The following is a 53925-nucleotide window of genomic DNA, read 5'->3' on the forward strand; positions in this document are numbered from 1 at the left end:
GCCGCTGCGATCTGGCACAACTGGAACACCGGCGCCACGATCAAGCGCTCACTCATCGCCTATGACCACTGAGGACATCGGACTCATTCATCTAGTCGGGGCCGTACCGGGACCGCCTGGCCGGACTGCCCGGCCGGACCGCCTGGCCGGACTACCGGGACGGACTACCGGGCCAGCCAGAAGGTCAGCCCGGCGGAGAGGGAGCCGACCACCGCGCCGACGATGGTCTGCGCGATGGTGTGGTCCCGCAGCACCACCCGGGACCAGCCGATCACCGCGACCAGCGGGTAGAGCAGCAGCCACAGCGGGCCGAGCGCGATGCCGAGGCAGGCCACCGCGCCGGCCGCCACGGCGGTGTGCACGGAGACCTTCCACCAGACCGTGATCACCAGGATCGGCACCAGCGAGGCGAACATCGCCGCCACCATTGCGGTGAGGTCGCGCGGGGCGTGCGCCAGGATCATCACCGCGAAGCTGACGGCGACCGAGCCCATGATGAACGGGATGACGGTCAGCCGGCGCTGCCGGTGGCCGACGTGGCGGTCCTCCAGGGTGCCCTTGCGGATGCCGCGCTGGATGAACAGGGTCGGGATGACGGCCGCGAACAGTGCGGCGAAGGCGGCCCAGCCGAGGCCGGACCAGCCGTAGCGCAGGCCGCCGATCAGCAGGCAGACCGCGATGATCACGTTCTTCGGCTCGACGCCGTCGGTGACCCGGCGGGCCCAGGTCGTCCGGCTGGTGGGGGCGGTCGTGGCCTCGGTGGTCATCGGGGTGCGTGCTCCGGGTGGGGAAGGGCGGTCGACGGCGCGGCGTCGGTCGGATGATCGTACGTGAGTCGGCGGTTCCGCCGTCCGTCCGGAGGGCCCGCCGGGTTGCCGATCAGAACCGCGCCGGGCGGCCCGCCAGGAACGCGGCCAGCCCCTCGTGCACGTCCGAGGCCTCCCGCGAGCGCCGCTCCCAGGGCTCCAGCGCCTCGGCCGCCCGCTCCGCCGGGACGGCCAGCGCGGCCTTCACCGCGCCGATCGTCTGGGTCGAGCGGGTGGTCAGCAGCCGGGCGAACTCCAGTGCGGCGGCGTCCAGTTCGGCGTCCGGCAGGACCCGCTCGGCGAGGCCCAGCGGCAGCGCGTCCCGGCCGCGCACCAACTCGCCGGAGAACAGCAGGTACTTGGCCCGGGCCGGGCCGACCAGCCGGGCCAGCCGCAGGGTCGGCACCGCCGGGTAGACCACGCCGAGCTTGGCCGGGGTGATCCCCAGCCGGGCGTCCTCGGCGACGAAGCGCAGGTCGCAGGCGACGGCCAGTTGGCAGCCGCCGCCCACGCAGGCGCCGTGCACCACGGCGAGGGTCGGGTGCGGGAAGGCCGCGAGCGCCTCCTCGGCGGCCACGTTGACCGCGTGGTAGGCGTCCGCGCGCCGCGGATCGCCGTACACCTCGGCGAGTTCGGTGATGTCCGCGCCCGCGCTGAACGTGTTCCCGGCGCCGGTCAGCAGCAGGGCCCGTACGCCCGGCTGCTCGGCGAGGCGGCCCAGCACCTCGGGCAGCGCCCGCCAGATCGCCAGGGTCACCGCGTTGCGGCGGTGCGGGCGGGCGAACTCCAGGACGGCGACGCCGTCCTCGCCGACGTACGCGTTCAGGCCCTCGGCCCGGGCGGGCAGGGCGGAGCGGTCCCGCGTGAGCAGCGGCTGGTCCATGCGCACCTCCGGCGTCGGTCGTGGTGCGCCCACTCTGTCAGGCCGGGCCGGCGCTCCTTCGGGCCGGTCGGGGCTCGCTCGGGCCGGTCCTCGGTCAGGTCGTCCCGGCGTCCGGTCGGACCGGTCCGGCGCAGTACGCGCCGAGGCCGTGCTCGACCGTGGCGAAGGCGCGCCGGGCCTCGTCGAGGGCGCCGGGCAGGGCGTCCGCGGCGCGCTCGCCGGCCAGCATCCGCAGGTGGTTGCCGGTGATCAGGGTGAGCCGGACGGCGAGCAGCTGGGCGGCGGCGACCCGGGCGGTCAGCTCGTCGTGGGCCGGGTCCTGGTCGCGCAGCTCGTCGGCGAGCAGGCTCTGGGCGCGCCGGTCGAAGGCCGAGGTGGCGCGCAGGGCCAGCGACGGGGTGGCGTGGATCAGCCGGATCACGTCCAGTACCACCGGGTCGTCGTTCAGGCCGGTGGCCGGGTCCCGGCGCTCCAGGGCGGCGAGGAAGTGTTCGCGCAGCGCCGTCACGGCCGAGGTGCCCGGGGCGCGGTCGTGCACCACCCGGGCGGGCTCGTCGAGGTGCTGCTCCATCGGCCCGAGGACCAGGTCCTCCTTGGTCGGGAAGTAGTTGAACACGGTCATCTTGGAGACCTCGGCGGCGGCCGCGATCTCGGCCACCGAGACCTGGTCGAAGCCCCGTTCGACGAACAGCCCGATGGCCGCGCGGAAGATCCGGACGCCGGTCTGGATCTTCTTGCGCTCGCGCAGCGGGAGGGCGTCGAGGTCGCGGTCGGGGCCGAGGTCCAAGCCGTGGTGGGTCGCCATGCGAAGACTGTACCAGGATCAAAGCTAGACCAAGCAGAAAGATGTGCCGGGATGAAAGATTTGCCTGGATGAAGAATTGACCCAGTCCAAAACTCCTGCCATGGTGGTGCCGAGCCCGCCGGACCGCACCGGTCGGGGCCGACTCCACACACCCCGGGGGGACTTCCCGATGGCACTCGCTGCCCCGCACGCACCCGGCCAGGCCGGATCCACCCTGATGACCACCGCCCAGCGCCAACTCGGCATGCTGCTCTGCCTGGTGACGATCGTGCTGGCCGTGCTCGACTCCAACATCGTCTCGGCGGCCACCGTGCCGATCGTCCGCGACCTCGACCCGGTCCACGGCGTCGACCGGCTGCCCTGGCTGGTCAGCGCCTTCTCGCTGGCGGCCACCGCGCTGCTCCCGCTCTACGGCAAGCTCTGCGACGTGTACGGCGCCAAGCGGGTGCTGCTCGGCGCGGTCGGCACCTTCCTGTTCGGCTCGGTGCTCTGCGGCGCCGCGCAGTCGATGGGCGAGCTGATCGCCTTCCGGGCCGTCCAGGGCATCGGCGGCGGCGGGCTGATGAGCGTGACCATGGTGGTGATGGCCCAGCTCCAGGACCCGCAGGAGCGCAGGGGTGGCAAGGGCGGCGCGATGGGCGGCATCGTCGCCGGGCTCGGCATGGCGGTCGGCCCGCTGGTCGGCGCGCTGTTCACCGACCACCTCGGCTGGCGCTGGATCTTCTACTTCAACCTGCCGCTCGGCCTGCTCGTGCTGGTCGGCGTCGCCCTGGTGATCAAGCTGCCGCGCGACCTCGGCCGGCGCGGACTGGACTTCCTCGGCGCCACCCTGGCCGCCGCCTTCGCCACCGGGCTGCTGCTGGTCACCGAGTGGGGCGGCAAGGACTACGCCTGGACGTCCCCGGTGATCCTCGGGCTCTGCGCCGCCACCCTGGCCTCGCTCGGCCTCTTCCTGTGGCGCCAGGCCACCGCCGCCGAGCCGGTGCTCCCGCTCTCGCTGTTCCGGATCCCGGTGGTGCGGATCGGCTTCGCGGTCCAGGGCCTGGTCGGGATGGGCATGATGGGCGCGATCGTCTACGTGATGATCTACCTGCAGATCGCCCGGGGGATCGCCCCGACCACGGCCAGCCTCTACCTGATGCCGATGGCCGCCGGGATGACCGGCGTCGGCCTGCTCGCCACCCGGCTGATCGCCCGCGGCCACCGGCCGCGCACCTTCCTGATCGTCGGCTCGGGCGTCTCGGTGCTCGCCCTGGCCCTGCTCGGGCTCAGCGGCCCGGACACCCCGCTGTGGGCGGTGGGCGCCGAACTCGCCGTGCTGGGAGCCGGGTTCGGGCAGCTGATCGGGCAACTGATCACCATGGTGCAGGACACCGCCCCGCGCGAGCAGCTCGGCGTCGCCACCACCGGCATCCGGTTCTTCCAGACCCTCGGCAACGCGCTCGGCGCGGCGCTCTTCGGCACGGTGCTGACCCGGGTGTTCGAGGCCGACGAGCCCGGACGCTCCCTCTCCGCGGTGCGCACGATGACCGGCGCGGCCCGGGAGCACGCGCTGCGGAGCTTCACGGACGCCGTGGACGTGGTCTTCCTGTCGGCGGGCGGGGTGATGGTCCTGGTGCTGCTGCTGGCACTGCGGCTGCGCACGGCGGAGCCGGCGGCGGTCGCGGCGGCTGCGGCGGCACCGGAGGCCGGGGAGGCCGGGGAGGCGCCGGCGGCGGCCGAGGGTTCGGTGCTGGCGGCCTGAGCGGGGCCGCCGGGGGCGGCGGGGCCCTCGGCCGGGGAGAACGGCGGGGGAGGACGGCCGGGGAGAACGGCGGGGGAGGACGGCGGAGCGGGGCTCGGTGGACCCACGGGGGTGTCCACCGGGCCCCGCCGCTGCTTTTCCCGGGCCGGATGCCGTAGCGGGGCCCGGCGGGCCGTCAGGCCTCGGTGGCGGTGTGCTCCGAGGCCAGGATCGCCCAGATCTCCTTGTCGTGGCGGACGCCGTTGTGCAGGAACCACTCCCGCAGCACGCCCTCCCGCTGCATCCCGACCCGCTGGGCCACCGCCCGGCTGCGGGCGTTGGCGGCCGAGCACCACCACTCGGCGCGGTGCAGGCCGCGGGTGGTGAAGGCGTAGTCGAGCAGCCGGCGGACGGCGGCGCTGATCAGCCCGCCGCCCTCGCCGGCCGGCTCGGTCCAGGCGCCGATCTCGCAGTTGCCGCTCCGGGTGTCGAAGTGCACGAACATCACGCCGCCGACCAGCGTGCCGTCCCGCCAGATGCCGTAGATCCGGCTGGAGTCGGCGGCCTGGCCGTCGGCGTAGCGCTGCAGGGTGGCGCGGGCCGAGTCCAGGTCGGTGGTGCGGGTGGCCCACGGGATCCACGGGTCGGTGTGGGCGCGGGCGCGGTCGATGTGGGCCAGGAACTCCGGGGCCTGCCAGGGCTCCAGCGGGCGCAGTTCGGCGTTCTCGGCGAGCGGGACGGAAAACACGGGCGGGCCTCTCGGGGCGTGCGACGGGTGGGGGCGACGGATGTGGGGACGGGTGTGGGGCGGGTGGGCGTGGGCTGTTCGGATCATTCATAACAAACGTTTGGTATGTACGATAGCCCCCATGACGCCAGCCCGTGGAGACCATGACGCCCGCCGTTCGGAAGTCTCCGAGGGAGTGTGGCGGGTGCTCTCCGCCAAGGGCTTCGAGGGGCTGACCCTGCGGGCGGTGGCGGCCGAACTGGGCGCCTCCACCGGGCTGCTGACGCACTACTTCCCGAACAAGCGGGCGCTGCTGAGCCACGCCCTGGAGGAGCTCGACCGCCGCTCCGCCGCCCGGCCCCGGCGGCTGGCCCCCGCCGACGGCACCCCGCCGCCGCCCGAGGGGCTGGCCCGGCTGCGGGCCGCACTGCTCGACGTGCTGCCGCTGGACGAGGCCACCGAATCCGGCAACCGGATCTGGGTCAGCTCCTGGGACGTCGCCCTGGCGGACCCGGAGCTGGCGGCCGCGCACGCGGGGCGCTACGCCCGGTCACGGGTGGCGCTCACGGCGCACGTGGCGGACGCCCAGCGGCTCGGCGAGCTCCCGGCCGGCGCCGACCCCGCCGGGCTCGCGGCGGGCGCGCAGGCCTTCGTGCTGGGACTGGTGGTGCAGTCATTGTTCGCCCCGGCGGAGTTCCCGGCGGAACGGCAGATCGCGCTGCTCGACGCCTATCTGGCGGGGCTGGCCGGTTAGTCCTCCCTGGTCCGCTCGTGGTCCGCTCCTGGGCGGCGACAGTTCGGCCGCGGGCCCGCCGCAGTTCGGCCGCGGGCCGGGTTCCGGCCCCGGGGAGAGGCGCCCCGGGCGTCTCTGTCCGGCTTTTGTCGGATTTCGCCGGTCGGCCGTTCGGGCGGCTGTTTCGTTCAAGGGTGGGGGATTCGCCCGGAATTCCGGTTTTCCGCCCGACCGGCTTTCGCGGCGGTCATGACACGCATTGTCACGGGTTATGCGCGGTGGGTGCTGGATTACCCGGAGGTGATAAACGGCCACGGAAAGTACGCACGGGCGCGATGGCCTGCGGAAATTCGGAGGGTGGCGCCCCCAGCAGGATTCGAACCTGCGACCTACCGCTTAGAAGGCGGGTGCTCTATCCGCTGAGCTATGGGGGCGGGACGGACGGCGCCCTGGCGGGCGTGACCGTGGCCGGGATCGGGCGACGAGCGCTGGGCGCGCGCGTTGTCCGGCCCCGTACCTGAGGGTGGGGGTGGGGGTTGGTGGGCCCTCGCCCTGTCGGGGACAGGATAAGGGTGTCCAGTTCCTCGGCCGGGTGTGACGACACCGTCGTTGGTGTGTCGGTTCGGTGGAGCGGTCCGATAATCGCAGGTGGAGACCGTGTGTGCAGCGGTCTGGGACTGTTCCGGGCCGGACGTTGTGCAGTCGTTACGGGGCTGCCTCCCCACCCGTTATGGATTCGACACGGAGAATGTCCCGCCGCCGGTGCGGGTGGGGGCTCCTATTCGGCTCGCTCCGGCGTGATGACGTGCGCGGACGGCCCGGCCCGGGTGTTCCGCCGGGTGGCGGAGGCGGCCGCGATCTGCCCGTTTGTTGTCATGAGCGCGAAGAGATGGTACCCGAGCGGTGCACGAAGGCCGAAATTCACCCCTGTGAGTGACGGCCGTTTTTCACCCTGCCGATCGGCCTACTAGTTGTCCACAGGATTTCGGAACCCGGTGGTCGTGATTTCTTCCGGGACGCACTCTGAACTCGCACCGCTCGATTCCGTACGGTGCGTCGGCGAGAACGGAGAGTGCGCTGTGAACGAGGTTCAGGTGACGGTGGTCGGCAATGTCGCGACCGAGGTGAGTTACGGGGAAACCGCCGGCGGGGTGCCGATGGCGAACTTCCAGCTCGGCTGCACCGAGCGGCGGTACGACCGCGAGCGGGCCTGCTGGGTGGACGGCGAGACGCAGTGGCTGAGGGTGACGGCCTGGCGGGCGCTCGCGGTGAACCTGATCGGCTCGCTGGCCAAGGGTGAGCCGGTGCTGGTGACGGGTCGGCTGCGGGTGCGGGAGTGGACGGAAGGGGAGGTGAAGCGCAGCCGGGCCGAGATCGACGCCCGGTCGATCGGACACGACCTCACCCGGGGTACCACGGCGTTCCGTTGGGCGACGGGCGTGCGCGGGCAGCCGTCGGGTGCGGCGGGGCCGCCCGGCGCGAGGCCCGCGGGCGAGCCGGTGCCCGGGTGGATCGTCAACGCGCTGGAGTCGCGCCGGGCTTCGGCGGTGGCCGCGGCGCCGGCCCGGCCGGAGTCGCCGCCGGGAGCGCGGGCGGTGACGGAGCAGCAGGGCGAGGTATCCGAGGGGGATCGGGGAGGTGAAGACCGGGCGCTGCTGGGCTGACGGGTCGGTGACCTTCCCTGTCGACAAATATGTTGATCGAGAACGTCGTTGCGCCCGCACGCGCAATCTCGTCCGGATAACGGAAAGTCGCGCAGAGATTCTGGCGGTACGTCAGCTTGTGTGGAACCTGAGGGGGTTGATAACGATCCAGATACGGAATCGTCCTGATTTCGCATGGGGGTTTCGGGGCCTCCGGGGCTCAATAGGATTCACTTGGTTCACACCCGCAGCAGTGCCACAGGGGGCACGCGCGGCACGGCAAGTCGGCGGGCTGCCCACTCGGTGCAAGCCCGCTCCGGAGGGATCCCAGATGTTCAAGCGGCAGGGGCGGAGTCTGTCCCGCATAACCACTGTCATGCTCACGACCAGCGTTGCGCTGGGCGGAGGCCTGTTCGCGGCCGGTGCGGCGGTCGCGGCCGACACCCCGGCCTCGGGCGTGACCGCGATCGTCCAGCCGGACATGTTCGGCGAGCGGGTCGACGTCCAGGGCAAGGAGAGCGTCGACGCGGGCCTGTTCACCCTCAAGACGACCTCCGGTGAGCTGCTGCAGACCTACTGCATCGACTTCGACAACCCGGTGTACCTGGACAGCAAGGCCAAGTACCACGAGGCCGACTGGTCCGCGAGCTCCCTCAACAGCAACGCGAACGCCCCCAAGATCCGCTGGATCCTGGAGAACTCGTACCCGCAGGTGCCGATCGACGCCCTGCGCAAGGCGATCGGCGACAACGAGCTCTCGGAGAAGGACGCCGCGGCCGGTACCCAGTCCGCGATCTGGAAGTTCTCGGACAACAAGACCGCGACCCCGCGCAACGAGCACGCCAAGAAGCTGCGCGACTACCTGACGGGCGACGCCAACAAGGGCGTCGCGGCCGAGCCGAAGCCCTCGCTGACCCTCACTCCGGACTCCGTCTCCGGCAAGTCCGGCGCCAAGCTCGGCCCGTTCGTGCTGAACACCAGCGCCAACGAGGTCAAGCTCGCCGTCTCCGGCGACGCCGCCGACAAGATCAAGGTGCTGGACAAGGACGGCAAGCAGGTCAACGGCACGCTGGCCGGCCCGGTCGCCAAGGACACCCAGCTGTTCCTGGACGTCCCCGGCGGCACCCCGGACGGCAAGGCCGTGCTCAAGGCCACCGCCGACACCACCGTCCTCAGCGGCCGGGTCTTCATGAGCGGCCTGGACGACCAGGGCAACCACAGCCAGACCATGATCCTGGCCGGCTCCAAGAAGCTCAGCGTCGCGGCCGCGGGCCAGGCCACCTGGAAGCAGGCCCAGGGCGCGATCGTCGACAGCTCCGCCAAGGAGGAGTGCGCCAACGGCGGTGTGCGCGTCTCCGTCGCCAACACCGGTGACCAGCCGGCCGAGGTGACCGTGCAGCCGGGCCAGAAGATCACCGTGCAGCCCGGCAAGACCGAGACCGTGCTGGTCAAGGTCGCCGAGAAGACCAAGTACGACATCACCGTCACCGGCCCGAACGGCTACTCCAAGAAGTTCACCGGGGTCCTCGACTGCAAGACCGGCGTGACCCCGACCGGCGCCCCGACCACCCCGGCCGCCACCGGCACCACCACCGCCACCCCCTCGGGCACCCCGAGCTCCGGTGCCGCCCACCCGGTGCCGTCGACCACCAGCGCCGCCCCGGGCACCGGTGGCCTGGCCCAGACCGGTGCCAATGACTCCACCCCGATCCTCGCCGCCGTCGCCGGTGGCCTGGTCGTGGCCGGTGGCGCCGCAGTCTTCGTCCTGCGCCGCCGTGGCCGTCACGGTCGCACCACCGCCTGAACCGTCTGAACCCGCCTGAGCGGTGCTCCGGGAGGCGCTGACCTCCCGGAGCCCTGAACGAGCGGAACCCGGCCCGGCTCCCCGCACCAGCTGCGGGGAGCCGGGCCGTCGCGCTTCCCGGCCCGGGCCCGGTGCGCACATCCCCCGGCACGGACGCCCCGGCGCGGATACCCCCGGGGCGGACATTCCCGGCGCGGATACCCCGGTGGGGTCACCCCGGCGGTTCGGGGCTCCCGGCCGGGTGCGGCACAATGGAACGCTGCAAGACGAATACTCCCGACGACGCCGGAGCGATCTCACGTGGCGGAATACATCTACACGATGCGCAAGGTGCGCAAGGCGCACGGAGACAAGGTCATCCTTGACGACGTGACGCTCAGCTTCCTCCCCGGGGCGAAGATCGGCGTCGTGGGCCCCAACGGTGCCGGTAAGTCCACCGTGCTGAAGATGATGGCCGGCCTGGAGCACCCCTCCAACGGCGACGCCTTCCTCTCGCCCGGCTTCACCGTCGGCATGCTCCTCCAGGAGCCCCCGCTCGACGAGACCAAGACGGTCCTGGAGAACGTCCAGGACGGCGTCAAGGAGATCAAGGGCAAGCTCGACCGCTTCAACGAGATCGCCGAGCTGATGGCGACCGACTACTCGGACGCGCTGCTCGACGAGATGGGCAAGCTCCAGGAGGAGCTGGACCACGCCGAGGCCTGGGACCTGGACGCCCAGCTGGAGCAGGCCATGGACGCCCTGGGCTGCCCGCCCGGCGACTGGCCGGTCACCAAGCTCTCCGGTGGCGAGAAGCGCCGCGTGGCGCTCTGCAAGCTGCTGCTGGAGGCCCCCGACCTGCTGCTGCTCGACGAGCCCACCAACCACCTGGACGCCGAGTCGGTGAACTGGCTGGAGCAGCACCTGGAGAAGTACAAGGGCACCGTCGTGGCCGTCACCCACGACCGGTACTTCCTGGACAACGTCGCCGAGTGGATCCTGGAGCTCGACCGCGGCCGCGCCTACCCGTACGAGGGCAACTACTCCACCTACCTGGAGACCAAGCAGTCCCGTCTCAAGGTCGAGGGCCAGAAGGACGCCAAGCGCGCCAAGCGGCTCAAGGAAGAGCTGGAGTGGGTCCGCTCCAACGCCAAGGGCCGCCAGGCCAAGTCCAAGGCCCGCCTCGCCCGTTACGAGGAGATGGCGGCCGAGGCCGACAAGATGCGGAAGCTGGACTTCGAGGAGATCCAGATCCCGCCGGGCCCGCGCCTGGGCAGCGTCGTCATCGAGGTGGAGAACCTCTCCAAGGCCTTCGGCGAGAAGATCCTGATCGACGACCTCAGCTTCACCCTGCCGCGCAACGGCATCGTCGGCATCATCGGCCCGAACGGCGCCGGCAAGACGACGCTGTTCAAGATGCTGCAGGACATGGAGACCCCGGACTCCGGCAACGTCAAGGTCGGCGAGACCGTCAAGATCAGCTACGTCGACCAGTCGCGTTCCAACATCGACCCGAAGAAGACCCTCTGGGAGGTCGTCTCCGACGGTCTGGACTGGATCAACGTCGGCCAGGTCGAGATGCCGTCCCGCGCCTACGTGTCGGCCTTCGGCTTCAAGGGCCCGGACCAGCAGAAGCCGGCCGGCGTGCTCTCCGGCGGTGAGCGCAACCGCCTGAACCTGGCGCTCACCCTCAAGCAGGGCGGCAACCTGCTGCTCCTCGACGAGCCCACCAACGACCTCGACGTCGAGACGCTCTCCTCGCTGGAGAACGCCCTGCTGGAGTTCCCCGGCTGCGCCGTGGTCATCTCCCACGACCGCTGGTTCCTGGACCGAGTGGCCACCCACATCCTCGCCTACGAGGGCGAGAGCAAGTGGTTCTGGTTCGAGGGCAACTTCGAGTCGTACGAGAAGAACAAGATCGAGCGACTGGGCGCCGACGCCGCCCGTCCGCACCGGGCCACGTACAAGAAGCTGACCCGAGGCTGACACCCAGCTGTCACAACGGCCCGGCAGACTGCCCCCCGGGGGCGGCCTGCCGGGCCGCGGCCCGTCACCGAGGTTCGGCGGCGGGTGACCGGACACCGAGGAGAACACCCGTGGCTCGCCACATCTACGCCTGCCCGCTGCGCTGGTCCGACATGGACGCCTTCGGGCACGTCAACAACGTGGTCTTCCTGCGCTACCTGGAGGAGGCCCGGATCGACTTCATGTTCACCCAGGCCGCCGAGGCCGGCGCGGGGGAGTTCGCGGGCGGCTCGGTGGTGGCCCGCCACGAGATCGACTACAAGCGCCCGCTGGTGCACCGGCCGGAGCCGGTCACCGTGGAGACCCGGGTGACGCACATCGGCAGCGCCTCGCTGACCGTCTCCTACGACATCAAGGACGTCCACGAGGACGGCTCCGAGACGGTGTACGTCCGGGCCTCCACCGTGGTGGTGCCCTACGACCTGGCCGCGGGCCGGCCGCGCCGGATCTCGCCGGTGGAGCGGGAGTTCCTCTCCCGGTTCATGGACGAGGCCCCGGTCGGCGCGGCAGTCTGAAAGTCCCTGGACCTCCGAACCGATTCGAGCTGAGCCGCGTTGACCGTCACCGCCCGCCTCGCCCTGACCGACACCGGTGAGGCCGCCGACCTCTCCGCCTTCCTGCTGCGCCTGCTGCGCTTCGACAAGGCGGCGGCCGTGCGGCTGCAGGCGGTCGACCCGGCCGCGGCGGACGGCGTGCTGGCGGTCTTCGGACGGCTGCCGCTGGGCGAGTCGGGCGTGCTGGCGATCCGCACCGCCCGGCTGCACGGCCTGGACGAGCCGGTGGACCTGACCGTCTCCGCGGGCCAGCTGCTGGACGGCGTGGACCCCGACTCGGGCACCGTCGCGCTGCCCGCACCGGTGACCGGCCCGGCCTGGGCCGGGCTGCTGCCGCCGCGGGTCGGCTGGCGGCCGGTCGGGACCCCGCCGGCGGCCGAGGTGTGCCGCGAACTGATGGCGGCGGTGGCGGAGTTCCGCGAGCGCAGTGAGGCCGTCCCGGCGCACCACCGCACCCGCGCGGTGCTGGACCGGCTGGCGGACGAGGTGTGGTCCCGCCCGGTCTCGGTGCTGCCCGAGCTGCCGCTGCGCGCCGTGCACGCCTCGTACCGGATCGGTTTCCTGAGCCCCGAGGCGCCGCTCTCGGTGCACCGGGCGGGCGGCTGGCTGCGGTTGAGCTCCCCGGTGGGCTCGGTGGTGGTGCGGACCGCGGCCGCGCCGGGCGCGGGGCTGGGCCTCAGCCCGCTCCGGTAGCGGCGGGCAGGCGGGCGGCCGGGCGGGCAGGCGGCCAGGCGGCGCCAGTGGCCGGGGGCCGAGGGCCGGCTCAGCCCGGGGTGTTGATCATCGAGGCGGCGGCGTAGGTCAGGTAGTCCAGCAGCTGCCGCTCGTGCTCGGCGGGCAGTTCCAGGCTCGCCACGGCCGCCCGCATGTGGGTGAGCCAGGCGTCGTGGGCGGCCTTGTCGACCTTGAACGGCGCGTGCCGCATCCGCAGCCGCGGGTGACCGCGCCGGTCGCTGTAGGTGCGCGGGCCGCCCCAGTACTGCATCAGGAACAGCGCCATCCGCTCCTCGGCCGGGCCGAGGTCCTCCTCGGGGTACATCGGCCGCAGCAACTCGTCCTCGGCGATGCCCTCGTAGAAGCGGCGGGTCAGGCGCCGGAAGGTGGCCTCACCGCCGACCTGCTCGAAGAAGGTCTCCTCGCTGAACGTGCCGCGTCCGATCTCTGTCACCCGACCATGGTCGCAGACGCCGACGGGGTCGTACACCGGGACCAAAGGCGTACGACCTCGTCGGGGCTGGGCGATCAGGGCAGTGCGCGGACGGCTACGCGTCCTCCCACTTGAACAGCTTCCAGGCGATGCCGGTGAACACGGCCGCGAAGAGCAGCAGTCCGCCCATGGCGGGCAGCGCGTCCATGACGCCGCCGCCGCGGGTCAGCACCGACTGGGCGGCCGACACCAGGTGCTTGAGCGGCATGACCTGGGAGACGGTCTTCAACCAGTCCGGGGCGCCGTCCAGCGGGAAGAACGAGCCGGACAGGAAGGACATCGGCAGCACGATCAGCTGCGAGATGCCGTTCGCGGCCTCCTCGGTCTTGGCGACCGAACCGGCCAGCAGGCCGATCGACATGAAGGCGAGCGTCGCGCAGGCCACCAGCGGCAGGATCAGCCACCAGTTCCCGGTGAGCTTGAGCCCGAAGAAGCTCGTCGCGACGACCAGGAAGACGGTGGTCTGCAGGAAGGCGGTCAGCAGCGAGACCGCGATCCGGGAGCTGACCACCGCACCGGCGCTGACCGGGGCCAGTCGCAGGCGCCGCAGCACCTTGGACTTGCGCCAGCCGACCAGGGTCAGCGAGGCGCCGAAGACCGCGCCGGTGGCGACGGCCCAGCCGAGCAGGCCGGGGGTGAGGAACTGGATCGGCTTGAGCGACTGGTCCTCGACCTGGTGGGAGTCCAGCACGTAGGCGGCCGGCTGGTGGGTGGCGGCCTGGTTGGCGCTCTGGACGACCGAGTTGAGGATGCCCTGGACCGCGCCGGCCTTGACCTGGTCGGCGGCGGTGTAGCGCAGCTCCACCTTGCCGTCCGGGCCCTGGCTGATCATCGCGTCGAAGTCGCCCTTGCGGACCTTCTCCAGCGTGCCGGCCTCGTCGTCGGTCCTGGTGATGGTGAGGACCTTGTCCAGTCCGGCCCGTTCGTCGCCCTGGATCGAGTCGAACAGCTTGACCGCGCCGACCTGGGCGACCTTGGCGTGCGGGCTGGAGGAGCCCTTGGTGACGGAGCCGAAGAAGACCAGGAAGACCAGCGGGAACAGCAGGACGAAGAAGGTCGCGGTGCGGTCGCGCTTCATCCCGAGCAGCATCGCGCGGGACAGGCTCCAGAACGCGCTGACCCGCTCCCGCCCGTCGGCGGAGCCGGCCGAACCGCCGCGCTGGGCGGGGACCTTCGGCTCGGTGGAGGTGCTGGTCATGCGCGGAACTCCCGTCCGGTCAGCTGGAGGAAGACGTCCTCCAGGGTGGCGCCGCGCACTTCGAGGCCGCGCAGCGCGTTCTGCTCGGCGAGGACGCTGAGTACCGGGGCGGGAAGGCGGGTGGAGACGGAGAGCGAGACGGTGTCGTCCTCCAGGTTGGCGATGTCGGCGCCGGCCGCGGCCAGCAGCTCGCGGGCCCGCTCGGCCGACAGCTGGCCGGAGGCCACGCTGATCCGGACGGTGTCGTCGATCTCGCGGATCAGCGCCGCCGGCGCGCCGGTGTGCAGCACCTTGCCGTGGTCCATGATCGAGACCCGGTCGCAGAGCACCTCGGCCTCGTCCAGGTAGTGGGTGGTCAGGACGACGGTGCGGCCCTCGGCGTTGATGTCCCGCAGCAGGTCCCAGAGGTTGCGGCGGGCCTGCGGGTCGAGGCCGGTGGTGGGCTCGTCCAGGAAGACGAGCTCCGGGTCGTGGGCCAGGGCGCAGGCGATCGACAGGCGCTGGGCCTGGCCGCCGGACATCTGGTCGGTGAGGGTCGCCGCCTTGTCCGAGAGCCCGACCCGCTCCAGCATCGCGTCGGCCCGCTTGGGGCCGACCCCGTAGAACGACGCGAAGGTGCGGATCGTCTCCCGGGCGGTCAGCTTCCGGAAGAAGGCGGAGGCCTGGAACTGCACGCCGATGCGCGGCAGCAGCTTCGGGTTGCGCGGCCAGGGGGCCATCCCCAGCAGCTCGACCCGGCCCTCGTCGGGCTTGCGGACCCCTTCCAGGATCTCCATGGTGGTGGTCTTCCCGGCCCCGTTGGGACCGAGGATCCCGTAGAACTCGCCGGCCTCGACGGTGAGCGACACCCCGTCGACGGCCTGCACATCCCCGTACCGCTGGCGGATGCCGTCAGCGGATATAGCAGCAGTCATGAATCCAGAGAGTAGGGCTCACGGGGCGTCTTGTGCACACCGGGGACAGGAATTTGTGGATTCCCTGAGGAACGCATGAGAAAAGCCGGGCCGGGCGAAATTACGAATTCCGCCCGGCCCGGCCGGAGTTGCCCCTGACGGGTGCTCAAAGCGCAGGTCAGGCGCGGTGTACCGTGATCGTCGTCCAGGCACCGACGTGGATCCGGTCGCCGTCGCCCAGGGGGATGGCGGTGTTCGGGGAGATCGGTTCCTCGCCCCCGTTCACGGTGGTTCCGTTGGTCGATCCCTGGTCCACCAGCACCCAGCTGCCGTCCGCCTGTTCGGCGAGCAGCGCGTGCCGGTGCGAGGCGCCCGGGTCCTCCGGCGGCACCGACAGGTCGATCTCCGGGACGGTGCCCCGGTGCTGGCTGCGCCGGCCGATCCGCAGCTGGCCGCGGCCGGTCAGCGGGATGCGGCGCTCGGGGCAGTACGGCGGGAAGAACAGGCCGGCCGCCTCGGGGCCGCTGCGGGCCATCATGTCGGTGAAGTAGTCGCGGTCGGCCGAGACCACCGCGATCCAGTTGGCGCGCACCGGTTCGGCCGGGGCGGGCTCCGGCTGGGCACCGGGCTGGGGCTGCGGCGGGGCCAGGTGGAAGGACGTGCCGAAGTCGCCGCCGCGGGTGTTCGGGCCGGGGCCGGTGGGCTGGGCGTACACCGGGCCGGAGTCCTCGCGGGCCGGGGCCTCCGGGAAGGCGCCCTCCGGCGGCGGGTAGCCGTAGGTGTGGGGGTACTCCGGCTGCTGCTGGTACTCCGGCGCCTGCGGCTGGTACTCCGGCGCCTGCGGCTGGTACTCCGGGGCCTGCGGCTGGTGCGGCTGCGGGGCCGGGGTGCCGCCGTAGGCCGCCGGGATGTTCAGCGGCGGGGGCTGGGCCGGGCCCGGCGCGGGTGCGCCGCCGGCCGGTGCCGGGCGGCCGGGGGGCGTGGACAGCTCGTAGTCGTAGCCGCACTCCTCGCAGAACCGCCCGGTCTGCGGGCTGCGGCAGATCGGGCAGACGGCCAGGCCCTCGGTGAGTCCGGGGGCGGCCGGCGGCGGGAAGGCCCCGGGCGGCGGGTAGCCGCCGGGCGGCGGGAACGCCCCGGGCGGGGGAGGCGGGACGGCCCCCGGCGGGGCCGGCGGGGGTGGCGGCGTGCCGTAGGCCGCACCGCCGTGCTGCGGGTGTCCGGCGTGTCCGGCGGGCGCGCCGGGCGCCGGGGCGCCGCTGGGCGCGCCCGGGTAGCCCCCGTGGGCGCCCGGCGCCGGGACCGGTGGGGTCATCGGGAAGCCGCAGAAGTCGCACCAGTCCTCGGCCTGCGACTCGTGGCCCCTCGGGCAGATCGGCATCAGGTCCCCCTCGTTTCGGGCCGGTGCGGTGCGGCGTCGCGCCGGGCGGCCGGCCCGATCACGTCTACAGCGGTCACTTCGCGGTCACTTCTTCACACGTACCGTCTTGGTCGACCGGGTCTCAAGGGTCATCGAGTCGGCCTCGCTCACGTTCTTACGGAACCGAACCGTACCCTCCTTCGGGTCCACCACGTCCACCACCTTCTGCAGCAGCTTGAAGGTGCCCTCGTTGCCGGTCGCGTGGGCGATCCGGACGGCGGCGCCGAGCTTGGCGGTGGCGGTGTCGACGTCGCCGGAGCGGTGGGCCTCCAGGCCCTCCTGGATGGAGGAGGCCAGCTCGGCCTGCCCGGTGTAGTGGGCGACCTGGGGGCTGATCCGGGTGGAGGAGGCGAGGTCGTCCGTCCAGACGGCCTTCACCAGTCCCTGGCTGAGCACCTCGGGGGTGCCGCCGCCGACCTGCGGGGGCAGAACCAGGCTGATCCGGGCGGCGAGCATCTCGTTGCCGACCGAGGCGGACGGGACCTCGACGCAGACGTGGTAGTCGCGGCTCTCGTCGCCCCAGGAGCCGGTGGGGTAGTCGCCCGCCCGGGGGCCGGCCTCGGCGCGGCGGCCGGTGAGGTCCTCGACGGCGGGGGCGACCTGCTTGACGAACTTGACGGTGGCGTTGGCCGGGGTCCAGATCCGCAGCGCGACGTCGGCGACCTGCTTGCCCATCGCGCCGGTCATCATCGAGCGGAAGTCCTCGGCGAGGCCGGAGGGCTCGGCGACGATGTCGGTGGTGCCGAGCAGCGCGGAGGAGATCTTGCGCAGCTCGTCGATCCGCCAGTCGGTGCCGACGCCGCGGCAGTCGGCGGTGAAGTGCCCGGTGACCCGTTCGACGGTGCGGGCGAGGTCCTCGGCGGACTCGTGCTCGTTGTTGCCGTCGGTGAGCAGGATGGCGTGCCGGATGGCGATGTCGCGGCGGGTGAGGAAGAGCTTGTCGGCCTTGGTCAGCCAGGTGCCCATGGCGGTGCCGCCGGCCGCGGTGAGGCGGCGCAGCGACTCCTTGGCCTGCTCCCGGGTGGCCGCCGAGGCGGTGGCCAGGGTGCCGTCGCCGGGGTAGATGTCGCGGGCCTCGTGGGTGCCGGCGACGACGGCGAAGGCGGTGCCGTCGCGCAGGGCGTCGATGGCGGCGGCGGTGGCCTCGCGGGCGCCGTTGATCTTGGTCTTGGGGTAGTCCATCGAGCCCGAGCAGTCGACCAGGATCACCACGGCCGCGTTGGCGTCGCCGCCCTGCGGGCCGGCGTCGGCGAGCCCGAGCGGGCGGCCGCCCGAGGTGCCGCCGCCGGTGGAGGTGACGGTGACGATGGCGTTGACCTCGCGGGCGCCGTCGGCCAGGTACTCGTTCTGGAAGATCTCCACGTCGAACCTGGGCAGGTTCGGCTTCGCCAGTGTTGCCATGGGGCGGTGGCTCCCGTCGGGTGAGGGGTGGATGCGATCAGGTCGGTGGGGCGGGCCGGCGGACGGGGGCCGTCGGTCCGGTCGCGCGGAACCGGTCAGGCCGTCGGCGGGTGCGGCGGCTGCGGCGGAACGGGCGGGGCGACGGGCGGCGCGGGCGGTGCCGGCGGGACGGCCGGGGCCGGGGCCGGAGCCGGGGGCAGCGGGGCGGCGGCGGAGCCGATCACCGGGAGGTCCGGCAGGGTCGGCTCGTAGTCCTCGTAGTTGTCGTTCCCGGCGGCGGCCGCCGGCCTGATGACCTTGAGGTCCAGCGCGGTCGGCGTCTCCACGATCTCCGCCAGCGCGGCGGCGGACGGTTCGATCGGCAGCACGGCCACCGTGATGTTGTCGTGCCCGCCGGCCGCGACCGCGAACTTGACCAGGGTCTGGGCCGCCAGCAGGGGTTCGGTGCGGGCGTCCGGTCGGACGAAGTAGGCCAGGTCGGTGGCCGCCTCGGCGTAGTTCCACAGCCCGTCGGTGCAGATCAGCAGCACTCCGGGGACGTGCGGGGTGAAGTCGAGGGTGTGCGGCACGACCTCCTCGGCGTCGGCGCCGAGCCAGCCGGTGATCGCGTGGGCGCGCGGGTCGGCGTAGGCCTCGGCCTCGCCCATCAGTCCGGCCTCGACCATCCGGGCGGCCCAGGAGTCGTCCTGGGTGAGCCGGAAGGGTTCGGCGCCGGCCCGGTCGTCCGGGATCCAGTACGCCCGGGTGTCGCCCACCCAGCCGATGGTGACCCGGCCGCCGGCCGCTATGGCGCTGACGTAGGTGCAGGCGGGTGCGTTGACGTCGGGCCTGGTCGGGCCGGCGCCGTCGGTGGCGAGGTCGGCGACGGCCTTGGCGGCGTCCGCGATCGCCGCGCGCATCGCCCCCTCCGGGTCGCGGCCGGCCTCCAGGGAGGTCAGCAGGGACTCGGAGGCGGCGTCGACGGCGGTCTCCGAGGCCTCGTCCGGGCGGTCGGAGGAGGAGACGCCGTCGCACACCACGGCGACCACGACCGGCTCCCCGCCGGGCAGCGAGGTGGCGGCGACGGTGAAGGAGTCCTCGTTGCGGTGGTGGCGCACGCCGCGGTCGCTGACCCCGGCGACGCCCGCGAGCGCCTTCTCCATGTGGTCGCGCGGGCGCGGCTGGGCGCTCCCGCAGCCCTCGCAGTAACCGTCCTCGGTGACCCGCGCCTGCCCGCAGTTGACGCAGACCGGCCCGCGCTGCGGCGGCACGGCCTCGCCGCGGGCGGCGGCCCAGCTGGCGGGCATGGCGCCCGGGGCCGCCCGGCCGTCCCGGCCGGCCCCGCAGCGCCCGCAGTAGGCGTCGTCAAGGTCCATCGGCTCGGAACAGCTCGGGCACTCGGTCTGCTGCGGCATCGGCTACACCCACGTCCTGGGGCGGGCCCGGTTGGCCCGTTCCACCATCTCGATCCTGGTCTCGGCCCGGTCGGCCAACCGGGCGAGTACCCGGTAGGACTGTTCCAGGGCGAAGCGCAGTTCCCGCTCCACGGCGGGACGTCCGAGGACGACCAGGCCGGCGCCCTGCGGGGCGCCGGTCGAGCCGGCGCCGACCCAGCCGAGGGCCGCGCCGAGCACCTCGACCGAGAGCTCCTCGCGGCGGCGGTCGTCCAGGCGCAGGGCGGTCAGCTGGTCGGAGCCGGCCGCGAGGTCGACGGCGAGCGGGTCGGTGGCGGCCCGTTCGCGCAGCCGGGCGCGGACGGCGGCGATCCGGGCGGCGGTGTACTGGCTGGAGGTGGCCGGGACGGACTCCAGCACCCGCACCGCGCCGGGCCGGTCCTCCCCGGCGAGCCGGACCCGGGCCAGGCCGAAGGCGGCGCTGAGGTAGGCCTGGTCGGTGGTCCAGACGAGCCGGTAGAACTCGGCCGCGTCGCCGCCGTCGCCGAGCAGTTCGGCGCAGATGCCGAGGGCGAGCTTGGGGGCGGCCTCGCCCGGGAAGGCGTCGTAGACCGCGTCGAAGGCCTCGGCGGCCGCCCGCAGGCCGGGCTCGGCGGCGGCCCCGTCGGGGGCCTCGGCGGCTCCGACCAGGGCGACCAGGCCGCGGTACCAGACCACCCGCCAGTCGTCCGGGTGGTCCTGCTCCAGCTTCGCGAGCTCCCGCACGGCGGTGCCGTGGCGGCCGAGTTCGAGCAGGGCGCGCAGTTCGCGCAGCCGGCTCTCGACCGAGACGGCGGGGGCGCCGCCGAGGGCGGCGAGCGCCTCCTCGGGGTCGGTGGCGAGCAGGGTGGCGAGGAAGCCGGCGTTGGGGTCGCCCGGGTCGACCCGGGGGACGGGCAGCGCGAGGGCGGCGGCGGCCGGGTCGAGCCCGGCCACCCGGAGCCGGCCGGGCTGCTCGGTGGGCAGCACCAACTCGGTGTCCACGACGCGCAGTTCGGGGCCGAAGAGGGTGGACGGCGCGGGCCGGGGCCGTTCGTCCTGGAGGGCCAGGATCTCCCGCAGTACGCCGGTGAGCTGGTCGGCCATCTCCTCGGCGGAGGAGAACCGGCGGGCCGGGTCCGGGTCGGTGGCGCGGACCAGGAAGCGGTAGTAGGACTCGTACCTGGCGAAGACCTCGACGTCCTCGGGGCCGGGCAGCGAGTCGCGGTAGGTGGTGCTGTACCCCTGGAAGTCGAAGGTGAGCACCGCGAGGGTGCGGGCGACGGTGTAGAGGTCGGAGGCGGGGGAGGGGCCGTCGGTGGCGATCTCCGGGGCCTGGTAGCCGATGGTGCCGTAGATCGCGCCGTCGTCGTCGAAGCGGCGGACCGCGCCCATGTCGATGATCTTGAGCGTGTCGCCGCTCTGGATCACGTTGTCGATCTTGAAGTCGCAGTAGATCAGGCCCCGGCCGTGCAGGTAGCCCAGGGCCGGCAGCGCCTCCAGCGCGTACGCGATCGCCTGCTCGACCGGCAGCGGCTCGCGCCGGCCGTCCGGGGTGCGGCGGTCATTGGCGATGTCCTTGAGCGACTTGCCGCCGACGAACTCCATCACGATGTAGCCGTCGGTGGAGCCGGTGCGCAGGTCCGGGTGCTCGGCGAAGTTGATGATCCGGACGATGTTCGGGTGGTCCACCTCGGCCAGGAAGCGCCGCTCGGCGACGGCCGCGGCCAGCGCGTCCTCGTCCCCGGTGTCCAGCAGGCCCTTGAGCACCACCCACTTGTCGTTGACCCGCCGGTCCACCGCCAGGTAGATCCAGCCGAGCCCGCCGTGCGCCAGGCAGCCGACCACCTCGTACTGGCCGCCGACCAGGTCGCCGCGGCGCAGCTTGGGGGTGAAGGAGTACGGCGTGCCGCACTTGGTGCAGAAGCCGTCCGGGCGGCCCGGCCGGCCGTTCTTCTCCCGGCCCACCGGGGTCTCGCACTTGGAGCAGAACCGCTTGCGCTCCGGCACCTCCGGGTTCTCCAGCACCGCCTGCGAGGGGTCGGCCGTCTCCACGGTCGGCACGGTGACCAGGCCGGCGCCCAGCCGGTTGCGGGTGCCCGCGCTGACGCTGCCGCGGGTGGAGCGCACCGAGACCGAGCGGCTGCTGCCGGTGCGGGTCGAGCGGTGCGAGCGGGAGCGGCCGGACATCGACCGGGCGGAGCCGGTGCGGGCCGACAGCGAGCGGATCGAGGCGCTGGGGGCGGAGTCCGGGGTGACCCGGGCGGACGGCACGTAGGGCTGGGTGACGCCGGTGTCGCCGCCGGGCGGGGTCAGGCCGCACTCGTCGCAGTAGCCGTCCGGGTCGATGGTGCCCGAGCAGTCCCGCGGGCACGGCGAGCCGGGCCCGGCGGCGGTCGGCCCGGTGGCGGTCGGCGGGGCGGCGCCGGCGGCCGGGGGGACCGTGGTGGTCCCCACCGGGGTCAGCCCGCACTCGTCGCAGTAGCCGTCCGCATCGATGGTGCCGTTGCCGGAGCACTCCGGCCGCACGCACGTCTCGCCCATCAACCTCAGCCCCCCTGTACCTGTCCGTCGACCGGCGTCTGGCCGGCCGTTCCGTGTGCCTGCGCGCCCTCGGAGGCCTCGGCCTGGGCCGGGCGCAGCGACTGCTGGAAGCGGGCCACCGCGGCGGCCGCCGCCCGCAGGTCGCACGGCGCGCTCCAGAGCAGCCAGCGCGCCTTCTCGTACCGTTCGATCACTTCCGGGTCCTCGGCGACCCGCATCCGGGCCGCCATCGCCTTGTAGGCGTCCAGCCGGCCGCGCAGCTCGGCCCGAACGGCCAGCGGCTGGGTCACCTCGGTGAGCGAGTGCCGGGCCCGGGCCAGCTCCTTGGCGGCGGCGTCCTCCAGCGCGTCCAGCAGCGGTGCCAGCCGGCCCCACTGCCCGGCCTGGCGCAGGTCCAGGGCGGTGACGATCCGTTCGCGCAGCGCCGAGGCCGGGCCGGGCACCGCGGGCACGTCGCTGGAGGCTATCTTCGCCAGCACCTCGCCGCGGGCCCGGCGGGCCTCGGCCAGGGTGGCGTCGGCCCGCTGGAGCAGGTCGCCGACGCCCTGGAGGCGCTCCTCGGCGTCGTCGCGCAGCCGCAGCAGGTTCTCCAGCTCCAGCCGGACGCCGTCCAGGGCCCGCCCGGCCCGGTCGAAGCGCTCGGTGTCCACCACCCCGGCGGGGGAGGCGAAGGCCTCGCCGTCCGGGACGGTGCCGCGCTGGGCGGGCACCCGGGCCGGGCGCCACAGGGCCAGCGGGTCCTCGCGGACCTCGGTGCGCAGCTCGGTGAGGTCCCGTTCCAGCCCGGTCAGGTCGTCGCCCAGCGGGTGGCTGCCGGTGCGCACGCCGAGCGAGGCGGCCAGGGTGTGCACCCGGTGGAGTTCGGCCAGCAGCAGGTCGATCCGGGCCGGCAGCGCCGACCAGACCGCGTCGGCGGCGCTGACCACCTCCAGCACGGTGGCGTACCAGGAGTTCATCCGGGCCATCAGCGCGTCCAGGCTGACCCGCTCGACCAGCTTGGCGGGCGCGCCCAGCAGTTGCGGCCCGTCCGGCACGGCGCCGCCCGGGACGGTCACCGCGTCGCCCGTCAGCAGCTCGGTCAGCTCGGCGAGTTCGGGCCCGCCGGGCTTGGCCTTGCGGGCCCGGACGGCACGGGCCGAGGCGAGCGCCTCGGAGTAGCGGTCGAACAGCGCCCAGAGCAGCGGCAGCCCCTTGCCGGCGACGGACCAGCGCTCCAGGGTGCGGCCGGACAGCTCGGCGCCGTCCAGCAGCCGCAGGCCCGGGTGGTCCTGGAGGGCGAGCAGCGCCGACTCGACCGCGTCCCGCTCCGCGCCGAGGCGCGCGAGCGCGCGGTCCACCTCCTCCCGGCTCAGTACCGGGCCAGCCGATGCCGCCACCGCGGTGTCCTTCCTTCCTCGCGTGCGATCCCGCCCTGTGCGACGTGTGATCCCACGACAACCCCCGTGTCCACCACCGGTCTCCCCGTGGTGATCGTCCCGAACCCTAGCCGGTGGCCGTTCGGACGGTGCGGGCGCGGGGCGTCAAGACGGCGTCAACGCCCCGCGTCAGCGGTGCTCCGTGCGCGATGCGGCGCCCGGTCCGGTGCTCGGTTCGGTACGTGCCGCGGCACTTGCGTCGGTACGTGCTGCGGTACGTGCGTCGGTACTCGGTTCGGTGCTCAGTGCGGGACGGGCCAGTAGCGCTCGGCGTCGTTGAGCATGTACGGCTTCAACCAGCGGTCGTAGCTGCGCCCCCAGTCGCCGCTCGCGTGGTAGTCGGCCAGCACCTGGTTGACCCGCGCGGTGAGGTCCGGGCTGTCCTTGAGCATGGCGACGCCGATCACCTCGGGCTGCACGTCGCCGTCCACGATCCGCACGGTCTGGTCCTGCGCGGCCTGACCGGCCGCCAGGCCGTCGTCCGTCATGGTGGCGTCGACCTTGCCGAGCTGCATCAGGACCAGGCAGTCCAACTGGTTCTCGACCACTGTCAGCTGGGCCTTGGCGCCCTTCTTGACGCCCTTGGCCGGGTCCATCACGTCGGCGGCCGTCGAGCCCTTGGCGACGCAGACGTTCCTGCCGCCGATCGCCTCGTCCAGGTTCTTCGCCGGGGAGGTCTTCGGCACCAGCACCCGCTGGGAGATGCTGAAATACGGCTTGGAGAAGGCGACCTGCTCCATCCGCTTGCAGTTGACGGTCATGGTGCGGACGATCAGGTCGACCCGGCCCTTCTGCACGGCGTCGACCCGGTCGGCGGTGGCCACCGGCTTGAGCACCACCTTGTCCGGGTCGCCCATGATGGCGGTGCCGATCGCCCGGGCCAGGTCGATGTCGAAGCCCTCGATCTGGCCGGTGTTCGGGTTGCGGGCGCCCCAGCGGTAGCTGTTCTGGTCGACGCCGATCACCAGGCTGCGCTTGGCCTTGATGGCCTTCACCGCCGGGCCGTCCGCCGAACTCGGCGGCACGCTGCTGTAGATGTCGCAGGAGTCGGACTGGTCCTGGCTCTGCTGGGCGGCCTGCGGCGCGCTCGCGGTGGTCGCGGCGGTGGCCCCGGCCGGTGCGGCGCCGGAGGGGCCGCCCCCGCCGAGCACGGCCGCGCAGGCGGCCAGCACGGCCAGCGCGGCGGCGCTCCTGGTCGGTACGGTCGTGGTGCGCATGAGTGTCCGTTCCCCCTCTACCGGTACTCGGCGAGTCGTCGGCCCAGGCCGCGCAGCGCGGCGGCCGCGGCCACCAGGCCGAGCACCGCGGCGGCGACGGCCGCCAGCCTGAGGTCCCCGGCGGTGCCGTCGGCGTAGGCCGTGAACCGGGCCTGCTCGGCGTCGGCGGCCTGGGCCAGCGCCCGGTCGGTGGCGTTGAAGGCGGCGTCGGCGGTGGTGGTGGTGTCGGTGGCGGACACCGTCGCGTTCAGGGCGCCCTGGTAGTCGGCGTTGTCGACCTCGGCCGTGTGCGCGGTGCGGTAACGGTCCTGCCAGACGTCGTACTGGTCGGCGGCGGTGGCCAGCGACGGGCCCGCGGCGGCGGGGGCGAGGACCAGCGCGTGGGAGAGGGTGCCGGCCCGGTCGCGCATCGGGGTGCCCTTGCCGGCCGTCCCGGCGAGGCGCTTGGTGACGTCGTCGTACTGGGTGGCGTAGGTGGCGGTGGAGCCGCGCGCGACCAGGTTCAGGTTCTCCGCCAGGCGCGCCGTCAGTACGTCCACCCGGGCCGCGTTGAGGGCCTGCAGCGGGAAGGCCCCCTCCTGGTCGCTCTTCTTCAACGCCGAGCCGGTGGTCAGCCCGGCCACGGCGAGCCAGAGCGTCCCGGCCAGGACGGCGGCGGTGGCGCCCAGCAGGCCGACGTTGAACACCCGGTTGGTGCGCCGGAACAGGGTCAGCTGCACCCAGACCAGCGCGGCCAGGGTGAGCACCGCCAGGCCGTACGCGCCCCAGGGCGTCGACTGGGCCGCGGCGTAGTCGGTCACCAGCTCGTGGTTCTCGATGGTGTTCAGCTCGGCGGCGGCCGGCAGCAGGACGGTCTGCATCTGCTCGGAGGCGTACCGCAGGTAGGCGCCGCCGAGCGGGATGCCCTGCCGGTTGTCGGCCCGCGCGGATTCCACCAGACCGGCGTACACCGGGAGTTGCTGGTTCAGCCGGGCGAGTGAGTCCTGGGCCGGGGAGGTCGAGGTGGTCCGGGCGGCGGCCTGGGAGATCAGCTTGGCGGCCTGGGCGAGGTCCTGCTCGTAGCGGGCCCGCACGTCCTTGGGCTCGGCGCCGGCCAGCAGGAAGCCGGAGGCCGCGGTGGTGGCGGCGTCGGCCAGCGAGCGGTGGATCTCGGCGGCGTCCCGACTGAGCGGCTGACTGTACGAGACCACCCGGTCGGCGGCCTGCGCCCTGGTCTCCAACTGCCAGGCGGTGAGCCCGCCGAAGGCCACGGCCAGTACCGCGAGCACCACCCCGGCGATCCGCAGCCGGCCCGGGGGCGTGCGGGTGGCCTGGGCCAGCCGGGCGCGCAGGCCGCGCTCCGGCGCGGCGGCCCGGGGCTGCTTCGCGGGCGGTGCGGCGCCCGGTCCCGACCCGGTCGGACCGGGGAACGCGGCTCCCCGGGGTGCCGGGGCTCCCGGGGCCGCCGTCGGTGCGCCGAACGCCGCCGTCCCCGGTGCGGCCGGCGGCGTGCCCGGTCGTGCCGGGAACGCGGCGCCCGGTGCGCCGTTGCCTACTGGTGTCGCCACCCGCCTCATCCTCCCCTGGGGCCGACCCGTCTCCCCGGGCCCGACCGATGGCAGCAGTATGGCCGTGACTCCCTCCGGCCACACCTGACTTGCGCCGATCTTGAGCATGTCGTGCACGGTTTCCGCACGCTCCCGTACGTCTTGTGCCGATTGTCACCGGTTGTCACCGATCGCACCGGCCCGACGCAGGGGTGGCGCCCGCTGCGACGCCCGACGGGGCCCCCGTGGTTCCGCGCCGCGCGGCCGCCGGGCCCGGCACCCCCGTGCTCCGTACCATGGGCCCCATGCGACTGCTTGGAACGATCTCGCCCGACCGCCCGCTGCTCGTCGTCGCGGTCCGCGAGGAGGCCGCCCACCTCGACGACCGGCTGCCCGTGCTGCTCACCGGGATAGGGAAGGTCAACGCCACCGCGGCCCTGGCCACCGTGCTGGCGCAGGGCGAGCTCCCCTCCGAGGTGATCAACCTCGGCACGGCCGGCGCGCTGCGCCCCGGCTGGGAGGGCATGCACCACGTCGTCCAGGTGATCCAGCACGACCTGAACACCGCGGCCCTCCAGCACCTCACCGGCCGCAGCTACGGTGCCCCGCTGATGGTCGGCAAGGGCGAGGGCCCGGTGCTGGCCACCGGCGACCTGTTCGTCGACTCCCCGGAGGCCAAGGAGCGGCTCGCCGAGCACGCCGACCTGGTCGACATGGAGGGCTACGCCGTCGCCACCGTCGCCCACCGGGCCGGGGTGCCGGTGCGGCTGGTCAAGTACGTCAGCGACGAGGCCGGGGACGGCGCGGCCGGCAGCTGGCAGCAGTCGGTCGACGGCTGCGCCCGGCACCTGGCGGACTGGGTGCGCGCGCAGGGCTGGTGACGGGCCGTCGGGTCGGTCGGTTGGTTGGTCGGTCGGTTGGTTGGTCGGTCGGTTGGTCGGCGGGGCGCCGGGGCGCCGGTCCGGGTGGCTAGGGTGGCGCGGTGACCGAGAACACCGCGCCCAGCCCGCGCCCCGACGTCCGTCCGCCCTCGCTGAACGCCGATGAGCGGACCACCCTGCTGTCCTTCCTCGACTACCTGCGCGAGGCCGTGATCGGCAAGGTGGAGGACCTCTCCGACGAGGACGCCCGGCGGCCCGGGGTCGCCTCCGGCACCAGCCTGCTCTGGCTGGTGCAGCACCTGGCCGTGGTCGAGCACAACTGGTTCGAGTACGCGTACGGCGGGCTCGGGGAGCCGGCCCAGACGGCGGACGTCCCGTTGGCGGAGCTCTCCACGGCCTCGGCGGTCGCCACCTACCGGGACGCGATCGCCCGGTCGAACGCGGTGGTCGCGGCCGCCCCGGACCTCGACCGGCCGGGCGCGCGCTCGCTGCGGCCCGACGCGGCCGAAGGGCCGTCGCTGCGCTGGGTGCTGGTGCACATGATCGAGGAGACCGGGCGGCACGCCGGGCACGCGGACATCATCCGGGAGCAGTTGGACGGTGCCGTCGGGCGGTGAGGCCGGGGGGACCAGGGGGTGGGAGGGCGGTTCGCCCTCCCACCCCCTGCCGGTTCGTTCGCGGTCGCTCGCCGTCGGTTGCCCTCGGTCGCCGTCAGTCCCGGAAGGCCGAGAGGTCGAAGGCTGCCAGCCGCTCCTGGTCGGCGATCACGTCGATCTCGGTGATCACGCCGGCCCCGACGGTGAACGCCATGATCGACAGCGCCCGGCCGTTGTCGCCGATGACCACCGCGCCCGCGGTGCCGTTGACCAGCGCGGGGCGGGCGAACGGCGCCAGCTTGCCCCACATCGCGGCCTGCCCGGCCACCGCCCTGGCGCCGGTGAGCACCATGGTGTGGCGGGCCAGCACGGCGCCGCCGTCCGAGCGCAGCACCACGTCCGGGGCCAGCACGGCGACCAACGCCTCCAGGTCGCCGGTGCGGGAGGCGGCGAAGAAGGCGTCCACGGCCAGCCGCTGACGGCCCGGGTCCCGGTCGGGCGCGGGCTGCGCCTGCACCTTGCGGCGGGCCCGGCCGGCCAGTTGGCGGGTCGCCGCCGAGGTCTTCTCGATCAGCGGGGCGATCTCCTCGAACGGCACCGCGAACAGGTCGTGCAGCACGAAGGCGACCCGCTCGGCGGGCGACAGCGACTCCATCACCACCATCAGCGCCAGACCGACCGAGTCCGCGAGCATCACCTCCTGCTCCGGGTCGACCACCCCCTCCCGGCGCAGCAGTGGGTCCGGCAGCCGCTCGGGGCCGCTCGCGCCGTCCGGCCCGACCGGCTGGAGCGGCTCCTCCCGGCGGGCGGCGCGGTCGCGCAGCAGGTTCAGGCAGACCCGGGACACCACCGTGGTCAGCCAGCCGCCGAGGTTGGCCACCTCGGCCGTGTCGGTGCGGTCGTACCGCAGCCAGGCGTCCTGGAGCGCGTCGTCGGCCTCGCTGATCGAGCCGAGCATCCGGTAGGCGACCGCGCGCAGGTGTGGGCGGTGCTCCTCGAAGAGCGCGGTCCGGGCAGATCGCTCATCGCTTCCGACTGTTCCGTCCACCGTGTCACATTCCTTCGTCGCCTCGGGTCAGGGCAGCAGGAGCCACCCAACAACGGGGGCGGCGGGGAGATCAACTCCCGGCCCGGGGCGAAACGGAGACGATCATGACGAACGACCCGGTACTGGTCACCGGCGGCACCGGCACCCTGGGCCGGCAGGTCGTACCGCTGCTGCGCGCGGCGGGGCGGCCGGTGCGCGTGCTGAGCCGGCGGGAGCGGGCGGCGGAGGGCGGCCCGGTCGGGGGCGGCGTGACGTACGTGCGCGGCGACCTGCTCGGCGACGAGGCCGAGGCGGCCGCCCGGCTGGACGAGGCGCTCACGGGAGTCGGCACCGTGCTGCACCTCGCGGGCGGCCCCAAGGGCGACGACGAGGCCACCAGGCGGCTGGTCGCGGCCGCCCGGCGGGCCGGGGTGCGGCACCTGGTGTACATCTCGGTGATCGGCGCCGACAAGGTGCCGCTCGGCTACTTCCGCGCCAAGCACGCGGCCGAGGAGGCGGTGGCCGGCTCGGGCCTGCCCTACACCGTGCTGCGCGCCGCGCAGTTCCACGACCTGGCGTTCGCCGTGGTCGAGAAGATGGCCGGGCTGCCGCTCCTCCCGGCCCCCGGCGGGGTCCGCTGGCAGCCCGTGGACGTGCGCGAAGTCGCGGCCCGGCTGGTCGAGTTGGCGCTGGACGAGCCCGCCGGCCTGGTCCCGGACCTGGCCGGTCCGACGGTGTACGGGATGGACGAGCTGGCCCGGGCGTACCTGGCCGCGCGGGGCCGCAACCGCCGGCGGCTGCCCGTACGGGTGCCGGGCAAGGTCGGGCGCGCGTACCGGGCGGGGGCGAACCTCACCCTGGTCGGGGCCGAGCACGGGCGGCGAACCTGGGAGGACTACCTGGCGGAACGCCTGACGGCCTGAGGTGTCCGGGGTGCGCCGTAGGGTGTCCGGCATGTCGTTCCTCGATCGCCTGCGGGCGACCCCCGCCACCGTCGACTACCTGCTCTGGCCCGGGGACTGCTCCCTCGACGCCTACTCGCACGTGGAGGAGGTCGTGCTCGCCTCCGGCGAAGCCCTGGAGGAGGTCGCCAAGTGCGGTGCGGGCGGCACCTTCTTCCTCTGCGGCGAGGGCGGCGACGAACGCCCCGTCCTCTACGCCGACTCGGAGGGCGGCGCGGCGCTACTGGCCGTCGGGCTGGAGGAGCTGGTCCGGCTGCTGCTGGCGGTGCCGTGGTGGCGGGACTGCGTCCGGCTGACCGAGGAGGAGAGCGCGGAGGCGGCCGAGGACTACCTGGCCGACGAGCCCGACCTACTGGCCGACCGGGACGCGGCCGCGGCCGCGATCGGGCTCGAAGTCCCCACCGCGGCCGAGGCCTTGGCCCGCCTGCGCGAGGTCACCCTCGGCCTCGGCCCGTCGTACGTGCTGCTCAACGCCGTGGAGGGCAACGCCTACCAGTCGCTGTTCCGGCTCTGACCTGCCCGGCCCCGGAGCCGGCCGGCCAGTTCGCGGGCCACGGCGGCCTCCGGGGCGTCGGCGTCGTCCAGGTGTGCGAGCAGGCGCAGGACGGCGCGGTGTTCGCCCTGGGTGAGCCGGACCTGTGCGCCCGGGTGGGCGAGGTCCTCCGCGACGCCCCGGGCCAGGTCGGCCGTGCCGCGGGCGGGGCTGCCCGTCGACTGGATGACCGGGCCGTTGATGGTGACGTTGCCGACGATCTGGTTGACCATGCTTCCCCCCGCGATGAGTTGACGACCGGTCGGCAGCGTAGTCGGTCCGGAGGCGGTGCGGTCAGGGGCGGCGGCCGCGCCGCCTGGACCAGCCGGTGTCGGGGTCGTCGCCCGGGTGGCCCGAGTGACCAGAGTGACCCGGGTGACCCGAGTTGCCCGGGTGGCCCGGGTTGTTCACGGTGCCGGCGGAGGTGTGCCGGCCGGCCGGTCGGATCGTGATGACGTCCATGATGTGCCTTTCCCCGTAGTCGCATGCGTGCGCTCTGGCTCGCAGAACGCTATGGGCGGCCAGGGCGCTCCGCATCCGTACGGGTACTCAGCCGGGCTGAGTCGATTCGCCGTCGCGCCGGTCAGAGGAGGCGGCGCAGGAGGCGGGACTTGAGGGGGGTGAAGGGCGGGTAGGCGGGGCGGAGGGGGTCGGCGAGGAGGGGCTTGTCGAGGACGGACTTGGTGTGGCTGAAGGTGTCGATGGAGTGGGCGCCGTGGTACCGGCCGAGGCCGCTCTCGCCGACGCCGCCGAAGGGGAGCCCGGGGACGACGATGTGGGCGTTGGGGACGCCGAAGGCGAGGGCACCGGAGGAGGTCTCGGTGGTGAGGCGGCGCTTGGTGGTGTCGGAGGCGGTGAAGGCGTAGAGGGCGAGGGGCTTGTCGCGGGCGGTGATGAAGGCGATCGCGGCGTCCAGGTCGGGGACGCGGATGATCGGCAGGACGGGGCCGAAGATCTCCTCGCGCATCACCGGGGCGTCCGGGTCGACGTCGGCCAGGACGGTGGGGGCGAGGTAGCGGTCGGCGCGCTGGTGGTCGCCGCCGGTGACGATGCGGCCGTCGGCGAGCAGGGCGGTCAGCCGGTCGAAGTGGCGCTCGTTGACGATGCGGCCGTAGTCGGGGCTGCGCGCCGGGTCGGTGCCGTACATCTCGCGGACGGCGGCGGTGAGTTGGCGCTCGAGTTCGGTGGCGGTGTCGCCGATGGCGAGGACGTAGTCGGGGGCCACGCAGGTCTGGCCGGCGTTCATGAACTTGCCCCAGGCGATCCGGCGGGCGGCGGTGGCGAGGTCGGTGCCGGGCTCGACGACGACCGGGCTCTTGCCGCCCAACTCCAGGGTGACGGGGGTGAGGTGGCGGGCGGCGGCGGTCATGACGATGCGGGCGACGGTGCCGTTGCCGGTGTAGAAGACGTGGTCGAAGCGCTGTTCCAGCAGGGCGCTGGTCTCCGGCACGCCGCCCTCGACGACGGCGACGGCCTGCGGGTCGAGGGTGCGGGGCAGCCAGTGGGCGATGGCGGCGGAGGTGGCGGGGGCGAGCTCGCTGGGCTTGATCACCGCGCAGTTGCCCGCGGCGAGCGCGCCGACCAGCGGGGCCAGGGCGAGCTGGAGCGGGTAGTTCCACGGGCTGATGATCAGCACGGTGCCCAGGGGTTCGCGGACCGTCCGGGCCCGGGCGGGCTGCAGTGCGAGCGGGACGGGGATGCGGCGCGGGCGCAGCCAGCCGTCGAGGTGGCGCAGGGTGTGGTCGATCTCGTTGACCGTGAAGCCGATCTCGGTGGTGTAGGCCTCGGCGGCGCTCTTGCCGAGGTCGGCGTGGAGGGCCGCGGTGAAGACGGCCTCCTGGTCGACCAGCAGGCGGCGCAGCGCGCGGAGTTGGGCCTTGCGCCAGGTGAGGGGCTTGGTGCGGCCGGTGGCGAAGGCGGCGTGCAGGCGGGCGGCGGTCGCGGCGGGGCCTTCGGCGGGGCCGGTGGCGGGGGTGGCTTCGGCGGAGGCGGGCGCGGCTGTGGGCGTGGCTTCGGCAGAGAGGCTCATGCCGTCGAGCATAAACGAAACGAAACGATTTCGTTTCTAGTTCTCGGTAGACTTCCGGCATGAACCACAGCACCACCCCGTCCAGCCCCGCCCGGGCCGCCGGCGCCGCACCGGCCGCCACGTCGCGCCGGGGGCGTCCCCGCGACGCCGCCCGGGACCGGGCACTGCTGGACGCCACGCTCGCCGTCCTCGCGGAGAGCGGCTACGGCGGGCTGACCACCGCCGCCGTGGCGGCCCGGGCCGGGGTCTCCACGGCGACCCTCTACCGCCGCTGGTCGTCCAAGGAGGACCTGGTGATCGCCGCCGCCGCGCTGCACGGCGAGAGCTCCTACGAGCAGCCGGACACCGGTGCGTTGGAGGGCGACCTGCGGGTCGTCCTGCGGGACAAGGCAGCGAGCATGACCGGCGAGCCCGGCCGGCTGATCCGCGCCCTGATCGGCGAGGCCGCCCACAACACCGCCCTGGCCGAGGCGCTGGTGACGGCCTTCCTCCGGCCGGTGTACGGGCGGGTCGCGGAGGTCGTCCGGCGGGCCGTCGAGCGGGGTGAGATCCCGGCGCTCGACGGCGTGGACGTGCTCGGCGAGGTGGTGGTCGGACCGGTGATGACCCACTTCCTGCTCACCCCGCAACTGCCCGAGGACGTGGACGAGGCCACCGCCCGGGAGACCGCCGACCGGCTGCTGCCCTTCGCCCTGCGGGCGGTGGGCGGGACGGTCGGGACGGCGGAGAGGCCCGGACCGTCCGGCTGAGACGCGCCCGGCGGACTCCCGCGACAGGGCCCCTGTGAGACCCGTGAGACCTGTGAGACCCCGTCAGAAGAGGAGCCCCGATGCCCTGGTTCACGCTCGAACGCTTCGATCCGTCCTTCTTCGACACCGCGCCGCACCGCCACGCGTACGTGCTGGACCTGCCGGTGACGCCGGAGGCGGTCTGGCGCGGGCTCGCCGGTGACGCGCCGCTGTCCTGGTGCCGGGGCCTGGCCGGCGGCCGCTACACCTCGCGGCCCCCGCACGGCGTCGGCACGACCCGCGAGATCACCGCGATGCGGCTGCTGCGCCTGCGGGAGGAGTTCGTGCGCTGGGAGGAGGGCTCCCGGCACTCCTTCTGCGTCACCTCGGCGAGCCTGCCGCTGTTCCGGCGCTTCGGCGAGGACTACCTGGTCGAGCCCACCCCGACCGGCACCCGGTTCACCTGGACCTTCGCCTTCGAACCCAACCCGCTGCTGGCCCGCCCGGCCGCGCTGACGGACCTGCCGAACCGGTCCTTCCTGGGGGCGCTGGTCGCGGACACCAAGCGGCACTTCGGCGCGGCCTGACGGGCAGGGTCCGGCTGGCACGGGCCCCGGCCTCCGGCCCTGGCCCCGGCCCCCGGCCCCGGCCCTGGCCCCCGGCCACGACCCCGACCCCGGCGTCAGGAGAGGGGTGGCAGCCCTCAGCGCCGCCACCCCCCGTTGGCTTCTCGGCACCGGGGCGGTGGTTCATTGAGTCAAACCCCGCCTTGGGGTGAAAGCGGGTGGGGATCCGGCCGGGGTTCGGTGGGGTTTCGGTGAGCGTCCCATCGCGCGGAGCAGTCCGTCCTGCCGAGCGACGGCGGGGGAGGCGGCAGGGACAGGAGCGCCGGAGGGCGCGGGCCCGGGGGCGGCGAAGTAGCGGTGGGTGGTGCCGGGGTCGACGGGGGTCTCGGGCAGGCCCGCGTAGACGGTGTCGAGGTGTTCGTGGAGCCAGTCGACGAGCGCGGGGTGGAGGGTGTCGTCCAGGCCGAGGGCGGTGGCGAGGTCCCAGGTGTGGACGGTGCTGTCGGCGGTCCGTACGGCGAGTGCCTGTCGGCCGGTGAGCGGCCCGAGGGGGTGGTCGAGGATGCGGCACGGCGCGTCGGACTGCCCGTAGGCGTCGGCCAGTTGGCGGACGGAGGAGGTGTAGGCGGCCACGGGGGAGTCGCCGAGGGCGTCGGCGTCGCGCAGGCGGAGGAATTCGGCGTGGTGGCCGCCGGTGAGCAGGAGGCGGTGGTTGAGGTTGCCCCGGGTCATGTGGTTGACCAACTGCCGTACGTTCCAGTCGGTGCAGGGGGTGGGCAGGGTCCACTGCCCGGGGCGGACGGACCGCAGGGCCCGTTCGAACCCGTCGCCGGCGAGCAGGAACCGGTCGAGGAGTCCGTCGAAGGCGGCTCTGGTCATGCGCCCATCCTGGCGGTGGGGGCCGGACCGCACCGGCGGGTTCCGGACCTCGCGCTGGGGCGTTCCCCGGGCCGGGGAACGCCCCAGCGGGTTCAGTGGGCGAGGGCCTGCCGCAGGCGCTTCTTGTCGGGCTTGCCGACGGAGGTGAGCGGGATGGCGTCGACGAGGTGGACGGCCTCGGGGGCGTAGAGGCGGCCCTTGTTGGCGGTGACGAAGGCGCGGACGTCCGCCAGGTCGGGTCGCTGTCCGGGGGCCGGGACGACGGCGGCGTGGACGTGTTCGGCCTGCTGGTCGTCGCGGACGCCGTAGACGGCGACCTGGGCGATGGCCGGGTGGGTGAGGAGGAGTTCCTCGACCTCGGTGGGGTAGACGTGGCCGCCGACGACGATGATCAGGTCCTTGAGGCGGTCGGCGAGGTAGAGGTAGCCGTCGGCGTCGAAGTAGCCGATGTCGCCGGTGTCGAGCCAGCCCCCGCGCAGCACCTTGGCGGTGAGCTCGGGCTGCTTCCAGTAGCCGGCCATCAGGGTGGCGGAGCGGACGTGGATCTCGCCCTGCTCGCCGGCCGGCAGCACGGTGCCGTCCGCGGCGCGGACCTCCACCTCCACGTCGGGGAACGGCCGGCCGACCGGCAGCGGGCCGTCCTCGCCGAACCGGGCGTGCTCCTCGGGGGTGAGGTAGGCGATCTTCTGGGCCTCGGACATGCCGTACAGGCTGACCAGCACCGGCCCGAACACCTTGACGGCCTCGCGGATCCGGGCGGGGGAGGCGGCGCAGCCGCCGTAGTCGAGCCGGCGCAGGCTGGACAGGTCGGTGCGGCCGACGGCCGGGTGGTCGAGCAGCTGGTAGATCAGCGGGGGCAGCGTCCAGAGGTCGGTGATGCGTTCGCGCTCGATGGCGGCGAGGACCTCGCCGGGGTCGAAGGTGCGCTGGAGGACGACGGAGCCGCCGCGCTGGAGCGTCACATCGGCGAGCACGCCCGACAGGTGGGCGAGCGAGGTGGCGGCGAGCAGCCGGGGCGGCTCCTCGTCCTGGGTGCCCGCGAGGAGCGCGTCGAACATGTCCCGGTAGGGGCCGTGGAGGCTGAGGATGCCCTTGGGGATGCCGGTGGTGCCGCCGGTGTGGCGGATGCCGAGGTCGTCGCCGGGGCCGAGCGGGACGGCGGGGTCGGTGGCGGGGCGGGTGGCACTGGCGGCGATCGCGTCCTCGCCGATCCCGGTGTCGTCGGGACCGAGGGTGAGGACGGTCGGGACGTCGATCAGCGGCAGCAACTCGGCGGCGCCCGCGTACCGTTCGGCGTCGACGAGCAGCACGGTGGTGTCCACGCTGGCCACGATCTCGGCCAGCACGGGGGCGCTCATCCCGTCGTACAGGTTGACCACCCGGGCCCCGGCCAGGCCGGCCGCGTAACGGGCGGCGAGGGCCTCGGGGGTGTTGCCGGTGAGCAGGGTGACGGTGCTGCCGCGGCCGGCGCCGCGGGCGAGCAGCTCGTGGGCGAGGCGATAGGCGGTGGCGGCGAAGTCGCCGGCGGTGATCTCGACGCCGTCGGCGGAGGTGATGGCCCGCCGCTCGGGGTGCGAGGCGAGGGACCGGAGGATCAGAGCGGGTCCGCTGACGAACTCCTGGTCACTCATGGCCACTTCTTCCTTGTAGTTTGCAACCATGTCGTCAGGCTAACTCCACCCCCCGCTCCGCACCGGCGATATTTGGCCATGTCCGGTCAGAAGGTTGTCGGTAGGCGAAGGACCAGCTCGGTGACGGCCTCCCAGTGCTCGTCCGGGGCGGTCGCGATGACGTGCCCGAGTCGGTCGGAGCGTGCGTGGGTCGTGGCCGAAGCGGTCCGAGTTGGCCGGGAAATTGGCGAGTTGGGACCGTGGCGTGGTGACGGAGCCGATCCGGTGCTCGGGCGGGGTGTCGACAGTCGGGGTCAAGGTCCGCCGGGTCACGGGTCTGTCCCAGCGGGGGGTGGCCGGGTGCGGGGGTGTGGTGGTGGCGGGAACCGCTGTCCCGGCTGGGCGGGGGCTCCGCTCCGGCGCTTCGTGGTCGGCCGGTCGTGTAACAGCACTGTCCTGACGGACGGTCGGACGGAACGGTTCATCGGGCCGGGTGGTCCTGCTCACCAGAACCGCCGCTCGTACCCGACCCGCGCCGAGCAGCCGCCACCGCCACCGATATCGAGGAAGTCACGATGCGCGTTCACAAGGCCACCTTCGCCGCCGCCCTGGTCGTCGCCGCCGGCCTGTCGCTCACGGCCTGCGGCCCCAACGACGACACCGGCACCGACCAGGCCAAGCCGACGGCCGCGGTGACCGTCACCACCGCGCCCACCAAGGCCGCCACGGGCGGCGGTTCGGGCGGCTCCGCCGGAACCGGAGGGACGGCCCCGAGCGGGAAGGCCACGGCCGGCGGGACGGGCGCCACCGACGGTGGCAAGGCGGGCGGCAAGTGCCGGACCGACGACCTGACGATCACGGCCGTGGATCGCACCATCGACGGCGACGCCGACCGCACCGTCGTGGTCGAGTTGAAGAACCACAGCGGCCACGACTGCTCGCTCACCGGCTACGCGGGCGTCGACCTCAAGACCAACGCCGGTTCGCTCTCCGCCCAGCGCTCCGGCGAGCCGGTCGTCGCGGGCGTCGTCAAGAACGGCAAGTCGACGTTCTTCGGCATCAGCTACCCGAACAACACCACGGGCGGCTCCGGTGTCCGGATCACCGGCCTGGTGGTGACCCCGCCGGACGAGACCAAGTCCGTCACCCTGCCCTGGCCGGGCGCGGGCTCGCTGCCCGCCACGGACGGTTCCGGCTCCCCGGTGAAGATCGGCCCGATGGGCAGCGCGGGCCAGGGCGGTCAGTAGACCGGGCCGGGCTCGCCGCTCATCGGGCCGATCCGGGGGCTCACCGGTCCGCGGTGAGCTTGCCCGCGACGCCCCAGCTCTCCGGCTGGAACTCCTGGACGAAGACGAACACGCTCTCGGCGGGGACCTCCAGGGTCTCCACGAACGCCTTGGTGACCTTCTCGACCAGCTCCCGCTTCTGCTCGACGCTGCGCGGGCCCTGCTGGATGGTGACGATCGGCATCTTCGGCTCCTGACCGGGTGTCCTGCCCGGCTCTTCCGCCGGGCTCTGCCGCCGGGTTCTCCGGCTGGGAACAGTCCACCCGACCGGTGCCGTCCGCACCCAGACCCGAATCGCTCTCGCAGCGATCACGAATCCTGATCGTCCCAGGTCGGGGGCGTTGCGCGGCAGGTCTCCAGGAGCAGTCGGGGCACCGGGGCGGAGCGTCGTACGGCGATCGAGGTGGGCAGCGCCAGCGGGGTGCGGCAGGGGCGGAAGGCGACCCGGTGGGTGTTCACCATCCGGGCGTTGGCCGCGTACACCACCGTCCACATCGGGGTGCCGGTGCCGATCGAGGCCAGGGTGTCCTGGAGGGCGCCGTGCGCCGGGCCGAGGACGGGGCGGAAGCCGGCCCGGGCGCAGGCCTCCGTCACCAGGTCCACCAGCGCCGGGTGGTTGGCCCGCTCGGTCAGCCGCAGCGGCAGCTCGGCGAGGTCCGCGAGGTCCACCTCGGCCGCGTCGGCGAGCGGGTGGCGGGCGGGCAGCGCGAGCACCAACTCGTCCGCCCAGACGGGCAGGAAGCGGAGGTCCGGGCTGTGCTCGGCGATCGCCCCGCGGACGAAGGCGGCGTCCAGCCGCCCGTCGGACAGCCGGGCCAGCCGCTCCCGCACCGGGGCGGAGTGCAGTTCCACGCGCACCCCGGGGGCCCGCTGCTGGTAGGTCTCCAGGATCAGGTCGAGCCGCTCGGCGAGCCCGGTGACGGTGCCGAGCCGCAGCACGGCCGGTGCGGCCAGGTCGGCGGCGAGCGCCCGGGCGGCGTCCTCGGCGGCCAGCACGTTCCGGGCGGCGGGCAGGAACCGCTCTCCGGCCGGGGTCAGCCGGACGTACCGGGGCGAACGGTCGAACAGCTCGACCCGCAACTCCCGCTCCAGCCGCCGCACCTGTTGGCTCACCGCCGGCTGCCCGAGCAGCAGCCGCTCGGCCGCCCGGCCGAAGTGCAGCTCCTCGGCGACGGCGACGAAGCAGCGCAGCTGCCGTAGCTCCATGCGGTCCCCCCCTGGTGGATCGGTCGTCGGCCCCATCGTCCCAGGCCGGGGCGCCGCCCTGTTCGGGTCTGGTAGCAGCCGTCCCAGGGGGCCTCGAAGGCGAGGCCGGCCGGGTGGAACTCCAGCCGCACGCCGTCGTCCTCGTGGTCCTCCAGGGCGGCCGGCCATTCGTCGCGCAGCTGTCGGGCCGCGGCGATCGCCGCCTGCTCGACGGGCGCGCGCTCGCCGCACGGGAAGTCGGCCGGGCCGACTTCCCGTGCGGGCGCTCGGGCCGCCGGTGGCGGCTGGAACACTTGGGGGCATGACACCGAGCATCGTCGTGCAGTACACCGGGCTCCTGCGGAACAGCTCCCACGATCTCTGGGTGCGGCTGCGGGAGTTGCTGCGCGGCCAGGGGCTCGATCCCGAGGGGACGGTCGTCGTGGACCTTCTCCAGGAAAGCCTCAGTCACGAAGAGGGGCGGGTCATCTCCGCCGACGGCCGGGTCTACGAGTTCAGCCTCCACTACGACCAGGAGCGTGCGGGCGGCGCCCTCGACGCCCACCTGGGCCGGTGGAAGGACATCACGGACTCCTGGCAGGGCGGAGCGCTGGCGCCCCGGACGGAGTTCGCCTTCGCCTGGAAGTCCGGGTCGGAGTGACGGTACGGGAGGGGAATCCGCGCCGGCGGCGGTCGCGGGGCGGGCGGCCGGGCGCTCCGGCCCGCGTGATGTCCGGGTGATCTGCGAGTGATCTGCGAGTGATCTGCGGGACAAGGCGTGCACGGGAAGTCGGCGGGGCCGACTTCCCGTTCCGGTTCAGGCGCGGCGCCGGCGGTAGTAGGCGACGGTGACGAGCACGAGCAGCGGGCCCCACAGCAGCAGGGGTGCGTAGCAGGCGTCCATCAGGAGCAGGGCCGGCCCGGTCGGGGCTCCCGGGGCCCCGCCGAAGCCGCCCGCCCGGGGGATCGTCAGCAGCATCACGACGGCCGCGCCGAGCAGCGCCGGGACGACCGCCGCCAGTGGCGCGACCCGCCTCCCCCCGATCAGGGGGAGCCACCCCGGCACCACCTCGCCCCAGGGCTGCACCAGCCCGAGCGTGAGCAGGGTGAGCCCTTCGGTGGCCAGGCTCATCGCGATGCACATGGCGCTGAACCAGCCGGGGATGTCCAGGCCCGTGGTGTCGAACCCCACCGGCACGCCGACCCCCATCGCGATCCGCCAGACCCCGGACGGCACGGCCGTGAGCGCCGCGATGTGCGCGGCCCGTACCGCCCAGCGGGCGGGCGGTCGGTGCGTCGGGGCAGCGGAGAGGGCGGCGGCGGTCGTCGGGTTCCGGTGGGTGTCCATGGCCCCCATGCTCGCGCGCGGCCCGCTGCGCCCGGATCGTGCGCGAGGCCCAACTCCGCTCCCCCGCGCGGGGGATGGGGGACGGCGTCCGGTGCGGCACCCCCGGCACCGTGCCGTACCGCGCTGACGTGCATACTTGCCGGACGATCAGGAGGACGGGGAGGCGATGACGCGGTGAAGCTGGCAGAGGCGCTCGCGCAGCGCGCGGCCGCGGTGCGGCAGGTGGAGCAGCTGCGGGCGCGCGTCGTCGGCAGTGCCCGCTACCAGGAGGGCGAGGAGCCGGCCGAGAGCGCGGCGGAGGTCCTGGCCCAGGCCGGAGAGGTGCTGGACGAGCTGGAGCGGCTGATCCGCCAGATCAACCGGACCAACTCCACCGCGCGGATCGAGGGCGGCGACACCCTCACCGACGCGCTCGCCCGCCGGGACGTCCTGCGGCTGCGCCACTCGGTGATCACCGCGGCCGCCGACGCCGCCTCCGGGCGCGACCAGCGCGGAGCCGTACGGCAGTTGCGGTCCGAGCTCCGGATCCTCGCCGCCCTGCCGGTCGCCGAGCTCCGGGCCCAGGCGGACGCGCTGGCCAAGGAGATCCGCGAGGTGGACACCCTGATCCAGCGCACCAACTGGGAGATCGACCTGATCGAGGACTGACCTCCCGGTCCCATGAGCCGGGTGTGGGGCAGCAGGTAGTCGTCACGGAGGCGTGCACACACCGCGGGCCGGCGGTCTATCCGGCCCTTGGCGCGTGAAGAGCAACGCAGGGGTTCGATTCCCCACCCAACAGTGCAGCTCAGCACCGCGTACAGGTGACGGAGCACAGCGCACAGCTCACTACCACGTGCAGATCCGGACGACGAGGGCGGGAACGGGGCGCCCCACACCCCCAAGCGAGGGCCGTGCGAGCAGCACGGCCCTCGCTGCGTGCGGCCGGTAGGTTCTGGGCGGTGATGACTCAGATCGTCACGCTGGTCGGCGTCCTGCTGGGCGCGCTCACCTCCGTCGTGGCCACCGGGTGGGCCGAGCGGACCAAGCACCAGCGCGCCATGGCCACGCGATGGGACGAGCGGAAGCTCGACACCTACGTGCAGTACGCGACCTCGGTGAAGGAGATCGCCGCGGTCGCCAAGCGGGCCCTGGACGCCGCGGCGGGGACGGCGGAGCGGGCGGAGTTCCTGGCCACGATGGAGCGGGCCGAGATCCAGCGGTCGGCGCTCTTCGAGACACTCGTCCTGCTCGCGAGCCCCGGTGCGGTGGAGGCGGCGAAGGCGGTCAACGCCGCGCTGTGGGAGGCCGAGATCGCCGCCCGCGAGCACGCGGGGGAGTCGAACGGCGTCGCCCTGGTCGAACTGCTCAACGCCTACCACGCGCAGGCGCGGCTCGACCTCGGCGTCGGCGGCCCGTTCTTCGCCCCATGAGACCTGGCTGCGGGGTGCGGCGCATACTGCACGGCGTGGAACGCGAATCCCTGATCACCATCCTCGAAAGCCACGGCACCGACGGCGCCCACCGGGCCGCGCTGGCCCTGCGGGCCGGGGCGGACTTCCAGGTGCTGGCCGGCTCGACGGCACCGGCCGGCCGGCTGTTCGCCATCTGGGAGTGGCGGGCCCGATGGATGGCGGAGGACGGGGTCGTCACCGCGAAGGACTTCGAGCAGGGACTGCCGGCCCTTCGGCGCGCGGGGGAGACCCCGGTCGCCCTGGGGCGGGTGCAGATGGTCGGCGACTCCCACCTCGTCTTCCTGACCGCCGACCTGGGCGCGTGTGTCGCCGTGTTGTAGCCGTGTGCGATCCCTTTGCGCGTAGGAAGTCGGCCCGGCCGATTTCCGGTGCAGGGTGGGGGGTGGGGCTGGGCGAAATCGGGTTGCCCGGGGGGAGGGGCGGGGCTGACGGTGTGGTGCACGGGACGTCGGAGGGGCCGACTTCCGGTGCGGGGTGGGGGTGTCGGGGTGTTCAACCGGATCGAGCTCGGGGTGGACCCGCAGGGGCGGCGGTGGATGCCGCTGATGCGGGTGTGGATCGACGGTGAGGAGGTGGTGGCGGAGGCCGTCGGGGACGGTGGCCGGGGTCCGTTCGCGGACGAGGTGCTGCCCGCCGAGGGTGACGGCCTCCTGCACGCGACCGCCGAGGCCCGGCGGGTGGTGCTGGGGGAGCCCGAGTGCACGGGCGGGTGCTGCGGGTTCGTCTCGGTGGTCGTGCGGCGGTGCGGGGGCATCGTGGAGTGGTCCGACTGGGAGGTGCCCTACGAGTCGGCGCGGCTGCCGGACTTCCACTTCGACGCCGATCAGTACGACGCCGAACTGGCCCGGGCCGCACGGCTGCGGCACTGAGCGAGCGCGGTTCTGATCCGGGGGTCGGGGGTGGGGGTGGTGGTGAGGAGTTCGCCGGCGGTGACGAGGGTGGTCCAGTACCGGGCGGGGTCGCCGGTGCGGGGCAGGGGGTGGGCGGCGGCGAGGGAGAGGTAGGCGGCGGTGAGGTTGCCGGTGGTGAACCAGCGGGCCAGGCCGTGCTGGTGGCCGGCGCGGATGCCGCCGAGGGCGTCGATGGCGGTCAGGAAGTGGTCGACGACGGCGAGTTCGGTGGGGGTGAGGGTCTTGGGGATGTCGAAGACGCCGAGGGCTTCGAGGAGTTCGCCGGTGTCGGCCTCGGTGCCCGGGCGGGGGTTGGCGAGGAGGGCGTCGTGGCAGTCGTTGAGGCGGATGGTGGCCTCGGCGTGGGGGATGGCGAGGGCGAGGCAGACGGCGCGCGCGGCGGGCAGGGGCTTGCGGGTGCGGCGGGCGAGGATCGCGTAGGCCTCGGCGGGGGTGTGGCCGCGGTCGAGGGCGTGTCGGGCGAGGGCGGGGAGCGGAGGCAGCATCGGGGTGTGGGCTTTCAGGCGGCGAGGAGGGTGGGGGAGGGGGCGACGAGCGCCCAGACGAACTTGCCGATGCCGCCGGCCCTCGGGCAGCAACCCCAGCGCTCGGCCAGCTCGTTGACGAGGAAGAGGCCGCGTCCGTGCTCGTCGGTGGTGGTGGTGGGGGTGCGGAGGGAGGGTCGGCCGGTGCCCGCGTCGTGGACTTCGAGGCGGAGGTGGTCGTTGGTGAGGGCGAAGCGGATCTCGATGAGGCGGTCGGTGGGGGCGGCGGAGTGCTGGACGGCGTTGGCGAAGAGTTCGCCGAGGAGGAGTTCGGCGATGTCGCGGTAGCGGTCACCGGTGGGGAGGGCGGCGAGGTAGGCGCGGAGCAAGTGCCGGGCCAGGGGGGTGGATTCGACGCAGGAGTCGAGGCGGGCGGCGAACGCGCGGGGGCGGCGGGAGACGGGCATGGGGGGACCTCGGGAGGGGGCGGAATGGGGAGCGCGAAAGGCGCGCGCAATCACGCTGTGCACGCGAATGATTGCGTTCTGGTGTCAATCATCGGGGCTGCGGAGGTACGGTGACGTCAGATCGGCGTGCGGTACGCGCGGTGCACAACTGGGGGCAGTCGTGGCACAGGGAAAGACCAGGCGGGGTGCGACTTTCAGCTCCGCGATCATGTTCGGTGAGGAGCTCAAGTACGCCCGAGAGGCGGCGGGCTACACCCAGGGGGACGTGGGCAAGCTCCTGCACTGCGATCGGACGGTGATCTCACGGACCGAGAGCGGGAAGCGGAAGCCGACGGTCGAGGAGGTCAGAGAGCTCGACCGACTGTACGGCTCGGGCGACTTGCTGAAACGACTCTACGGGCGGGTCGACTGGAATGCGTCGCTCGAGTATCCGGACTGGTTCTGGAGGTACGTGGACCTGGAGGCTGTCGCCATAGCGGTGCGGACCTATCAAGACGGCGTGATGGCAGGTCTGTTGCAGTGTCGGCAGTATGCGCGAGCACTTATCTCCGACGGAGACGCGGCTGGCGATCCCGAGGAGGTCGAGGAGCTGATCAACCTTCGGCTCGGCCGACAGAGCCGCTTTCTGGCGCCCGGCGGGCCGCTGCTGATCGTGATTCTCGATGAGAGCGCCATTCGTACGGTCATCGGCGGGCCCGGTGTGATGAGGGCTCAGATGGAGCACCTGCTGCGGGTAGCGCAGCTTCCGAACGTCGTCCTTCAAGTGGCGCCGTTCACGAATCGGCAGGTGTTCGTCTACAAGGCTATGGTGTTGCTGGAGCTGCCAGATGGGCAGCAGATGGTCTACTCGGAGAGCATTGATCGCGGGGCTCTTATCGATGACCCCGTCAAGGTGACCAAGCATCACCATCGCTTCGATCGGCTCCGTGGCGAATGCCTGTCCGAGAGCGACTCACTTCGGCTGATCGCCGAGATGATGGAGGGGTTCAGAGATGATGAGCAACGAGTTCGCTGTGGCCGAGTGGCGCAAGAGCAGCTACAGCGGCGGCAACGTCGACGACTGCATCGAGGTGGCCCTCGGATTCCTCCCCAGCGCCGTCCCCGTACGTGACTCCAAGGACCCGCACGGCCCGGTCCTCGTTTTCCCCGCCCCGGCCTGGGAGTCCTTCCTTGCTGGCGTCCAGGCGGGCGACTTCCGCACTCAGGGCTGAACCGTCGCGATCTGTACTACGTAAGTCACCTAGTGTGATGGGGCTCTATCATGGCTCTATCGTCCCCAGCCGATCGCCAGCGGGAGGCCGCCCATGAGTGCCTCGGAAGTTGAACGCCCTATCTACCCGCCCGTGCGTCCTCGCGTCACGGTGGAAGAGCTGCTGGCTGCCAAGAACACGCAGCCGATTCAGTCGCTTGATGATCTCCAGGCCGACACCTTCGAGTCGGACGAGGAGCTTGACGAGTTTCTGGCGTTCGTTCGTGCTGAGCGTCAGCGGAATGTGGCCTGAGGGAGCAAGGTGCAGCCCGTCATCCTGGACACCGACGTCGCGTCGTTGACCCATAAGCGCAGGTTGGCCGATCCGCTGGCGAGTCGCCTGGTTGGGCGGCGGCCTGTGATCACCTTTGTGACCTTCGGGGAGTTGGCAAAATGGAGTGAGGTGCGGGACTGGGGAGGGCGGCGCCGTCAGGAGCTCGCGGACTGGTTGTCGGGCATCCCTGTTCTCCCTGGGGATGAGGCGGTGGCGGCAACGTGGGGGCGGCTGTCCGCAGCTGGTCTCAAGGCGGGCTTGCCGCGCCCCGTCAACGACATGTGGATTGCGGCCTGCTGCCTGACCCATGACCTTCCGCTTGCCACCTTGAACTTGAAGGACTACGCGTACTTCATGGAGGAGCATGGCCTTCGCATCCTCGGCGAACAGTAGGCCCCGCTCGTCGCTTCTGGGTGGTCAGAGGCACCCCTCCAGATGGTCTATAGTTAACCCATCACCCAGATGCGCGGGTGGCGGAATAGGCAGACGCGCTGGATTCAGGTTCCAGTGCCCGAAAGGGCGTGGGGGTTCAACTCCCCCCTCGCGCACAGCGAATGGCCGGTCGATCTTCGGATCGACCGGCCTTTTTGCGTTACGGCACCAGGTGGTCCAGGAGGGCGTCCAGGCCGGTGGCGAACTCGGCTTCCGCGTCGTGGTCGACCAGTAGCGGGGCGAGGGTGCGCAGCCGTGGGTACTGGGCGGCCGGGAGGCGGTGCAGGCCGAGGCGGAGCAGGGGCTCGGGGTCGTCGGGGTTGTCGATCACCTGCCGCTTGTCCACCAGCAGGAAGCCGATCGCCCAGCCGACCACGGTCCGGTAAAGGCGCAGGGTGGCCCGGTCGTCGAGGCCGGCCCGGCTCAGGACGGTCAGTACGAGTTCGTTGAGCTGGAGCATCGAGGCCGGGCGGCGGGCCAGGGGGACGCTGAGCGGGCGGGTGGCCACCAGGGAGAACACCTCCGGGTGGGCGTCGGCGACCCGGTGGAAGGCCCGGGCGACGTGGTGCAGCTGCGTCCGCCAGTCGCCCCCGCCCCCGCCCCCGCCTTCCCCCGTCCCGTCGCCCACCTGCTCGTTCACCTCGGCGTAGAAGGCCTCCACCATGCCGTCGAGGAGCGCCTGCTTGCCGTCGGCGTAGCGGTAGAGCGCCATCGGCTCCACGCCCAGGTCGACGGCGAGGCTGCGCATGGTGAGCGCCGCGAGGCCCTCGCGGTCGACCAGGGCGACCGCCGCGCGCAGCACCCGCGGCCTGCTCAGCCGGCCCCGGCCGGACGGCTTCGGTTCGGGGGTCGAGTCGGTTTCCACCAGTGCCCCTCCCGGGCTGCCCTCGGTCTTGACGTCCGCCGCCGCGCGGCACAGGCTGTAAGTATACAAGCGACATTTACGGCAGATACGTATCACCTACGTATACACCACTCAATCGGACATCGGGAGGAGCCATGTCCATCATCAAGATCGAAGTGACCAACGAGAGCACCGTGCTCACGGACCACGAGGTCAGCGCCGTCGTCCCCGCACTCCAGACCCAGGTCCACCGGGACTTCGCCCCGGCGTGGGGGATCGACGCGGACCTGTCCTTCGTCGCGTCGAGCGCACTCTCCGGCAACGCCTGGTGGCTGGTCGTCCTGGACAACTCCGACCAGGCCGGCGCCCTCGGGTACCACGACCTGACCACGAACTTCCTGCCGATCGGCAAGGTCTTCGCCGCCACCGACAAGCAGTACGGCGAGAACTGGACCGTGACGCTCAGCCACGAGCTGCTGGAGATGATCGGCGACCCGGACATCGACCAGGTCGTCTTCGACCAGCCGACCGCCAACAAGGGGACGTTGTACGCCATGGAGGCGTGCGACGCCTGCCAGGACGAGAGCTACGCGTACGACATCGCCGGGGTCAAGGTCAGCGACTTCGTCCACCCGGCGTGGTTCCAGTCCAGCCGCCCGACGAACGGCACCCAGTTCGACCACGGCAATGCCATCAAGCAGCCGCTCGAACTCCTCACCGGCGGCTACATCGGGGTCTTCGACGTCTCGGCCGGCACCGGATGGACCCAGCGGACCGCCGCCCTCACCGCCGCGTACCACAGCCGGGCGCACGTCGGCAGCCGCCGTGAACGGCGCCGGATCCCGCGCGACCAGTGGCTGCCGAGCAAACGGCGAAGCTGATGTCCGGCGGCGACGGACTCCCGGCGGTCGAGCACCTGGTGGTGCTGATGCTGGAGAACCGCTCCTTCGACCACATGCTCGGGTTCCTGTACACGGACGAGGGCAACGTCTCCCCCTCCGGCCAGCCGTACGAGGGCCTGACCGGGCAGGAGACCAATCCGGACCAGAACGGCAAGCTCGTCACCGTCCGCCGCATCCAGCCGACGGACCCCCACCCGTACTTCATGCCGGGCGCCAACCCCGGTGAGGGGTACGGCCCGACCAACGCCCAGCTCTTCGGCACACCCGACCCGCCGAGTCCGCCGGTGGCCGGGATGCAGGGGTTCGTGACGGACTTCGCGCGGGTGCTGGACCAGCCTCCCCAGCCGAACCACACCGTCCTTCCCGGCACCGTCCCGGCCGACATCATGAGCTGCTTCACCCCGGACACCCTGCCGGTGCTTTCCGCGCTGGCCCGCGGCTACGCGGTGTGCGACCACTGGTACAGCTCCGTGCCCACCGAGACCCTGCCGAACCGGGCGTTCTCCTGCGCGGCGACCAGCCAGGGGCACCTGGACGACCACACCCACAACTTCACCTGCCCCAGCATCTTCGGCCGGCTCACCGGCGCCGGAGTGTCGTGGCGGGCCTACGGCTACCACGCCGCGCCGTTGGTCTCCGGGAACTTCCCCGACATCCACGGCGCCTCCGCCGACCACTTCGGCGTCTTCACCGCCTTCCAGGCGGCGGCCGCGGCCGGCACCCTGCCCTCCTTCACCTTCCTCGAACCCAGTTGGGGGGCCACCGGGAACAGCGAACACCCCATCCTCGACGTGGCGTCGGGCGAGCAGCTGATCCGGGACGTCTACCGGGCCCTGCGCGACGGACCGGCCTGGGGGAAGACCCTGCTCGTCCTCACCTACGACGAGCACGGCGGCTGCTACGACCACGTCCCGCCACCCGTCACCAGCACCCCGCCCGGCGACGGCACCACCGGCGAACTCGGCTTCGAATTCAAGCGGTTCGGCGTCCGCGTGCCGACCGTCCTCGTCTCCCCGCTGATCGCCCCCGGCACCGTCTTCCGGTCACCCGACGGCGCCGCGCAGCTGGACCACACCAGCATCCTGCGCACCGTCGAGCGCCGCTGGTCGCTGCCCGCCCTCACCGCCCGCGACGCCGCGGCCGCCGACATCGGGCCCGTGCTCACCCTCGCCGCACCGCGCACCGACGACGTCCTCGCAGGCGTCACCGCACCGGCCTCGGCGGCCGTCAACCCCGTCGCCGGAGAGGTCACCCACCTCCAGCAGGTCTACGCCGACCTCGTCGCCCGGCGGCTCATCCCGGCCGGTGCGATCGCCGCGGCCACCGCGGCCACCGCGGCCACCGGCCCGCCGTCCGGCGGCTGAGCTCCACGGCCACGGCGAACGGCCGGTCGGTCCCCGGACCGCCCGGCCGTGTCACTGCGCCCTGCTTCGACGGCCGAGGGGCGACACCGCCCTCGACCGGACGGGTGAGCCCGACCTCGATCCCGGCCCCGGGCTCCGGTCGGCACGGCCACGAAGTATCGTCGGGAGACCGGACGCTACCCCTGGCCAACGGAGGCACCGCACATGGATGTTGACACCGAACGGCCGACCTTCCTGCTGGTCCACGGGTCCTGGCACGGGGCCTGGTGCTGGGACGGGCTGCGCGCCGCGCTCGACGCCGACGGCTGGCGGTCGCACACCGTCGACCTGCCCAGCGTCGACCCCGCGGCCAACCCCACAGCGGGCATGCTGGACGACGCCGACACCATCCGGGACGGCCTGCGGCGCATCGACGGCCCGGTCGTCCTCGTCGCCCACTCCTACGGGGGCGTCCCCGCCACCGAAGCCGTCGCGGAGGCCGCGAACGTGGTGCGGACGGTGTACCTCGCCGGGTTCCAACTCGACGCGGGCGAGAGCATGTTCAGCTTCCTCGGCACGCCCGTGCCGGACGACGGCAGCGGCCAGGCCCCGCCGTACCAGGACGCCCGGCGGATCCTCTTCGCCGACGTGCCCGAGGCCGACGCCGAGCGCGCGGTGGCCCGGCTGCGCCCGCAGAACGTCCGCGCCTTCATCGAGCCGGTGCGCACGGCGGGCTGGCGCACCGTGCCCTCCAGCTACGTCGTCTGCGAGCACGACCAGGCGTTCGACCCGGCCCGGCAGCGCGCCCTGGCCGAGCGCGCCGACAGCGTCCACCAACTGCCCAGCAGCCACTCGCCGTTCCTCTCCATGCCGGAGCGACTCGCCGCGCTCCTGGGTCGGATCGCCACCACCGCCACCCCCACCGGCCCCGCCACCCCCACCGGCCCCGCACCTGGGCGGTGAGGGGCCGGGGCCGGGACTGTCGGAGGGCGGTGGCACACTCCCCGCCATGAAGATGATCGAAGCGATCGAAGCCGTCCTGCGGGCGCACAACTCGGAGGACGAGCCCGGCTTCCTGGGCGGGTTCACGCCGGCCGGGCGGCTGGCGAGCCGCGGGGAGATCGCGGTCTGCGGTCTCGACGGCCGGGACCACTACACGTTCAACGTCATCGCCGACGGGCTGCACGAGGTGTACCTCGCGTACGACTGGGACGACGAGCGGGGCGCCACCGTCTCCGCGGTCGCGCTGGTCGCCGCCGGTACCGGCCCCGAGGCGCTGGTGGACGCGGGCTGGGAGGAGGCCTCCGACGACGTCAACGAGCTGAGCTACAGCGCGTCGGCGATCTACTCCGCCACCCCGGACAACCTGGTGATCGGCGGGGCCCTGCGCCGGACGGCCGGGTTCGCCGAGGCGGCGGACCCGGCGGCGCACGCCGCCGCCGAGTTCGAGGCCCAGCGGGCGGCCGGCTCCCGGAGCCCGGTGCTCGACGTCCTGGTCGACCCGGCGAGCGGCGCGAACGCCCTGGTCTTCCCCACCTGCGACTTCACCTCGGGCAGCATCCTGGTCGGGCGGGACGCGAGCGGTGCGGGCGTCGGGATCTTCTGGTCCAACTTCGACGGGTGACCCACGACGGGTGACCCACGACGGGTGACCCACGGCGGGTGACCCGCGAGGGGTTGCCGGACGGGGGGTGCGGGGCGGGCGGCGGATCAGCGTCCGGTCAGCGGCAGAGGGCCGTGTCCACGACCTTCTCCAGGTGCCGGGTGACGGCGTCCTCCGCCGGGATCTGCGTCACCGCGATGCTGACCGCCCGGCCGTCGTCGGTGGCCCCGCCCCGGGTCTCGTAGCCCGGGATGTCCCCGCCGTGGCCCCAGTAGACGCCGCCGCAGGACAGCGGCCGGCTGATGAGCCCCAGCCCGTAGCCGGCGCCGCTGTCCCCGATCGGAACGGTGGTGCGCATCTCGGCGAGCTGGGTCGCCGGGAGCAGGCGCCCGCCGAGCAGCGCGGTGAAGAACTGGTTGAGGTCGGCGTTGGTGGAGGTCATCTGGCCCGCCGCCCAGCCCATCGAGGGGTCCATCTCGGTGGTGTCGATCAGCGGGCCGCCCGGCGTCTCCTGGCGGTAGCCCCTGGGGTGGGCCTCCCGGATGCTCCGGTCACCGATGGTGGGGAAGTACGTGTGGCGCAGCCCGATCCGCTGGACGATCCGCCGGTCGATCTCCTCGGCGAGGGGGCGGCCGGTGATCTTCTGGACGAGCAGGCCGATCACGACGTAGTTGGTGCTGCTGTAGTCGAACTTCTCGCCGGGCGCGGAGCCGGCCTTGTGCCGGAAGGCGATGTCCAGCAGCTCGCGCGGCTCGAAGTACCGCTGCAGCATGGTGGCTTCGTCGACCTCTCCCTCGTAGTCGGGCAGGCCGCTGGTGTGCTGGAGGAGCTCGCGTACGGTGATGTGGTTCCCGTCGATCCCCTCCCCCCGGACGAGGCCGGGCAGGTAGGTCTCGATCGGTTCGTCGAGGCGGACCTTCCCCTCGCCGACCAGTTGCAGCGCCACGACGGCGGTGAAGGTCTTGGTGTTGCTGCCGATCCGGACCTGGGCGTCCTTGGGCACCTTCGCGCCGGTGGCCAGGTCGGCGACGCCCGCCGTGTAGGCCTGGGTGCGGCCCTTGCCGTCCTTGACGGTCGCCAGCGCGGCGGGCAGCTTGTCCTGCCGCACCAGCGCGTCCAGGCCCTGCTGGACGGTGTCGGGCTTGGCGGCGGTGGACGCGGCTGCGGCGGCTGCGGCGGTCGGTGCGAGGACGCCCGCCGCCATGACACCGACCGCCATCGCCACCGCCGCCGAGGACGCGACGGCGCCCCGCCGCCCGAGGGCACGAAGCCCCTGCCAAGTCTGCTCGCGCATACGTCAACTCCTGTGAATCGTCTGTGAATCGTCGGGAAAGGGGTGCCGGGGGAGGTCGGCCGCCGGTCAGCCCCGGTGGAACTGCTGCTGGACGCACTCCCGGTACTGCCGGAAGCCGTCGGGCCGGTAGCAGGGCTGCGTCCGGTCGGCGTACCAGGCCAGGAGGACGGCGGCCAGGACGGACGCCGCGATCGCGATGAGCGACAGCACCACGCCCGCGTTGGCCATGCCCCGGCCGGTGCCCGTCCGCCGGGCGGTCCGCAGGGCGACGGCGCCCAGGACCAGGCCGATGACGCCGAACGGGCCGCCGATGACGACGACCGAGGTGACCGAACCGAGGACCCCCAGCACCAGCGCGGCCACGGCCGGGCCGTTCCGGAGGGCCGGGCCGTTCCGGCGGGCCGGGGGGTCCAGGGGGCGGACGTCCGCCCGGGGCTCGTCTTCTCGGGTGTGCATCGGCCGTCCTCTCGTCAACTGGCAGGGCACGATCCTGACTTCCGGGACCCCGGGCGCACATCGCGGAAAAGCGGGAAGGCGCCCTCCCTCGATCGGGGGAGGTGGCCGCTGACCTGGCCGGACATACTGGCGGGCATGATCAGGGGAATCCGGCCGCTGCTGCGCGGCTCCACGTACACGGGCGCGCTGTTCGCCTACTGCGGCGCGCTGGTGAGCCTCGCACTGCTGCCGGTCGCGATGGTGCCGGCCCTGGCGTGGCAGTCCGCTCCGTACGGGGTGCAGGTCGTGCTGACGCTGCTGGTCTGGGCGGTGCTGATCGGCGCGGTCGGGCTGGCTCGCACCACGCGCCGGGTGCTGGTCGCGTCCGCCCGTCGACTGCTGGGGGTGGCGCTGCCGGATCCCGGTCGGTCCGGGACGGCCGGCACCGCCGGGACGTCCGGGACGGTTGCCGCCGACCGCCGGCGGACGCCGCTGTGGCTGCTGCTGCACGTCGCCCTGGGGTGGACGGGGGCGCTGACCAGCGGCCTGCTGCTGCTCGCCGGCCTGTCGCTGCCGGGAGGCTGGCTCGGCGGCCGGGCGCAACTGAGCCTGTTCGGCCGGTCGGTGTCGGTGGCCGGCGGCGGGTGGAGCTGGGTGGCGGCGGTGGTGTGCGTGCTGCTCGCGGCGGCCGGGTGTGCGGCGGTGGCGGGGGCCCTGCGCCGGCTGGCGCCACGCCTGCTGGGGCCGTCGGCCGCCGAACGGCTCGCACAGGCCGCCGAACGGGAGCGCCGGCTCGCCGAACGCAACCGGCTGGCCCACGAGCTGCACGACTCGATCGGGCACACCCTGACGGCGGCCACCATCCAGGCCGCCGTCGCGGGCGAGGTGCTCGCCGCCGACCCGGCGACGGCCCGGGCCGCCATGCGCAGCATCGAGGAGTCGACCCGGGCCGCGCTGGAGGACCTGGACTATGTGCTGGGCGTACTGCGCGAGGAGGAGGCGGGCACGGCGCCCACCCGGACCCTGGCCGACCTGCCCGAACTCCTGGACCGGCTGCGGCACGCGGGCGCCGTGGCGGAACCGGAGCTGACCGGCGACCTGGCGCAGGTGCCGGGGACGATCTCCCGGGCGGCGTACCGGATCCTCCAGGAGGGGCTGACGAACGCGCTCCGGCACGGGGCGGGCGGCCCGATCACCGTCCGGGTGGCGGCGGGGCCGGACGCGCTGGAGCTGCGGGTGGTCAACCCGGTGGGGGCCGTCGCGGCCGGTGCGGTGGCGGGGGCCGGTGCGGTGGCGGGGGCCGGTGCGGGGGCCGGTGCGGGCAGCTTCCCGACGTCCGGGCACGGCCTGCCCGGGCTGGCCGAACGGGTGCGGCTGCTGCACGGCGAGTTCGAGGCCGGACGGGTCGGCGCCGGACGGGTCGGCGCCGGGCCGGTCGGGGCCGGACCGGACGGCGGCGGACCGGCCGGGGACGGCTGCTGGCGCCTCGCCGTCCGGCTGCCGGTCCGGGCGGCGGTGTGAGTACCGCGCCCGAGGCCACCGTCACGCTGCTGATCGCGGACGACGACGCCGTCACCCGCAGCGGCCTGCGCACCCTGCTCGGCGTCCAGCCCGGGATCGAGGTGGTCGGCGAGGCCGCCGACGGGGTGGAGGCGGTCGAGCAGGCGCTGCGGCTGCGGCCCGACGTCGTCCTGATGGACGTACGGATGCCGCGCCGCAACGGCATCGAGGCCACCCGGCACCTGCTGGCGGAATCCCCCGAGCCGCCGAAGGTCGTGGTGATCACCACCTTCGAGAACGACGGCTACGTCACCGCCGCGCTCAGCGCCGGGGCCAGCGGCTTCGTGCTCAAACGCCTCCCGGTCCGGCAGATCGCCGAAGCGGTACGGGTGGTGGCGGCGGGCGAGGCGATCCTCTTCCCGGCGGCGCTGCGCCGGATGGTCGCCGCCCGGCCGCTGGACTCCGCCGAGGCCCTGCCGCAGGCGGCGCTGACCGGGCGGGAGGAGGAGGTGCTGCGGCTGATGGCCACCGGACTGTCCAACCCGGAGATCGCCGAGACGCTGACGGTCAGCCTGGAGACCGTCAAGACCCACGTCGGGAACGTCCTCACCAAGCTCGGCGCGCAGAACCGCACCCACGCGGTGGTGATCGCCTACGAGTCCGGACTGGTGGTGCCGGGCTTCACCGGCTGAGCCGGCCTCGGCTGAGCCTGCCTCACCCGCCGCTCCGGGCCCCCACTAGGCTGGGCCGGTCGGTTGGCCGGACGGCCGTACGGCCCTGGGGGGAGGAAACGGCACGTGACCTTGTCGGAACACGATCCGCGGGAGATCGGCGGGTACCTCCTGGAGGGCAGGCTCGGCGCGGGCGGGATGGGCGTCGTCTACCGCGCCCGGTCGGTGTCCGGGCGCCAGGTGGCCGTCAAGGTCATCCGGCCCGAACTGGCCGCCGACGCCGAGTTCCGGGCCCGCTTTCGGCAGGAGGTCACCGCCGCCCGCAAGGTCAGCGGCGCCTTCACCGCGCCCGTCCTCGACGCCGACCCCGACGCCCCGGCCCCCTGGCTGGCCACCCTCTTCGTCCCCGGCCCCTCCCTGGGCGAACGGGTCTCCGGACAGGGCCCGTTGACCCCGCCCGAGGTCCGGCGCCTCGCCGCCGGACTCGCCGAGGCGCTCCAGGAGATCCACCGCGTCGGACTGATCCACCGCGACCTCAAGCCCGGCAACGTGCTGCTCG

The 53925-nt window shown here is 73.3% G+C and carries 58 protein-coding genes and 2 tRNA genes (1 of these 60 only partly in view); 32 read left to right on the plus strand and 28 right to left on the minus strand.

Going from position 1 to position 53925, the window contains the following annotated elements; all coding sequences use genetic code 11:
* Positions 1–164: 164 nt before the first annotated feature.
* The 3 genes from ACZ58X_RS37860 to ACZ58X_RS37870 form a co-directional block, all read right to left on the minus strand.
* Positions 165–767: a hypothetical protein gene (locus tag ACZ58X_RS37860; RefSeq protein WP_470338114.1), complete on the minus strand. Its 603-nt coding sequence runs from the start codon at positions 765–767 to the stop codon at positions 165–167.
* Between the two features lie 112 nt (positions 768–879).
* Positions 880–1689 (minus strand): enoyl-CoA hydratase/isomerase family protein, encoded by an 810-nt coding sequence (locus tag ACZ58X_RS37865; protein ID WP_470338115.1) that lies wholly within the window; start codon positions 1687–1689, stop codon positions 880–882.
* Between the two features lie 94 nt (positions 1690–1783).
* Complete coding sequence (locus ACZ58X_RS37870) at positions 1784–2494, minus strand: TetR/AcrR family transcriptional regulator (protein ID WP_470338116.1); 711 nt, start codon at positions 2492–2494, stop codon at positions 1784–1786.
* A gap of 217 nt (positions 2495–2711) precedes the next feature.
* Here ACZ58X_RS37870 and ACZ58X_RS37875 point away from each other — a divergent pair, with 217 nt between their 5' ends.
* Complete coding sequence (locus ACZ58X_RS37875) at positions 2712–4238, plus strand: MFS transporter (RefSeq protein WP_470338165.1); 1527 nt, start codon at positions 2712–2714, stop codon at positions 4236–4238.
* Positions 4239–4413: 175 nt separating this feature from the next.
* On the opposite strand, the gene ACZ58X_RS37880 is transcribed toward ACZ58X_RS37875, so the two are convergent.
* Complete coding sequence (locus ACZ58X_RS37880; protein WP_470338117.1) at positions 4414–4965, minus strand: GNAT family N-acetyltransferase; 552 nt, start codon at positions 4963–4965, stop codon at positions 4414–4416.
* 121 nt (positions 4966–5086) lie between these two features.
* On the opposite strand from ACZ58X_RS37880, the gene ACZ58X_RS37885 reads away from it, so the two are divergent.
* A complete protein-coding gene (locus tag ACZ58X_RS37885; protein ID WP_360242634.1) occupies positions 5087–5698 on the plus strand; it encodes a TetR/AcrR family transcriptional regulator in 612 nt (203 codons plus the stop codon).
* 337 nt (positions 5699–6035) lie between these two features.
* Here ACZ58X_RS37885 and ACZ58X_RS37890 read toward each other — a convergent pair.
* Positions 6036–6111: transfer RNA gene (locus ACZ58X_RS37890), tRNA-Arg, on the minus strand.
* 645 nt (positions 6112–6756) lie between these two features.
* Here ACZ58X_RS37890 and ACZ58X_RS37895 point away from each other — a divergent pair.
* From ACZ58X_RS37895 to ACZ58X_RS37915, 5 genes are all read left to right on the plus strand, one after another.
* Entirely contained in the window at positions 6757–7341 is a 585-nt protein-coding gene (locus ACZ58X_RS37895) for a single-stranded DNA-binding protein (protein ID WP_470338118.1), read from the plus strand.
* Between the two features lie 355 nt (positions 7342–7696).
* On the plus strand, positions 7697–9124 hold the full coding sequence (locus tag ACZ58X_RS37900) for a Cys-Gln thioester bond-forming surface protein (protein ID WP_470338119.1): 1428 nt from the start codon (positions 7697–7699) through the stop codon (positions 9122–9124).
* 300 nt (positions 9125–9424) lie between these two features.
* Positions 9425–11089: an energy-dependent translational throttle protein EttA gene (gene ettA / locus ACZ58X_RS37905; RefSeq protein ID WP_470338120.1), complete on the plus strand. Its 1665-nt coding sequence runs from the start codon at positions 9425–9427 to the stop codon at positions 11087–11089.
* Positions 11090–11199: 110 nt separating this feature from the next.
* Entirely contained in the window at positions 11200–11643 is a 444-nt protein-coding gene (locus tag ACZ58X_RS37910; RefSeq protein ID WP_360242622.1) for an acyl-CoA thioesterase, read from the plus strand.
* 39 nt (positions 11644–11682) lie between these two features.
* Positions 11683–12375 (plus strand): DUF8185 domain-containing protein, encoded by a 693-nt coding sequence (locus ACZ58X_RS37915; protein WP_470338121.1) that lies wholly within the window; start codon positions 11683–11685, stop codon positions 12373–12375.
* 70 nt (positions 12376–12445) lie between these two features.
* Here ACZ58X_RS37915 and ACZ58X_RS37920 read toward each other — a convergent pair whose 3' ends face one another.
* The 10 genes from ACZ58X_RS37920 to ACZ58X_RS37965 all read right to left on the minus strand — a co-directional run bounded on the left by ACZ58X_RS37920 (position 12446) and on the right by ACZ58X_RS37965 (position 25915).
* Complete coding sequence (locus ACZ58X_RS37920; RefSeq protein ID WP_360242616.1) at positions 12446–12850, minus strand: globin; 405 nt, start codon at positions 12848–12850, stop codon at positions 12446–12448.
* 94 nt (positions 12851–12944) lie between these two features.
* The gene (locus ACZ58X_RS37925) at positions 12945–14087 is read right to left on the minus strand and encodes an ABC transporter permease (protein ID WP_470338122.1); all 1143 of its coding nucleotides are present in this window, start codon (positions 14085–14087) and stop codon (positions 12945–12947) included.
* Positions 14084–15001 (minus strand): ABC transporter ATP-binding protein, encoded by a 918-nt coding sequence (locus tag ACZ58X_RS37930; protein WP_470338123.1) that lies wholly within the window; start codon positions 14999–15001, stop codon positions 14084–14086. The genes ACZ58X_RS37925 and ACZ58X_RS37930 overlap by 4 nt, the downstream gene beginning before the upstream one ends.
* A 157-nt stretch (positions 15002–15158) precedes the next feature.
* Positions 15159–16361: an FHA domain-containing protein gene (locus ACZ58X_RS37935; RefSeq protein WP_470338124.1), complete on the minus strand. Its 1203-nt coding sequence runs from the start codon at positions 16359–16361 to the stop codon at positions 15159–15161.
* Between the two features lie 84 nt (positions 16362–16445).
* The gene (locus tag ACZ58X_RS37940) at positions 16446–17801 is read right to left on the minus strand and encodes a vWA domain-containing protein (RefSeq protein ID WP_470338125.1); all 1356 of its coding nucleotides are present in this window, start codon (positions 17799–17801) and stop codon (positions 16446–16448) included.
* A gap of 95 nt (positions 17802–17896) precedes the next feature.
* Positions 17897–19195 carry a protein phosphatase 2C domain-containing protein gene (locus ACZ58X_RS37945; RefSeq protein WP_470338126.1) on the minus strand — a complete coding sequence of 433 codons (1299 nt, stop codon included), beginning with the start codon at positions 19193–19195 and terminating at the stop codon, positions 17897–17899.
* Between the two features lie 3 nt (positions 19196–19198).
* Positions 19199–21736 carry a serine/threonine-protein kinase gene (locus ACZ58X_RS37950; protein ID WP_470338127.1) on the minus strand — a complete coding sequence of 846 codons (2538 nt, stop codon included), beginning with the start codon at positions 21734–21736 and terminating at the stop codon, positions 19199–19201.
* 5 nt (positions 21737–21741) lie between these two features.
* Positions 21742–23112, minus strand: coding sequence for a hypothetical protein (locus tag ACZ58X_RS37955; protein WP_470338128.1), 1371 nt, complete (start codon positions 23110–23112; stop codon positions 21742–21744).
* Positions 23113–23393: 281 nt separating this feature from the next.
* Positions 23394–24368 (minus strand): glutamate ABC transporter substrate-binding protein, encoded by a 975-nt coding sequence (locus ACZ58X_RS37960; protein WP_470338129.1) that lies wholly within the window; start codon positions 24366–24368, stop codon positions 23394–23396.
* A gap of 17 nt (positions 24369–24385) precedes the next feature.
* Complete coding sequence (locus tag ACZ58X_RS37965; protein WP_470338130.1) at positions 24386–25915, minus strand: hypothetical protein; 1530 nt, start codon at positions 25913–25915, stop codon at positions 24386–24388.
* A gap of 284 nt (positions 25916–26199) precedes the next feature.
* Between ACZ58X_RS37965 and ACZ58X_RS37970 the strand changes: the two genes are divergently transcribed.
* Together ACZ58X_RS37970 and ACZ58X_RS37975 are read left to right on the plus strand one after the other, a co-directional pair.
* Positions 26200–26775, plus strand: coding sequence for a nucleosidase (locus ACZ58X_RS37970; protein WP_470338131.1), 576 nt, complete (start codon positions 26200–26202; stop codon positions 26773–26775).
* 101 nt (positions 26776–26876) lie between these two features.
* Positions 26877–27392 carry a DinB family protein gene (locus ACZ58X_RS37975; RefSeq protein ID WP_470338132.1) on the plus strand — a complete coding sequence of 172 codons (516 nt, stop codon included), beginning with the start codon at positions 26877–26879 and terminating at the stop codon, positions 27390–27392.
* 94 nt (positions 27393–27486) lie between these two features.
* Here the strand turns inward: ACZ58X_RS37975 and ACZ58X_RS37980 are convergent, their stop codons facing one another.
* Positions 27487–28419, minus strand: coding sequence for a sigma-70 family RNA polymerase sigma factor (locus ACZ58X_RS37980; RefSeq protein ID WP_470338133.1), 933 nt, complete (start codon positions 28417–28419; stop codon positions 27487–27489).
* Between the two features lie 104 nt (positions 28420–28523).
* Between ACZ58X_RS37980 and ACZ58X_RS37985 the strand changes: the two genes are divergently transcribed.
* Together ACZ58X_RS37985 and ACZ58X_RS37990 are read left to right on the plus strand one after the other, a co-directional pair.
* Positions 28524–29321 (plus strand): SDR family oxidoreductase, encoded by a 798-nt coding sequence (locus ACZ58X_RS37985; protein ID WP_470338134.1) that lies wholly within the window; start codon positions 28524–28526, stop codon positions 29319–29321.
* A gap of 31 nt (positions 29322–29352) precedes the next feature.
* Positions 29353–29874, plus strand: a complete 522-nt coding sequence (locus tag ACZ58X_RS37990) for a hypothetical protein (protein ID WP_470338135.1) — start codon at positions 29353–29355, stop codon at positions 29872–29874.
* Here the strand turns inward: ACZ58X_RS37990 and ACZ58X_RS37995 are convergent.
* Complete coding sequence (locus ACZ58X_RS37995; protein ID WP_470338136.1) at positions 29850–30125, minus strand: hypothetical protein; 276 nt, start codon at positions 30123–30125, stop codon at positions 29850–29852. The two genes, ACZ58X_RS37990 and ACZ58X_RS37995, sit on opposite strands and share 25 nt — an antisense overlap.
* Positions 30126–30475: 350 nt before the next feature.
* Positions 30476–31921: an aldehyde dehydrogenase family protein gene (locus ACZ58X_RS38000; protein ID WP_470338137.1), complete on the minus strand. Its 1446-nt coding sequence runs from the start codon at positions 31919–31921 to the stop codon at positions 30476–30478.
* 59 nt (positions 31922–31980) lie between these two features.
* On the opposite strand from ACZ58X_RS38000, the gene ACZ58X_RS38005 reads away from it, so the two are divergent.
* Both ACZ58X_RS38005 and ACZ58X_RS38010 read left to right on the plus strand, forming a co-directional pair.
* Entirely contained in the window at positions 31981–32670 is a 690-nt protein-coding gene (locus ACZ58X_RS38005) for a TetR/AcrR family transcriptional regulator (protein WP_470338138.1), read from the plus strand.
* An 80-nt stretch (positions 32671–32750) separates the two neighbouring features.
* Positions 32751–33236, plus strand: a complete 486-nt coding sequence (locus ACZ58X_RS38010; RefSeq protein ID WP_470338139.1) for an SRPBCC family protein — start codon at positions 32751–32753, stop codon at positions 33234–33236.
* A gap of 162 nt (positions 33237–33398) precedes the next feature.
* On the opposite strand, the gene ACZ58X_RS38015 is transcribed toward ACZ58X_RS38010, so the two are convergent.
* Positions 33399–34094, minus strand: a complete 696-nt coding sequence (locus ACZ58X_RS38015) for a TIGR03086 family metal-binding protein (RefSeq protein ID WP_470338140.1) — start codon at positions 34092–34094, stop codon at positions 33399–33401.
* Between the two features lie 92 nt (positions 34095–34186).
* Positions 34187–35725, minus strand: coding sequence for an AMP-binding protein (locus ACZ58X_RS38020; RefSeq protein ID WP_470338141.1), 1539 nt, complete (start codon positions 35723–35725; stop codon positions 34187–34189).
* Between the two features lie 554 nt (positions 35726–36279).
* Between ACZ58X_RS38020 and ACZ58X_RS38025 the strand changes: the two genes are divergently transcribed.
* On the plus strand, positions 36280–36951 hold the full coding sequence (locus ACZ58X_RS38025; protein WP_470338142.1) for a DUF4232 domain-containing protein: 672 nt from the start codon (positions 36280–36282) through the stop codon (positions 36949–36951).
* A gap of 40 nt (positions 36952–36991) precedes the next feature.
* Here ACZ58X_RS38025 and dmpI read toward each other — a convergent pair whose 3' ends face one another.
* Positions 36992–37174: a 4-oxalocrotonate tautomerase DmpI gene (gene dmpI, locus ACZ58X_RS38030; RefSeq protein ID WP_360243465.1), complete on the minus strand. Its 183-nt coding sequence runs from the start codon at positions 37172–37174 to the stop codon at positions 36992–36994.
* A 125-nt stretch (positions 37175–37299) separates the two neighbouring features.
* Complete coding sequence (locus ACZ58X_RS38035) at positions 37300–38196, minus strand: LysR family transcriptional regulator (RefSeq protein WP_470338143.1); 897 nt, start codon at positions 38194–38196, stop codon at positions 37300–37302.
* 113 nt (positions 38197–38309) lie between these two features.
* Between ACZ58X_RS38035 and ACZ58X_RS38040 the strand changes: the two genes are divergently transcribed.
* Positions 38310–38501, plus strand: a complete 192-nt coding sequence (locus ACZ58X_RS38040) for a hypothetical protein (protein ID WP_470338144.1) — start codon at positions 38310–38312, stop codon at positions 38499–38501.
* A complete protein-coding gene (locus ACZ58X_RS38045; RefSeq protein ID WP_470338145.1) occupies positions 38498–38836 on the plus strand; it encodes a hypothetical protein in 339 nt (112 codons plus the stop codon). The genes ACZ58X_RS38040 and ACZ58X_RS38045 overlap by 4 nt, the downstream gene beginning before the upstream one ends.
* A gap of 156 nt (positions 38837–38992) precedes the next feature.
* Here the strand turns inward: ACZ58X_RS38045 and ACZ58X_RS38050 are convergent, their stop codons facing one another.
* Positions 38993–39523, minus strand: a complete 531-nt coding sequence (locus ACZ58X_RS38050; RefSeq protein ID WP_470338146.1) for a hypothetical protein — start codon at positions 39521–39523, stop codon at positions 38993–38995.
* A gap of 174 nt (positions 39524–39697) precedes the next feature.
* On the opposite strand from ACZ58X_RS38050, the gene ACZ58X_RS38055 reads away from it, so the two are divergent.
* The 4 genes from ACZ58X_RS38055 to ACZ58X_RS38070 all read left to right on the plus strand — a co-directional run bounded on the left by ACZ58X_RS38055 (position 39698) and on the right by ACZ58X_RS38070 (position 41846).
* Entirely contained in the window at positions 39698–40171 is a 474-nt protein-coding gene (locus ACZ58X_RS38055; protein WP_470338147.1) for a DIP1984 family protein, read from the plus strand.
* Between the two features lie 296 nt (positions 40172–40467).
* On the plus strand, positions 40468–40935 hold the full coding sequence (locus tag ACZ58X_RS38060) for a hypothetical protein (RefSeq protein WP_470338148.1): 468 nt from the start codon (positions 40468–40470) through the stop codon (positions 40933–40935).
* Positions 40936–40970: 35 nt separating this feature from the next.
* The gene (locus ACZ58X_RS38065; RefSeq protein ID WP_470338149.1) at positions 40971–41297 is read left to right on the plus strand and encodes a hypothetical protein; all 327 of its coding nucleotides are present in this window, start codon (positions 40971–40973) and stop codon (positions 41295–41297) included.
* 168 nt (positions 41298–41465) lie between these two features.
* Positions 41466–41846 carry a hypothetical protein gene (locus ACZ58X_RS38070; RefSeq protein WP_470338150.1) on the plus strand — a complete coding sequence of 127 codons (381 nt, stop codon included), beginning with the start codon at positions 41466–41468 and terminating at the stop codon, positions 41844–41846.
* Here ACZ58X_RS38070 and ACZ58X_RS38075 read toward each other — a convergent pair.
* On the minus strand, positions 41801–42373 hold the full coding sequence (locus tag ACZ58X_RS38075; protein WP_470338151.1) for a hypothetical protein: 573 nt from the start codon (positions 42371–42373) through the stop codon (positions 41801–41803). The genes ACZ58X_RS38070 and ACZ58X_RS38075 overlap by 46 nt on opposite strands.
* Before the next feature lie 14 nt (positions 42374–42387).
* On the minus strand, positions 42388–42819 hold the full coding sequence (locus tag ACZ58X_RS38080; protein ID WP_470338152.1) for an ATP-binding protein: 432 nt from the start codon (positions 42817–42819) through the stop codon (positions 42388–42390).
* 208 nt (positions 42820–43027) lie between these two features.
* On the opposite strand from ACZ58X_RS38080, the gene ACZ58X_RS38085 reads away from it, so the two are divergent.
* From ACZ58X_RS38085 to ACZ58X_RS38105, 5 genes are all read left to right on the plus strand, one after another.
* Positions 43028–43930, plus strand: a complete 903-nt coding sequence (locus ACZ58X_RS38085; RefSeq protein ID WP_470338153.1) for a helix-turn-helix domain-containing protein — start codon at positions 43028–43030, stop codon at positions 43928–43930.
* Entirely contained in the window at positions 43890–44030 is a 141-nt protein-coding gene (locus ACZ58X_RS38090; protein ID WP_470338154.1) for a DUF397 domain-containing protein, read from the plus strand. The genes ACZ58X_RS38085 and ACZ58X_RS38090 overlap by 41 nt, the downstream gene beginning before the upstream one ends.
* Before the next feature lie 93 nt (positions 44031–44123).
* The gene (locus ACZ58X_RS38095) at positions 44124–44321 is read left to right on the plus strand and encodes a hypothetical protein (RefSeq protein ID WP_465654219.1); all 198 of its coding nucleotides are present in this window, start codon (positions 44124–44126) and stop codon (positions 44319–44321) included.
* 9 nt (positions 44322–44330) lie between these two features.
* Positions 44331–44735, plus strand: coding sequence for a PIN domain-containing protein (locus tag ACZ58X_RS38100; RefSeq protein WP_465654220.1), 405 nt, complete (start codon positions 44331–44333; stop codon positions 44733–44735).
* Between the two features lie 71 nt (positions 44736–44806).
* Positions 44807–44890: transfer RNA gene (locus ACZ58X_RS38105), tRNA-Leu, on the plus strand.
* Between the two features lie 44 nt (positions 44891–44934).
* Here ACZ58X_RS38105 and ACZ58X_RS38110 read toward each other — a convergent pair.
* A complete protein-coding gene (locus tag ACZ58X_RS38110; RefSeq protein WP_470338155.1) occupies positions 44935–45639 on the minus strand; it encodes a TetR/AcrR family transcriptional regulator in 705 nt (234 codons plus the stop codon).
* Between the two features lie 134 nt (positions 45640–45773).
* Between ACZ58X_RS38110 and ACZ58X_RS38115 the strand changes: the two genes are divergently transcribed.
* The 4 genes from ACZ58X_RS38115 to ACZ58X_RS38130 all read left to right on the plus strand — a co-directional run bounded on the left by ACZ58X_RS38115 (position 45774) and on the right by ACZ58X_RS38130 (position 49487).
* Positions 45774–46499, plus strand: a complete 726-nt coding sequence (locus ACZ58X_RS38115) for a hypothetical protein (protein WP_470338156.1) — start codon at positions 45774–45776, stop codon at positions 46497–46499.
* Positions 46472–47884: an alkaline phosphatase family protein gene (locus tag ACZ58X_RS38120; protein ID WP_470338157.1), complete on the plus strand. Its 1413-nt coding sequence runs from the start codon at positions 46472–46474 to the stop codon at positions 47882–47884. Before ACZ58X_RS38115 ends, ACZ58X_RS38120 begins: the two co-directional genes overlap by 28 nt.
* Before the next feature lie 204 nt (positions 47885–48088).
* The gene (locus ACZ58X_RS38125; RefSeq protein WP_470338158.1) at positions 48089–48826 is read left to right on the plus strand and encodes an alpha/beta fold hydrolase; all 738 of its coding nucleotides are present in this window, start codon (positions 48089–48091) and stop codon (positions 48824–48826) included.
* A gap of 46 nt (positions 48827–48872) precedes the next feature.
* Complete coding sequence (locus tag ACZ58X_RS38130; protein WP_470338159.1) at positions 48873–49487, plus strand: hypothetical protein; 615 nt, start codon at positions 48873–48875, stop codon at positions 49485–49487.
* A 97-nt stretch (positions 49488–49584) separates the two neighbouring features.
* Here the strand turns inward: ACZ58X_RS38130 and ACZ58X_RS38135 are convergent, their stop codons facing one another.
* A complete protein-coding gene (locus tag ACZ58X_RS38135) occupies positions 49585–50760 on the minus strand; it encodes a serine hydrolase domain-containing protein (protein WP_470338160.1) in 1176 nt (391 codons plus the stop codon).
* Positions 50761–50826: 66 nt separating this feature from the next.
* Positions 50827–51216, minus strand: coding sequence for a DUF4190 domain-containing protein (locus ACZ58X_RS38140; protein ID WP_470338161.1), 390 nt, complete (start codon positions 51214–51216; stop codon positions 50827–50829).
* Between the two features lie 135 nt (positions 51217–51351).
* Between ACZ58X_RS38140 and ACZ58X_RS38145 the strand changes: the two genes are divergently transcribed.
* The 3 genes from ACZ58X_RS38145 to ACZ58X_RS38155 form a co-directional block, all read left to right on the plus strand.
* Positions 51352–52716 (plus strand): sensor histidine kinase, encoded by a 1365-nt coding sequence (locus tag ACZ58X_RS38145; protein WP_470338162.1) that lies wholly within the window; start codon positions 51352–51354, stop codon positions 52714–52716.
* Positions 52713–53387 (plus strand): response regulator transcription factor, encoded by a 675-nt coding sequence (locus ACZ58X_RS38150; protein WP_470338163.1) that lies wholly within the window; start codon positions 52713–52715, stop codon positions 53385–53387. Before ACZ58X_RS38145 ends, ACZ58X_RS38150 begins: the two co-directional genes overlap by 4 nt.
* Positions 53388–53492: 105 nt before the next feature.
* Positions 53493–53925, plus strand: the 5' end (the start) of a protein-coding gene (locus tag ACZ58X_RS38155) for a serine/threonine-protein kinase (RefSeq protein WP_470338164.1). Its footprint extends 1802 nt past the window's final position; only the first 433 of its 2235 coding nucleotides appear in the window; it begins with the start codon at positions 53493–53495; the stop codon falls past the right edge of the window.

It is taken from the genome of Kitasatospora sp. NPDC040550, from assembly GCF_055594965.1.

Bases quoted from the DNA above. Each gene is read 5' to 3' on its own strand.
- ACZ58X_RS37860 (WP_470338114.1), bottom strand. From the start codon at position 767: ATGACCACCGAGGCCACGACCGCCCCCACCAGCCGGACGACCTGGGCC.
- ACZ58X_RS37865 (WP_470338115.1), bottom strand. From the start codon at position 1,689: ATGGACCAGCCGCTGCTCACGCGGGACCGCTCCGCCCTGCCCGCCCGG.
- ACZ58X_RS37870 (WP_470338116.1), bottom strand. From the start codon at position 2,494: ATGGCGACCCACCACGGCTTGGACCTCGGCCCCGACCGCGACCTCGAC.
- ACZ58X_RS37875 (WP_470338165.1), top strand. From the start codon at position 2,712: ATGACCACCGCCCAGCGCCAACTCGGCATGCTGCTCTGCCTGGTGACG.
- ACZ58X_RS37885 (WP_360242634.1), top strand. From the start codon at position 5,087: ATGACGCCAGCCCGTGGAGACCATGACGCCCGCCGTTCGGAAGTCTCC.
- ACZ58X_RS37900 (WP_470338119.1), top strand. From the start codon at position 7,697: ATGCTCACGACCAGCGTTGCGCTGGGCGGAGGCCTGTTCGCGGCCGGT.
- ACZ58X_RS37925 (WP_470338122.1), bottom strand. From the start codon at position 14,087: ATGACCAGCACCTCCACCGAGCCGAAGGTCCCCGCCCAGCGCGGCGGT.
- ACZ58X_RS37930 (WP_470338123.1), bottom strand. From the start codon at position 15,001: ATGACTGCTGCTATATCCGCTGACGGCATCCGCCAGCGGTACGGGGAT.
- ACZ58X_RS37935 (WP_470338124.1), bottom strand. From the start codon at position 16,361: ATGCCGATCTGCCCGAGGGGCCACGAGTCGCAGGCCGAGGACTGGTGC.
- ACZ58X_RS37940 (WP_470338125.1), bottom strand. From the start codon at position 17,801: ATGGCAACACTGGCGAAGCCGAACCTGCCCAGGTTCGACGTGGAGATC.
- ACZ58X_RS37945 (WP_470338126.1), bottom strand. From the start codon at position 19,195: ATGCCGCAGCAGACCGAGTGCCCGAGCTGTTCCGAGCCGATGGACCTT.
- ACZ58X_RS37950 (WP_470338127.1), bottom strand. From the start codon at position 21,736: ATGGGCGAGACGTGCGTGCGGCCGGAGTGCTCCGGCAACGGCACCATC.
- ACZ58X_RS37960 (WP_470338129.1), bottom strand. From the start codon at position 24,368: ATGCGCACCACGACCGTACCGACCAGGAGCGCCGCCGCGCTGGCCGTG.
- ACZ58X_RS37970 (WP_470338131.1), top strand. From the start codon at position 26,200: ATGCGACTGCTTGGAACGATCTCGCCCGACCGCCCGCTGCTCGTCGTC.
- ACZ58X_RS37985 (WP_470338134.1), top strand. From the start codon at position 28,524: ATGACGAACGACCCGGTACTGGTCACCGGCGGCACCGGCACCCTGGGC.
- ACZ58X_RS37990 (WP_470338135.1), top strand. From the start codon at position 29,353: ATGTCGTTCCTCGATCGCCTGCGGGCGACCCCCGCCACCGTCGACTAC.
- ACZ58X_RS37995 (WP_470338136.1), bottom strand. From the start codon at position 30,125: ATGGTCAACCAGATCGTCGGCAACGTCACCATCAACGGCCCGGTCATC.
- ACZ58X_RS38000 (WP_470338137.1), bottom strand. From the start codon at position 31,921: ATGAGCCTCTCTGCCGAAGCCACGCCCACAGCCGCGCCCGCCTCCGCC.
- ACZ58X_RS38005 (WP_470338138.1), top strand. From the start codon at position 31,981: ATGAACCACAGCACCACCCCGTCCAGCCCCGCCCGGGCCGCCGGCGCC.
- ACZ58X_RS38010 (WP_470338139.1), top strand. From the start codon at position 32,751: ATGCCCTGGTTCACGCTCGAACGCTTCGATCCGTCCTTCTTCGACACC.
- ACZ58X_RS38015 (WP_470338140.1), bottom strand. From the start codon at position 34,094: ATGACCAGAGCCGCCTTCGACGGACTCCTCGACCGGTTCCTGCTCGCC.
- ACZ58X_RS38020 (WP_470338141.1), bottom strand. From the start codon at position 35,725: ATGAGTGACCAGGAGTTCGTCAGCGGACCCGCTCTGATCCTCCGGTCC.
- ACZ58X_RS38025 (WP_470338142.1), top strand. From the start codon at position 36,280: ATGCGCGTTCACAAGGCCACCTTCGCCGCCGCCCTGGTCGTCGCCGCC.
- dmpI (WP_360243465.1), bottom strand. From the start codon at position 37,174: ATGCCGATCGTCACCATCCAGCAGGGCCCGCGCAGCGTCGAGCAGAAG.
- ACZ58X_RS38035 (WP_470338143.1), bottom strand. From the start codon at position 38,196: ATGGAGCTACGGCAGCTGCGCTGCTTCGTCGCCGTCGCCGAGGAGCTG.
- ACZ58X_RS38045 (WP_470338145.1), top strand. From the start codon at position 38,498: ATGACACCGAGCATCGTCGTGCAGTACACCGGGCTCCTGCGGAACAGC.
- ACZ58X_RS38050 (WP_470338146.1), bottom strand. From the start codon at position 39,523: ATGGACACCCACCGGAACCCGACGACCGCCGCCGCCCTCTCCGCTGCC.
- ACZ58X_RS38060 (WP_470338148.1), top strand. From the start codon at position 40,468: ATGACTCAGATCGTCACGCTGGTCGGCGTCCTGCTGGGCGCGCTCACC.
- ACZ58X_RS38075 (WP_470338151.1), bottom strand. From the start codon at position 42,373: ATGCTGCCTCCGCTCCCCGCCCTCGCCCGACACGCCCTCGACCGCGGC.
- ACZ58X_RS38080 (WP_470338152.1), bottom strand. From the start codon at position 42,819: ATGCCCGTCTCCCGCCGCCCCCGCGCGTTCGCCGCCCGCCTCGACTCC.
- ACZ58X_RS38085 (WP_470338153.1), top strand. From the start codon at position 43,028: ATGTTCGGTGAGGAGCTCAAGTACGCCCGAGAGGCGGCGGGCTACACC.
- ACZ58X_RS38095 (WP_465654219.1), top strand. From the start codon at position 44,124: ATGAGTGCCTCGGAAGTTGAACGCCCTATCTACCCGCCCGTGCGTCCT.
- ACZ58X_RS38115 (WP_470338156.1), top strand. From the start codon at position 45,774: ATGTCCATCATCAAGATCGAAGTGACCAACGAGAGCACCGTGCTCACG.
- ACZ58X_RS38125 (WP_470338158.1), top strand. From the start codon at position 48,089: ATGGATGTTGACACCGAACGGCCGACCTTCCTGCTGGTCCACGGGTCC.
- ACZ58X_RS38130 (WP_470338159.1), top strand. From the start codon at position 48,873: ATGAAGATGATCGAAGCGATCGAAGCCGTCCTGCGGGCGCACAACTCG.
- ACZ58X_RS38135 (WP_470338160.1), bottom strand. From the start codon at position 50,760: ATGCGCGAGCAGACTTGGCAGGGGCTTCGTGCCCTCGGGCGGCGGGGC.
- ACZ58X_RS38140 (WP_470338161.1), bottom strand. From the start codon at position 51,216: ATGCACACCCGAGAAGACGAGCCCCGGGCGGACGTCCGCCCCCTGGAC.
- ACZ58X_RS38145 (WP_470338162.1), top strand. From the start codon at position 51,352: ATGATCAGGGGAATCCGGCCGCTGCTGCGCGGCTCCACGTACACGGGC.